Origin of the sequence: Nostoc sp. TCL26-01, assembly GCF_013393945.1 — a bacterium.
In the GTDB taxonomy this organism is placed as follows: Bacteria; Cyanobacteriota; Cyanobacteriia; order Cyanobacteriales; family Nostocaceae; genus Trichormus.
In genome coordinates this window covers 2,610,217-2,667,887 of the sequence record NZ_CP040297.1, presented here as the reverse complement: position 1 = coordinate 2,667,887, position 57,671 = coordinate 2,610,217, and the positions used below count along the sequence as shown (strand labels likewise).

Below are 57,671 nucleotides of genomic sequence, written 5' to 3'. Positions count from 1 at the left end.
AGTTATTTTTTTTCTGGGCAATCTCACCACAGGTGAACCCTTTGAGATAAGCACCGGGGTCTGGGTGAAAGCTGCCTGTACTAAACATTTCTAAATCAGCTTGAAAGCGGCTAATGGTATCAGGGTTAGCGGGATCACCAGAGAAGAAAATACTCCCATCAATGCTTTTCAGTTCTACTCCCACACCAATAGATGTTAGTCCTTGCTTAATAATTTCCTGAGTTTTTTGTCGTACTGGGTTGACAGAAGTCTGTAAGATAACATTCATTTCCACCCCATTTTTATCCCGGATACTGTTACCATTAGTATCTCTCCATCCGGCTTGCTCTAATAAATCGGTAGCTTTTTTGAGGTTAAATTCGTATTTAGTGTTGGGTGAATTATAGATATCTGGTGCTACCAAGATATTGGCAACAGGACGACCAGTAGAGCCATATAACTGTTGATTAATTGTATCTCTGTCGATGGCATAGTTAAAAGCCTGACGTACTGACAAATCTTGAAAAAAAGGATGGGGAAACTCAATACTAGAGCGCTCACCTTCTTTTGTTTGTTTGTTAGGATCAGTATGATTAATATCAATCCTTTCCACAAAAGAACCAAAACTAATATCTAATTTACCTTTACCTGCCCCTTCCAATTGTTTAAGAATTGGCGCTTCTACTTGCAGGTTCCAAGCAAAATCTACATCTCCAGTTTGCAGCACAGCCCTGGCGGCTGATGTAGCATCGCCACCACCTTTAAGTTCTATGCGCTTAAAGAATGGTTTATTGGGTTCGCGGAACAAAGGATTAGCTGCATAAATGACAGTATCCCCAGGTTTAAATTCTACTACTTGATAAGCACCCGTACCCACAGGGACAAGATTCCCTGGAGCCTCCCTAGCGTTGCTACCGTTATATTTCTCAAAGATATGACGCGGTAAAATTGCCCCATTTAAACCGACGAAAGGTAGTGACCAAGCCGGGTTAGGATTTAAGAAATTAATCTTAACAGTATAGTCATCGATCGCTTCCACATTTTTGATAGATTGATAATTAGCCAATGTGGTAGCACCGACACGAGAATTGGCGACAAATTGATAAGTAAATACTACATCTTTAGCGGTGAAAGGCTGACCATCAGACCATTTCACCCCTGGCTTGAGTTTCCAAGTAACTGATTTACCATCTTTGGCTATACCACCATTTGCTTGAGTCGGGATTTCTGCGGCCAGAATCAGGATGAATTTACCGTCTTTGTCATAGCTGGCTAGGGGTTCGTAAACGATGCGACTAGCTTCAAAGTCTTTGTTTCCTCTCGCTAGATGAGGATTTAGAATGGTGGGTGCTTGCCAATACAGCAGTCGCAAAGTCTCTGTTGCACCTGCTGGTGTAGAAGTGGTGGGTGATTCGGTTTTAGGAGCAGTACAAGCGGATAGTAACAGGATATTCAGCAACGACCAAGCTAAAATTTGACCTTGACAAAATTTATGACAAATGATCATATGATGTTTTTTCTAAAATTATTGCTGATTGAGATAGGTATTAAATAATACTGCTACTTTTGCAAGCAGTGATTAATTATTACAGTAAATTAGTCTACTTCATTAGATACATTTAGCCAATTTGGCAACTTATGCTGCAATCACTTTGTTATATTTCCACAATTACCAAGATGTTTTTCATAGTTAGCCTGGGGCGGGTGGAAACCTGCCTTTTTTATGGTCGAGATTTTGGCATTTTGGCAGATGATGCCAAATTGTGTGTGATAAGTTTGAAGCGATCGCCAAGAATGCTCTAGGTGAAACACTCAGTACAGTGTAAATTACTGTGATTTTTGTTAACATCATCTATGTTCTTGGCAAAAAATTAAATTTTATTATTTCTATTTTCCAGAGTCCAAGGTGTGTTACCACTTTCAAGCTATATTAACAACGGGTTCAAACCCGTTTTTTTTTACTCATAACCTACATTTCATGAGCAAGAAACTGAGAAACCATGACGAGATTGTGTTTGAGCAGATGCTGAACCCGGAAATGGCAAAGGCTTACCTGGACGTTGCCCTTGAAGAGTACGAACAGGATGGGGATCTGGCGTTTTTTCTGGAAGCGCTGCGGAACGTGGTGGAAGCACGGGAAGGGATGACGCACCTTGCAGAAAAAACGGGTTTGAACCGCCAGAATCTTTACCGCGTCTTGTCGCCAGAAGGCAACCCAGAACTACGAACCATCAGCTTGATTCTGCATCATCTCGGCTATCGCCTGAGTGTACAACCAATTCACAGCTGAAAATTCAAAACGGCTAAGAGAGTTGTCGTCAATACTACACTGATGACTGGAAACAAATTATTTGATTAAATCAAGATAAATTTAGAGATATAGGACGTACTCACCCAACCAATAAACACTTGTGAGGGTGATCAATAATCAATAGTCAATTGTCAAAATCTAGTTTGAATTACATCTGCCGAATATAGATTTAAGGATCAAAGCAGATTAATACATATTAGTTAGAAAGAAAAGATAAGAATTACAAAAAAATAGATATAGACCTTTTCTGATGTAATTTTTCATACCGAAAACCAGAAATATGCGCTTTTTTTGGGTTTGGATACATCCTATAGGAAGATGCGATCGCCTAAACATAACAGGTAGATTATTGCGGGATGTTGTTATGCACTGGATTTATAAAAAGGTTTGGTGGTGAGCCAAACCTTTTTTCTTTAGTATCTTTGAGCTTTTGCGGAATTTGCCAACATTGCCCGCGCTAATTTCCCCTCAAAGAGTCCAGAGGCCAGACTTTTGAGTTTTGAGAATCGGTCAATTCAACTGAAACTGCAATGTTCTAGTTGTCACATTACCAGCCAGATCGGTAGCAGTCAGAGTCAGAAAATAAGTATCATTCGCTAACCCTGATAAATTCAGTTCTTGATTGAATTCGCCAGCTTGATTAACACTCACAGGTATTTGATTACCTCCACCCACTTGATAAGTGAAACTCGCAATACCTAAGCCAGTATCTTGGAGTGTTCCTTGTAATCTAGCTCCACGCTGTAACTGAGAATCGTCAACAGGACTAGTAACGTTCAGTACAGGTAAACTAGTATCAACTTGCCATGTAAATGTAGATGGCAAACTGACATTGCCCGCAGCATCAGTAGCTTTGACTGTCACTTGTTGCACGCCATCAGTGAGAGTGGTTGTTTTTATCTGCCAAGTTCCTTGAGAGGGTATTTGTCCCAGAATGCCATTTTGATTAGAGACTTCAATCAAAGTGGTGACTTCTGCTTCTCCCTTCACAAACGGGGTATTGACATTGAGTTTATCTACACCAAGATTTGTGGGAGCCGAGGGTGCTTGAGTATCGAGGGTAAAGTTAACAGCAACGTTGGCAACTTCTTGCCAAACATTTACTGCTTTGATTTGTAAGGTGTAGCTACCATCGTGCAAATCTTCGCCATTAATCTGAGCTAATGCCTGACGATTTAGGACAAAACTGCCATCGGGTTTGAGCTGAGACAAGATATCCACAAAATTATTGTTGGCTAACAGACTAGCTTGCAGTTGGACAATTGGTGTTAAAGATGAGAGCCTACCAGTCACTCCCACATCAGTAGTGATGCCATCCTGTTGACTGATACCTGTGTCATTAACTAAAGCTGCTTGCAATTGAGGAACGGCACTACCAAATACACCAGTATTTTGAGCATAGGTTGATAATTGCTGACCCAAGGTTGTAGTTTGCCAATTTTTGCCTGGGGCAATTAAGCTAGACAGAGCCACTCCTTTAACGGCAGCACCTTGAATTTGGAAAATAAAGTCGTTGTAATCTCTGTCAGAGGAACCATCTAAGCGGGCATCTTCAAAGCCGAAGACACCACCATTGAAGTTACCTGAATCTAGCTGCCCCATTTGAGTTAAACCGTTGGGGTTAGCGGCCGAGATCGAGAATAAAGGACGCTTATCGCCAGTAATTGCGGGATTATTGAACACTTCTTGCACTCTGCCGTTAGGAATAAAGATTAAGGCAAATCTTGCTCCTGGCTTGAGTGAAACTGTTTTCGGCCCTGCATAAGTACCATCATTTCTGTCAACTTCTCCTAGTTGACCAGAGAATTTTGCTCCTTGAGTGGCATCAGAGATGACAACATAGCCTAATTGTGAGGCAGTTAAGGCTCGACGGGCAGCTTCTTTAATAAAGTTCGTGGAACCAACAACTAAGGTTTCCATGCCTTCTAGGCTGAAAATAGCCAGTTCGCCTTTATTACCGCCACCGTCAGCTAAAAAGTCTACAGTTACTTGCCCAGAGGAATTCACAATAAAGGTTCCGGCTGGTGAGGAATTGACGGTAACTGGTGGTGCGGGAGGAGTGACAACAGGCGGCTGATTGGCGGAGTTAACTGTGACAGTTAAAGTATCACTAGCTACACCACCATCATCGTCAGTAATTGTCAGGGTGACGGTGTAAGTGCCACTTTGAGTATAGGTGTAGATGGGTTTGAGAGTGCCGATCGCCTTCACACCGTTGCCAAAATCCCAAGCAATAGTTTGCGTGTCTAAAGTGCCAACATCGCTAAAGCTGCCAGCAAAGGTGAGAATGTCGCCTTCTTTGATAGTGCGATTAATGCCAGCATCTACTGTCGGGGCAACGTTGTTGACTGTGATGGTTGTGCTGTTAATCCCCTTACCACCATCGTTATCAGTGACTGTTGCTGTAATGGTGTATTTATCTGGACTTGTACCAGCAACATCATCTAAATATTGATGGGTGGCTGTAAATGTGCCTGTGGAGAGATTGACTGTAGCATTACTGGTACTACCATCGCCCCAATTGATCGTTGCGGTTTGGGTATCTCGTGAACCAACATCAGTAAATGTGCCGTTCAGGGTGACTGAGCCATTTTCATTAATCACTGGCGCGCTGAGATTCAGGCTGGTGATGAGGGGGGCAACATTATTGACTTGCACAGATGTGGTAGCGATCGCACTCACGCCGCCATCTTTGTCGGTGGCTGTGGCTGTAATGGCGTATTTGCCTGTGGGCAGGTTGTCCAGATAGGTATGAGTTGCGGTGAAGGTGTGGGTAGTGGAGTTGACACTGATATTAGTAGTTGTACTGCCATCTCCCCAAGCGATCGCCACTGTATGAGTATCGAAAATACCTGGGTCAGAAATGATGCCAACTACGGTGGCTAGACTATTTTCATCGATATTGGCACTGGTTAATCCTAAGCCTGTAATTGTTGGTGCGGCGTTAGTGACGGTGACGGAGACATTGCCAGAACTGCTACCGCCGTCTTTGTCGGTGATGGCTGCACTGATGGTGTAATTGCCAGTTGAAGGATTATCGAGATATTGGTGTGCCAGGTCGAAGTTAGTAGTACCTGCGGCAAAATTAAAGGATTCAGCCGTCGAACCATCACCCCAATTGACTAATAAACTAAAGCTATCTGCTGTACCAGGGTCGATGATGTTGCCAGTGAAGCGAGTGATACTGCCTTCACTAACTGTTGTCGTCGCCAAGGATTGTATGGTGGGTGCGACGTTGCTGACTGTGACCGTCTTCGTGGTGCTATAAGTGCCATTATTATCGATCGCTTTAATCGATATCACCTTGTTGCCGTTGTCGCTAAAGCCATGAGTCAGGCTTTGGGTAGCACCGTTAAAGGTTTCGATTGTGCCATCGTTCCAGTCAACCTGCCATTGGGATACAGTGTCGTTGCCGGGGTCAGTCGCACTCAAATTCAGGGTATAGTTAGCACCTTCAACTGCCGTATTATTACCAGTGACAATTAAGGTGGGTGCAACTTCATTGACGGTGATGTCGGTGAATAATTCACTAGTGCCACCATCCTTATCTTTAATCACAGCCCGCACTCTTCTAATACCACTGTCTTTTAAGAACCCTGTGGGAACTGATACGGAGGATTGAGTGCTATCAGTGGTTTCAAATGTGCCATCGTTATTAAAGTCATAGCTGTATGTGAATCCTGCTGTTGTATCAGCCAAGGATGGATCTAGCTGGTTGCTAAAGGAGACGGTAGCATTACCACCTTCATTGACAGCACCACTGTTAGTGAATGTTGCTGTCGGGGCAGTGTTACCGACAATTAGAGTCACTGGGTTAGATATCACCTGGGTTGAACCGTAGGCAACGCGGACACGGACGTTATTGAAAGTACCGTTATCTCTAATCAGGTTGGTGGGGAGATTTTGGAGAGTTGCCCAAGTGACAATCGGTGCTTTACCAACTGCATCACCATAGACACCATCACCGTTGATATCCCACTGATAATCTGTGGGATTGCCATCAGCCGTGGCATTTAGTTGTAGGGATGCGCCTTCGTTGATGCGATAGGTTGTACCGGCACTGATTTGAGTGGCTGTAATTGATACAGCTATGGTTTTAGTGGTGGTTGAGGCTACATTGGGTGTAGAGTCGTTATCGACGGCAGCCACAGTGATTTGGGGATTACCGGGGGTGGTGAAGATATGAGTTGCCGAAGTTACACCACTACCATATTTTTCTACTGGTGTGCCATCGCCCCAGTTAATTTGCCATTCTAAAATGCGATCGCTCGCTGCTGGATCACTTCCACTGAAGCTCAGGGTGTATGGTGCGCCTACATTGACGCTGTTGTTGCCTGTCAGGGTGAGCGTCGGGTTAGTGTTGGCAATAATTAATGTGGTGGACGCTGTGCTAAATCCGTTGGTGTTGCTGGCTTGGACGGCAATTCTATATGTGCCATTGTTATTGAGGTTGAAATCTTGCAATTGACTCCAACTCAGGTTCACCGTACTGCCTGTGACATCACCAAATCGTCCGTCTCCATCAATATCCCACAGGATATTTTGTTGAGCGATCGCCCCGCCCAAAGGATTAATCACATTCGCCGTCAAGGTGGCTGATTGTCCCTCATTAATTTGATAAGGCGTACCCGTAAAGGTAATCACTGGCGGAGCGATAATTACAGTATTTTCGATGGTGTCGTATGTGACTGTGCCTCTACCAATCACGTTAATTGTGCTGGCACTGCCTTGCGTAAAGAGACGATTTTGTGGGTCAAAGACTAGAGTATCTCCAGGATTGGTGGTGGGATTGTTGCCCCGGACAATTGTGGTTGCGGAAGTCGGCAGGTTGCCACCAGCAACTCTGATGGTATCTGCGCCTTCACCACCTAAGACTTCGATTCTACTATTCTCTCCTGTTTGTTCGATGGCGATCGCATCATTGTTGGCATCACCATTCACTGTGATATTAGTGCCGGCTCTTGTAGAACGCAATAAGGCTTGGTCATCTCCAGTACCAAGGTTGACTACAGTCGTAGTACTTGCGTCATCTAATACCACAGTGTCGTTACCGCCATTGGTATTAATCGTGGTGGTGGCGACTGGGGAAGTAGGCGCATTTTGCAGCTTGATTGTATCGTCACCGCTAGCAGTAGTCACACTCAAGGCTTCAATACCGTTAAATGTCGAGATCAGGTTGCTGGGTGCAGGTAAAGTGGTGTTGTTATCAAACGCGACTACACCGCCACTGAATCCAGTTTGTCCCAGGCTGCTGGCGTAGGTTTTATTGTTGAGGGTAAAGATACTGCTGGGAGCTTTTAAGCCTGTCGTACCGCCAATATTGTTACGCAGGACTTGGACAAATTGCAGTTTGCCTGTGGTGGCGTTGCGAAGGAAGACAGATATGGCATCACTGGTAGCAGCAGTTGCTAAAACATACTTGCCATCACTGGTAATAGTGACATCATTTGCACCCACTAGCCCTCTGACCCCAGCGACACCGTTTTCTTGTTTTTCCACAAAAGTCAGTTGGTTGGTCACCAAATCTCGTTTAAATACCGCCAGGCTATTGCCATCTTGACCTGTGACGTAGACAAATGTGTTGTCAGTACTGGAGGTAATGCCACTGGCTCCATCTAGTCCCAGTCCTGCACCAGATAGGGTCTGGACTACAGATAAATCGCTGGCTCTGATGACTAAGAGAGTGTCTTGTAAACGGCTAGCTGCGTATAACACAGAACCATCTTGACTGACAGTTAGGTTACTTAATGTATTGATGTTATTCAGATTGACAGTAGAGGCAGCTTGTGTTAAGCCTCCAGTGCTGGCATTGCGAGTGTAGGTGACGATGCTGTTAGCACTGCTGCCATATACCCTTGTACCATCATTGCTGATTGTGACTGAATTGAAAGCAATTGACCCGACTGCTGTGGAGAAGGTGAGATTTCCCGTAGTTGTGTTTCTGGTGAAGATAGACAACCGATTGTCAACCGGGCTAGTAACATAAACATGATTGCCATCTTTGGCGATCGCAATATCGCTAGCACTAGCTAAACTGTTCACATTATCTAAGTTGTCTTTAAACAACTGACGTTGAGATAAATCGTTAGCATTAATTGCCACTAGCGCATTATCAACAGCACTGACACCATAGATTTGTTTGCCGTCGTTGCTGACAGTAATAGATTGCAAGCCGCTTAAATTCGGTGTCGTCGTCAGGTTGGGACGAGTGGCGCGGATGTAAGCTACTTGGTTACTAATTAAGGTTTGGTTAGTAATCGCCGTAGTTGTGTTAGCAACTGCACTGCTAATAGCAGCATTGACTGTGATGTTACCTGTATTCGACGGTACTAAGGTTGCCCAGATTTTGCCGGGATTGATTCTGCTCAAAGTTGAAGCTACACCTGTGCCTACACCTGTGCCACCAAATCGCGTATCAGTTAAGAATCCACCTGTGAGCAAACTAGTTGCAGACCTGTTGATACCTAGTGTTGGTGCATCCAAAACGTTATTAGTCAAGTTAATGAACAAGACCATATCGTAATTGGTGTAGTCAGCCGAGTAGTCAGCAGAATTAAGTTTGATGGGGCCGAGATTTAAGCGATAGACTGCGGCTAAAGCATCAGCATCTGGGGCATCTTTGGCTGTTGTATTCAAGTTGTAGTCTAAGTCACTAGCATTGATACCATTCAATAACCCGTAGATATCTGCACCACCTTGGAGTCCGGCAATTAGTGGAGTCAAAACATTATTGACAAAGGGGTTAGCTTTATTCTGTCCACCTTGGTTATTGAACAGATTAGTACCTGATTGAGTGAAGCCACCAGGTAGTGATCCACTATTCACATTACTGCCATAAATAAAGCGTCCATTACCACCAATCTGAGAGCCGTTACCACCCCTGGTACTAACAATTGCATCCCTTAATTGGATGTTTGTGCCGAATAACTTGATTGTGCCGCCAGCGCCGCCAGCACCACGACCACCGTTGCCACCATTGCCACCATTGCCACCACTACCACCATATCCACCTTCGCCACCACTACCACCATTACCACCTTTGATAATGCCGCTATTTGCGCCATCGGTTCTACCAGTATTTTGGCTATTATTCCGGTTGTTATTTCTGGAGCTATTATCGGCAGGGTTTCCACTTGTGGTAGTAGAAGGTATTGGATCTTGAGCATTACCTCCGTCGGCTTTGAAGTTGATGTTACCGTCAAGTAAGATGCGACCTTGTGCCAGAATTTCTAACGCACCACCGCCAGCACCACCAGCAGTACCGGAACTGCCTGTACCGCCCTTGCCGCCATTGCCACCTCTACCACCGTCACCACCACGGCCGCCATCACCACCTTCGAGGATGACAGGCACGATAAAAGCCACATAAGAGCCGTTGCCGCCACCGCCGCCGCCGCCACCACCGCCACCGCCGCCGCCACCAGCGCCACCAGAACCGCCGCCACCACCAGAAGCACCACCACCACCGCCACCGCCGGAGATAGTGAGTCCAGTACCAGTATTTGAGCCTAATAAACCGTTATTCCCATCAGTGCCTCGATTGCCTGGGCTACCACTCAGTCCAGAGCCACTCGTTGACGTACTAGTCCCTTGTGAACCAGGATTACCATTCCCACCGGAGGTGAAATCTCCACCACCACCACCAGTGCCGCGTGTACCACCTGTACCTCGTGTACCACCCGTAACTCCACCAATACCAGCAACTCCTGAGCCACCAGCACCACCGCTAGGAGTACTACTATTGATGCCATTACCGCCACTGGAGCCAGCATTCCCCACTCCACCACTGGAAGTACCTGAACCACTAGTACCATTTGTACCTGTTGTGCCACTAGAGCCACTGCGAATTGTGATTGAGACACCACCACCAGGCCCATCACCACCATTGCCGCCAGTACCGCCAGTACCGCCAGTACCACCATCAGAACCAGTACCACCAGTACCGCCAGTACCAGCACTACCACCACCAACGCCTGCTGTCGTATTCACGGCTGAGAAGTCAAACACTACTCCATTGCCCACGGTGACATCATTGCCAGCAAAAATAGAGAGTCCATTGGAGCCAACACCTGAGACTGCTGCACTATTAGCAAAGCTGATGTCACCGGCAAATCTGAATTGGGTGATGCCGTTGGCACTGGAAGTAAAGAGGTTAAAGGCAGAAGTTGTTAATAAGACGTTGCTGAAAGCGGAACTGTCAAAATAGGTCTGTCTTATGCCATTGGTATAGCGAGTTTCGTAAATGCCATTTTTATTGGTATCAACAAAGATAATGGAATTACTTGTATCGAACCTAACATTACCAGTGAGATTTAGGACAGGGATGGTGGCACTAGGTTCTGTACCAGGAGTGGGATTACCAAACAAATCACGAGCGACGATGTTATCGACTAAAGCCACACCAGGATTCCATCTCAGAGATGTAATGCCAGAAAAATTGGTGGGTAGAGTCACAGTTGTCAAGCTACTGTTGGCAGCAACGGTGTAATTGTAGGTAGCTGTGCCGCCGTTTAAAGTTGTGCCTGTAAAGGTAATAGCTTGGGCTGTGGCTGTGGGGTTAGCTAGCTGGAGTGAATAAACACCAAAGCCTGCGCCAGTATTGGAGGTTAAGGTGAAAGTATCACCGCTAGCTGTCACCTTAGCTGCCGAGCTAATGGTATCATCTCGGAGGAGATTACCAGTACTGGTGAGGGTAAAGCCCGCTTGGCTAAAGGTTCTCGCACTGTTGTTCACCAATGAGTCGAAATTAATCACGGCATCATAGTTAGCAAAGATACCCGAACTCTTCGGTACTAACACTACTTGCCCAGAGGTTAAATCGACTCGGTTGCCATTAATTACGCCGTTAACATTACCAGTTGTCGTGGTGACGAGGTTGAGAGTGTCGCTTTGTGTGCCGCCCAGGATGCGAGTTAAAGCAGCCCCTTGAGTATTAATCACATTAAAGCTGACATTAGAAGGTGCGATCGCTGCGGCTACTGTGGCCCCATCGGTAATTGTCCAGTTGATCGCGTTGGTGGTGTTTTGGGTATTATCAACGACTAGGTTGTCTACGTCTAGGTTGAGTTTGGTAAAGGAGTTGGCTACTGGTACACCTCTAATTTCTACTGTCACCGTATCTTGCTCACTGCCACCAGTAATATTGGTATCCGTACCGATGCTGGTAATCTTAATGGCATCATCACCACCACCACCATTGACGGTAATTGCTGTGTTGGCTAGGGTGTCATTGATGGTGACTTGGTCGTTACCACTGCCCAGCTTAGTTTCTACTGATTTCAAGTTGGTAAAGGTAATGTCACCAGTGGTGAAGTTTTGCGCCACACCTTGATTGGCAACTGTGCCATCTTTAATTAATCCATTGGTAATGGTTCTAGTGGTGTTGGCAAGATCGATAATTAGTTTGTTGGTTCCGGTAGCATCACCGTTGACACTCAACGCACCACCCAGATTATTGACGGTAACTGTGTCGTTACCACCAGCAGTATTGATAGTGATCGCACTCTGAGAGTTGATAATGTTGACGGCATCATCACCACCATTGCTATTGACGGTGAGGTTTTGCGTCGCATTTTTGATGGTTAATTTATCGTTGCCTGCACTCTGGCTGAGGTTGACGTTGTTAAAGGCTTCGTATTCCACCCTGCCTGTGGCGTTGGCGCTTGTCAGGACATCGCGGTTGTTGCCTAAAGTATCGATGGTGAGATCGCTTTGAGCAGTTGAGTTAATATTCAGGGTCTTATTACTACCTGTGCCACCTTGTAACAATACGCGAGCCGAAATCCGGCTGAGGTTGTCCCCAACTGTAATAATATTTGCACCTTGACCACCATTGACAATGGTTTCGGTATTTGCTCCTGCCACTGTCAGTTCATCAGCAGCATTACTTAGATTGAGGTTAACTTTTTCCAGTCCACCAAAACTAATCCCTCGACCAGCATTAACTACAGTTTGGTCGGTGCTACCCATGCCTAAGCCAGTCAGTCGCCCATTATCCAGGACACCTTTATTGGCTACAGTATCGCCAGTGTCATTGATGTTGAGAATATCGTTCCCTGCATCGCCCTGGATGGTGAGCAGTCCATTGATGGCATTGAGTTGATTGTTATTGCCGACGTTGATAGTGTCATCACCACCACCAGTGTTAATTACTGCTTCTGTGCCGTCTTGGGTGCTTTGAACGTTAAATGTATCTGCACCAGTGCCTAGCAGTACTCTCAAGGTTTCAATTCCTGTGTACTGCACCCCAGCAGTCATGCCTAAGCCAGTGACTTGAGTATTGGTGAGATTGCCTGTATTGACTTTGGGATCTCCAGAGTCATCCAGTTCTAACAAGTCGTTACCTGTGCCGCCTTGAATGATGACTTGTCCCAGGAAATCATCTAAGAGTCCGGTGCTATTGCCGGTTAATGTGGCTTTGCTACCCAGGAAGATTTTGTTATCACCGCCGCCAGCGTTAATGGTGATGGTGCTGTTGCTGCTACTCTTAGTGAGAGCGATCGCATCTACATCGTCTCCTGTATTAATCTGGACTGAGGTAGCAATCAGTTGACCATTGAGGGTTAAGTTCGCTCCCTGTCCGGCATCTACGGTTCCAGAGTCAGCGTTAATCGTTACTTGAGTCTTACCTCTGATTTGACTATTCGCTGCCACAGTCACGTCATCACCGACATTCAGGGTAACAGTGCCAGCATCAGCACTGATAATTGCCCCATTGAGCAGTGTTAGGTTTTGTCCACCATTAACAGCGTCAGGAATGGTGAGGGTGATATTGCCAGTCGTAGAGTTGACTTGAGCAATACTGAATCCACCAGTGCCGACGTTACTGAGATTAATATTAGTTTGAGCGATCGCACTTAAGCCTGTACTGGTGTCAGTGACGGTAATTTCTAGGGCATCAGTATCTGAGCCGATGCTGCCAGTTTGGGAGGTGAGGGTAACTTTTTTGCCGCTAATATCAACGCCTGTGGTGTTGCCATCGAGGATAGAACCGACGGCATTGAGTGCGACATCACCTGTGGTGGAGATCACTTGTTTGATGGTTAAGTCACCACCGGTTAAAGCATCGACGAAGATGCTATTTTTCGCCGTAGCCAGCAGAGTTGTCGGCTTAACGGTAATCTTCCTTGTCGTTGTGCCAATGACACCGTTATCAGACTGGAGTGTGACGGCGGTGGACTCAATCGATTTGCCCGTGTTGGGTGCGAGAATGTCACCGCCATTGTTAATTATTGATGTCGTGCCAAATTTATTTTTGATGTCCCCTGACAGGTTGACTTTAGATGTGGCAGAGGTGTTAGTATTGGCGATCGCAATAATGGTTGCTCCTGTGCTACTGGTAGTAGTGGGGGTGAAACCAGATTTAACTGGAACAGCGATCGTGATATTAGAAGTTAATTGACTGGAGTTATTGAGAACGTCGATGTTATTGATCGTTAAATTCTTGCTGGAACGATTAATAATATCTACACGATCAAAGGTGGTCACAAAGTCAAACTTGGGACTGCCTTTGAGTTCGCCTTTTCTGGTGTTGCCGTCATCGTAGGTAGAACTGATGATGGAGAATTTGACTGAACCAGATAGACTACCGGAATTTTGGATGTTATCGACAGTGATATCTGTGGCGGTTTGAGTGAAGGTGACATTCTTTTGCTGCACCACATTACCATTGGCATCAATCTCTAACACTGGAGCCTTAGCACTAAATACAGTGACAGTTGAGTTAAAGTCGATGGTACGCAGCAAGGTTAAAACTGGATTTGCTTTTGCACTACCAGTGTCAATTTCTGCACCATCACGGCTAGAATCTGCTGTGAAGATCGGCGTTGCTGGAGCGTTTGCTTCCACAAACAATTCAAAGGTGCTAATAACTGAACCAGCTTTGGCGTTGACAGTAGTACTGGTGTTGAGATTGGTATTGGTAGTTACATCTGTGTTGCCGCCTAAACTATTACCTTCACCACGGGCGTAACTTTGGGTATCGAGGTTATCTTGTTTAGCCCCGATGGTGACTTTATCTAGACCACGAATATTGGCTTGCTCTAGGATATTCACCGTGACATTACTGGTGGTGTTATTCGTGGCGGTTGTGTAGACACCAGTACCTAAGCCATAAGCTTTAGCAGAGAGTTCTGCCTTGGTGATAATCTTTTGTACATCTGCTCTGACGACGACGTTGCTGGCGTTGAGCGTCCCGTTAACAGATGTGGTCGTGTTGGCTGTCAGGTTGGTATTATTATTGGCACGAGTATCTACACCCAGACCACCGTTAGAGACAGTAGCTTTATTTGTGCCATTAGTAGTCTGGGTCTGTGCCTGGACAGTCAAGTTATTTTTAGCCTTGATGCTGGCGCTGTTCCCGACATTGGTGGCAGTTTGATCGTTATAGGTGAGGTCAACATCTGCTCTAGAGACATCAATGACAGCGCCGCCTTCTCGATTGGCGATGACTTCGCCTTTATTAATCGAGTCGGCTAGGAGTTGGAAATCGCCAGCGCTCTCAATGACGACATCATTGCCAATCACGGCATTGTTGGTGGTGGTAATATCAGTGCGAGCTTTGATAATGCCTGTACCCAGTACACCACCGGAATCACTGATGCCATTAGCGCTGGCTTCGTTATTGACTCTGGATCTCAAGACAATGTTGCCGATGGCTTGGAGATTGCTGCTATTACCTACCCCGACACCAACAGTAGCAGTAGAGTTAGCTTTGGCTAATGCACCTGTACCTGCCAGTAAAGCACCAGCACTGGCATTACCTTTTGACTTGCTACTCTTAGCAATTAACGTGCCATCAGATTTGATGTTGTGCAGTGCCTCCACAATGACAGCACCACCGGCAATCAAGACGACACCAGAACTGATCGCGGCATTAGTTGTGGATGTAATATTAGCTTCTGGCTGGACGATACCAACTGTTACCCCTCCCGCACTGACTCCCAAAGAGTTAACATCAGCATCGGCTTGGGAGTTAGCAGAGATGTTTAAGTTGCCAGTAATCTTGAGATTTGCGCCACTGCCAACGGTAGCGGTAATTGTGGGATTAATTGTGGTTTGATTCACGTCCACATTTACACCCACAATGCCGGCGGTGACGGCTAGAGTCTCGGATTTAGCTGTGGTGGTGTTATTGGCGATGACTGAGACATTGTTGACATTCTGACCAACTGCTTGACCGATCGCTGCATTATCACCAATATAGGCGACAGTGGAACCACCAACAATCGACTTAGCGACGGCTGCACCTGCCGCTACTGCCCCGACTGTCGCCCCTTTGGCTTCTGTACTAATGGTGCGATCGCTTTCGGCTTTGACTATGAAATTATTGGCTTGATTAACTGTGATGCCTTCGTTGGCAGTGTAGGCTAGTTGGGTGCTGTTGTCGGTAATGATGGCAACTTGCGCCCCTAGTCCTACCCCTAATGCTCCTGTACCACCATAGGCGCGACTGGAAGCATAATTGGTGAATTTGGCATTGACGATAATATCTGCCCCGGCGGTGAGGATGGTTCTAGAATCTACGTAAGCGGTGGCTGCTTGACCGATGTTAATAATACCCACGGAACCGCCAGCACTGCCATATAAACCGAGAGACACACCACCGACTAATTGCCCGTAAGTCGCTGGATGGCTACCATCTAAATCGACAGTTTCAGTGGCAATGACGGTAATATTGCCAGTATTGGCTTTGATGTTGGCATTTTTGCCGATGTATGCAGTTGTGCCAGTGATGGTTGAATTAGCAGCCAGACTAACGGTAAAGGCAGAGCTATTCGCTTGATTTTTAGCTTTGGCGGCAGTTGTATCGTTGGTGTTATTACTTAAACCACTGATGCCGTTTGTCGGGCTAGTGATACCGTCAATAATTGCTTGCACGGGGCTGGTAGAGGAAGAGGCATCACTATTAGAGCCAGTGCCGATGTTAATTACGGAAACTGCCCCAGTAATAGCCGCACCGCCTGCCAAGCCAAAGGCAACTACAGTCGAGTCAATATTTTTCTTACCTGTTGCTTCGACATTGACATTGGTTTGAGCCGTCACTGTGCTGTTGTCACCGATGTAAGCAGCTACAGTATTTTTAACCGTGATCACGTCTACAGAAGCACTCACACCGACTTTGCCGCCAATGGCTGCGGAACCCACACCATTGTTGACATCGACGGTATCATTGGTAATGACTTTCACATCGCCAGTGGTGGCTGTGATATTAGAATTGCGTTTACTGCTGCTGTTAATATAGGCGCTAGTATTGCTATTGGTTTCCACCACCGAAACGCCACCGGCAATGCCCACCACACCACCACCACCGGCTGTGGCGATCGCATTAGACATTTTAGCTAGAGCATCGGCTTGCACTTGTACAGAACCCGTATTGGTGACAGCACCTTGCAGATATGCGCTGGTAGTATTGTTGATTAAAGACACCGCAAAGCTACCACCACCACCAACGACTAAACTACCGCCCAAAGCACCGCCATAGATTTCTAACTTGACTCCACTATTAGCCAGTACCTTGAGCGCGCCATTGCTGTTGATATTTGCATCTTTGATATAGGCTTCCGTCGTGGTGGCACTCTTCGTCCCTGCACCCACCCCGGCTGCACCGACATAACTACCAATGCCCAAGCCAACTGCGACAGTTTGCAGTTTTTCTCGACTGATGGCGTTAACTTCCACGTCTGTTGCGCCAAAGATTGCCGCATAGTTTGTCGTGTCGCTATCGCTAATATAAGCTCTGGTTTGGCTAGTAATCACAGATACAGGAATGTCTGCACCGATGCCCACATCACCGACACCCAAACTGCCGCCGAAGTTGCCAATGGTGGTATCATTGTGCGCTCTCACTTTCACAGATTTGCCTTGGTTGGCAGTACTATTAATATTCGAGTCGTCGATATATGCTTCGGTAATATCGTTAATCACTTCCACGACGATATTGGCCCCGATACCCACACTACCTCCGCCCGTTGGGGGGGCAACTCCGGCTGTGGCTGCATAAGTATTGACTATCTCGTTTGTTGTGGCAATGACTGAGAGTCCGTTGATATTTTCAGTGGTTTCCGTACCGTTCTCATCAGTATTCCATTTCTTGATGGAGATGGCAGTACCGTTACCCCTAGCACTCACACTAGACTTACCAGCAATGTAAGCCTTGGTTTTGTTATTGGTAGTGTTGACTACCACAGAGCCGCCAATGCCAGCCACTCCACCAACGGCTAATGTACCGGCGATCGCTCCAATGGTGTTGGTAGAATCAGCCAGGAGGGAAACGTTACCATCGACGTTGACTGTGGAGTTATTGATGAATGCAGAGACATTATTCCCCATCAAGTTGACGGCGATGGAACCCGCTACACCCGCCGTTCCACCACCGGCAATCCCTACTGCCAGTGTGCCAATAGTGGCGTTGGATGTGGCTGTGATGCCCAAGTTGCCGCTATTGGTGGTGTTGATGGTGGATCTGTCAACGTAAGCGTTAATTGTGTTATTAATTTCGTTATAGGCTAAGGCTACACCCACTCCGGCTGTGCCTACACCGATCGCTATTTGTCCTGAGAAGGATTGATTAGAGGAGGTGTCCTGGGCTTGAATATTAATGCCTTGGGTAGTGCTGATGTTACTGCTACCGGCAATGTGGGCATCTACAGTATTATTAATGCGATTGAGTGATAAGGAACCACCCAAGGCAAAAGTCCCCGCACCAGCCCCAGCCACGGTGAAGTTATATATCTTGGCACTGGATGTTGTGTTGACAGCAATTTGGGACGCAGAGATGATCCCTGCATTCCCTTCGGTGGTGGAGGTGGTGTCCAGACTACCAATGCGGGAAATCAGTTTATTACTAATTTCGTTGTAAGATATCGATGCGCCAATCGCTCCCCCACTGGGAGAAATGCCAATTCCGCCCGTACCAGAATTAGATTGGGAAGTGTCGTTGCTGAGGATACTTAATTTACCGCCGGCTGTCACCGATTGGGTTGCGGCAATGTTGGTGATTCTCGCATCGACACTATTGCGGAGGAAGTTGATTGATAGCGCCCCACCCAAGGCAAAGGCATCACCACCCGCACCACCGACTGTGACGGTGGTAATTTGGGAACTAAAATCGACAGGTAAGGCAATTGAGGTGATGCCAATATCGATTTGCTGGGCAATAAATTTATGAGCGTTGCCAGTACCGACAGATTTCAAATCAACGATCGCACCATTAGGTACAGATTCACCATTGGCGGCTTTAATGGCATAGTCGGAAGTGGTGGCAAGTTTAATCTTGTTATCGTCAACTTTCACCACGTAGTAAGTATTCCCTTCGCCTAAGCCATCAATACTTGTGCCACCTTTATTACGATAGACGATCGCCTGGCCGTTAGAGAAGCCATGAGCGCTGCCAAAGTCAATGACATCGGTGCTAAGGTTAACGTTTGTCGCTGGATTGAAGGTTTTTTCCGATGTACTCAGGGTGGGCTTGTCGGCTAAAGAATTGCTGGGGGCTTGGAAACCAGCCACGATGGAGAGGTTATTGCCGACGCTGACTTTCGAGTTATCGATGTAGGCGTTGATTTTATTCTTCGTTGTGGAGTTGCGATTAATGGCATTGGGATTAGCATAATCGAAACTGCCGCCAATAAAGTTATAGGCGATCGCTGCTCCCACTGCTGCCCCACCTAAAGATAAAGCGACTCCGCCGGAAATGGCATACAAAGCGGAGGTTTCTGTGGCTGTGATTGTCAAGTCTCCACCGACGACGACATCGGAGCTACCAGAAATATGGGCATCAATATTATTGGCGATGGAGTTCACCGTCAAAGAGCCACCCAGGGCAAATCCTTGCGCTCCTGCCCCACCAACAGAAACTGCTACCAGTAATGCACTATCAGTAGCGGTGATTTCTGTGGAGGTTGTGCCGCGAATGATGGAATTATCTACATAGCTCAGAAGACTATTTTGAATCAGGTTGTAACTAATTGATGCACCGACGGCAGCATTTTTACTGACAGCCACACCACCACTGATGGAGACAATCAAGGAGCTATCCAAGGCTTTGACGGTAATTGCCCCACCCGTCGTCACGCGAGAATTACTGGAAATGTGGCTATCAATGGTATTTTGAATGATATTGATCGATGCCGAACCTGCTCCACCCAAGCCACTCGCACCTGTACCCACCCCAATCCCCACAGTAACGCCTTGGATTTGGGCTTTAGAGTTGGCATTGACTGTCAAAGTCCCGGCTAAATTCAGGGTGCTGCCTTCCACATAACTGCGGACGTTACTTGCAGTTTGGTTGTAACCAACGGCTGCACCTACCCCGGCATTACTACCGACACCCAAAGCCCCACCAAGGGAAACAATCCAAGAACTATCCTGAGCAAACAAACTCACGCTAGCAGGGTTGGGGTCAGCATTATCATCAGTAATTGTCGAGTTTTTCACATAGGTATTAGTTTCGCCATCAATCAAGTTGACGGACACCATGCCGGCTAAACCGATACCTTCACTACCACCAGCTATCCCACCAGAGCCAGTAATGGCAATAATTCGGGGCGAGTCTGTGAAGAAAGCATCATTGGTGGCAGATAGAGCGATCGCTCCTTTTTTAGTGGTGAATTTGGAGTTTTCGATGTATGCTTTAGCTGTTGCCGGGTTATCATTTGTACCCAGGATATTCACAGCCACCGCTAAACCCACGCCGCCTTTACCACCAAAGCCAACTGCCCCAGCGATCGACCAAATTTGTCCTTGGTCTTTGGCAGTAATGGTTGCACCGTTCACCAAAATGAATTCCGAATTACCACTGGTATAAGCCTCTGTCTTACTCTGGATAATATTGACAGAGATGTTACCAGCGACACCAACGCCACCACCAGTACCACTTGTGGCACTCGAACCAGCCCCTGTCAGGGTGACAATAAAGCCTTTCTGCACGGCACTAATTGTCACTTGATCGGCAGTAACTTTTGCTCCACCAGTGACAAAAGCTTTAGTGTTATTAGTCACCAGATTCAGTGAAAAAGCCCCAGATATACCGACAGCAGTACCTTCTGGTTTATTGACAATAGATAAGGCTCCACTTGCACCAGCAATGACGGTTTGATCTGTACTATCCACAATCAAATCGCCATTATTGGTCAGCGTGACTATGGCATTGTCATTAATATAAGCCTGAGTTTTCGTGTTGACGATATTGATAGCGATATTCCCAGCTATCCCTAGTCCCGCACCTTGCTTACTGTCTGTCGCCGCTTGCCCTAATGATTTGTACTTATCTGCTGCGTCTTTTTTCTTCTTCAGATCAGCTTGAGCATTTTTAGTGTCCTTACCGGCATCATTTTCGTCCCAGAACAAATCTCTGGCATCCTTGAGCGCTGCTTCTGCTTCTGCTTTCTTACCCAGAACCTGATCAGCTAAAGAATCATTGACGATCGCCCCAGCTACAGTTAATGTACCCACACCACCTTGATTCAAGGCCTTGACTGTGACATCTCCGGCGGCGGTGACTTTAGCAGATTTAGTCCCGGCTGTACTATCTGTATCAGTAATTTCTTTACCAATAATGGCTTGAGTATCTCGACTGACGTTAAATACGCCAGTAGAAATCCCCACACCTGTCCCTGAGGCAAATTGCACTGCACCAACGAGGGTGATTTGAATGGTGTTATCATCAGCAGAGACATTGACTTTCCCACCGATAACTTCCGCACCACTTTCAATTTGGGCGATCGTCCGGTCTTTTTGATTCAATACCGAGAAACTGCCACTAACTCCCAATTTTTCCGCATCACCCCCGGCTTGGGCTAGCATCAGGGTGAAAATATCTGTCTTGGCACGGACATCTAAACCATCACCCAAGGCTCCTGTGTGGATTTTAGCTGCATCTTCAATTTTGGCAACCGTGGAGTTATCCATCACAGAAATGATAGCCGAACCACCAAAGCCTTTCTGGGCTTTATTCCCACTAAATGTGAAGGCTTCGCTAGGATCAGCTTTTTTAACTGCCTTGACAATCCCGTCTATATTTAAATCAAAGCTAATAATCCCTGTGGCATTCAGCAAAGTCATGCTAGTGCTGGCATTGACGAATACACTCTGAGTACTGGTTTGATAGAGAGGATTTTGATTGATTTTCGCACCAGATTTGATGGTGGCGTGGGAAACGTTGTTGTAAGTATTGATGCCAAAGGAGCCGGCAATGCCGATTGTCGGTTGAATGCCACCTTTAGTCGCATCAACTTTACCCTTGTTGCGGCTGGTGACAAAGGTATTCATAATGCGATCGGGAATACCTAGTTTACCGTCTAAGAAGACATCTCTGGCTAGGGTGACAACATTCGCCCCAGCTTGATCTCGGACTTTGGGATCATCTGAAGAGAAGTTAAATTTCTCAGCCGGAATGAACAAGAACGGATAAGTCAGCGTAGAAACGACTTTGACTGCCCCTCTGGCATCAATTTCCGCATTACTATCAACTACGGCATTGACAAGATTCTTGTAAATAGATACCCCCACCGACACAGAAACCGAAACCCCAGCTTCATCTTTACCTGTGGAAGTATCCACAATCATCTGCGTTTCTTGCTTCACCTGAGATGTGATTGTCACATCTTTATTAGAGAATAACCGGGCAGTACTACCGACTTTAGCCGTTGTCCCACTAGCTTGACCATCAACATCCGCCCCACGTTGTACCCAGTTCAAGCCTAATCCCGCACCAATGGAGAAATTGTTGGCGCTATCACTACCTGGTATGGCTTTGAGATTATTTTTGAAGTCAGCAAAATCAAACAGTTTGAAAGCACCGGCGGCTACATCACCATTGGCAATAATGTCTTTAATCTTCGGATTACTGCCTGTTTTGGCTGTGACACCAACTCGATCATTAGCCACTAAGTCGGCTAAAATTTCAATACCTTGACCCAGGTTTTCCGGTTTAGCCAAGGCTTGCTTAGTCGTACCAGCAGTTGCCCCTGTCGAGTTAATATCAATCGGTGTTGCATCCCTGGCTTGCACTTCACTATCTGCTAAACGGAAATGATTAGCATCAATCACCGAAATATAATAAGTATCGCCATCTTGTAAGCCCCCAATTGCTGTATCACCTGCCGTTACTTGGCGATTAATTCTCAGGTTATGGAATGCACCTGTACCACCGCCAGTTAAATCAATGGCTGTACCGACACTAGCATTGACTGGGGAGGTTGCTAGCTTAACTGTATTGTCGTCTACCTTGATGATGTAGTAGCTCACACCATTGGTTAAGCTGCCTGCTACCCCATTGGTTAATGTATTGATTCCTGTTCCTGGCTGTCCTAGATAGTCGGTGAGATAGATGACTTTATCACCTGTCTTCAAGCCATGAGACTCAATGGTGATGGTGTTGTTAGTGGCATTGACTGCCGTAGCCGGATCAAAGGTATTGTTGACTGATAAGTTTGTGGTGGTAGCAATTGTCCCATCCACGTTGTAAACTACTGCATCACCTGTCTGGAAACCATGATTATTTAGGGTGATGATATTATCCTTAACGGCATCGCCGGTGGGATTAAATAGTTTTGGTGCTTGGGTAAAGAGGATGGAACTTAAGGAGTTGGTGTTGGTGCTAGTGCCATCAGGCTTAACCAAATCAATCGCTATCGGTGTGGCGGCTGTAGCATCGGCTGTAGATGCGGCTAAACGGAAGCGATCGCTACTATCCTTGATGATGTAGTAGTTGACGTTATTGTTGGTTAAGGTGTTGGGTGTATCGCCTTCTTTGATATCCAGAGGATCGGCCAGCAGGCTACTGTAATTAACTTTCTGTCCTGTGACAAAGCCGTGGTTGACTATCTTAATCTGATTGGTATCGAAGTCAACATCTGTTTTGATGTTAAATTCCTTACTATCGCGCTTGCTAAAACCCTGCTGCGAAGTAGCACCTACGCCGGAATTATCTAGTTCTAAACCTAAAGCTTTGGCCAGCTGAATCGTATCTTTATCTTTAACTAAGACATAGTATTTTTCTTGGTCAGTCAAACCACCAATGGCAATGCCACCATTAGTAAAATATTGAATCTGCTGATCTGTTTTTAGACCATGATCAAGAATAGCGATCGTATCGTCAGTATTATTAACTTTAGTTAGATCAATTTCCTGATTGACCTCTTTCTTGCCGGCGGCAGTCAGTGTACCGTTGACTTGGGCAACTATATCACTGCGGTCAAAGTTCAAGCCAATGCCAATACCAGCATTACCATTGACAAATATATTAGTAGTGGCTTTGGCAACGTTACTAATTTTTCCTTTCGCTTTCACCTTGATGTTGCCTGCATCAGAGGTAATAGTGACATCTTGACCAATTGTGGCTTTGGAAGTCGTATTGGAGTTAGCAACGGCGATGGCGAATCCGAAATCTTTACCATCAACAGGCACAATCCCTAATATGCCTTCATTACCAAATACTCTAGCTGATACCTCGTCTTTAGTTGTGGCATCGGAGGTAATAGTCACTCCGCCTTTACCAATAATTTCTGTTTTATTAGTCACCCCAGTAGTGGCATTGACTACCCCTTGAATATCCACTTTTGCGGTAGTCTCTGCTTGTCCATAGGCGACGGCAAAACGAGAAAGCGGATTGATGGGGTTAACGCTGCTGATTGCTTGGACACTGCTGTCTACTTTAGTTGTGGCGGTGATAGTGACATCTGTGCTGCCTGTAATCTTAGCGCCGGCGATGGTGACAGTGGCACTGGCCGTGCGATACTGGAAGGAAGCAGGTAAGACGAAGTTAACTATTTGCGGCAGTAGTTGAGCAAAGGGTTTAATGACTACATCTTTTAAGTAAGCGGGTGCTAAATCGATCAGGCTGATATCAGCAGCCGTGGAAGTAATCGCAATTTTCCCACCCTTGATGATTGTCCCATCGCCGATGATGACGGAGATATTTTTGATGTTAACGCCATAAGGCTCAGAACCCAGACGTTTTTGCGTTTCATCGGCAGTAATAGTAATGTCGCCTGCGGCAAAACCAGTGGCTGCATCTGCCAGGATTTGCACCCCAGTTTTCAGTTCAATGTTTTCGCCCGTGAACTTAACAGCGCCAGCATTACCTGTGGGATTTGTGGTGGAAATAACTACGTTCTTTTCCACTGTAATCTTCTCGGCATCTACGGTTAAGGCTTTACCGAGTAGGTTGACACTAAAACCTTCAGCAAATGTAACTGTGTCAGCGATAAATAAGCCAGTGTCCAGAAAGCCATCGTCACCAGCACTGATGCCATTACCTTGACCATTAATCGTCAAACTACCCGTAAAGTTAGGATCAAGAGACTTAACAGTAATCGTGTCTTGTCCATCACCAGCATTAATGGTTAAAGAATTACTGGGATTGAGAAAAACAATACTTTCAAAGGTGCTATTACTACTCGATATTTTATTCTTGCCGCTAGCATCTTTTTCGATCACGATTTGATCGTTACCAGCAGTAGCATCAAATACGCGATCGCTCACAACTGTATTATCAACAATTGGCTCTAGCCCCGCATAGGTGATGAGTTTACTATCTAGCAAGATGGAGCCGGCATCGGGCGAAGTCGCGGTATAAACTGCACGGCTATAGTTGCCACCCTCGATCACCAGAGTATCAAATCCTCCGGTTGACCCATCAGCGATACCACTCAACTTGCCATTTTCTGAGAACACAAAGGTATCTTCATTATTTGCGGCTCCGGTTAGGTTCTCAGTATTACTAAAATTAACGCTATCAAAATTACCTGTATTTTGTCCTGTAATATTCCATGTAGTGTTAACGGCTGGGCCATATAATGTGTCTTGCCCTGCGCCACCATCAAAGGTCAGGATATTGCCATTTTGTTTTAAGGCAATGATTAATGAGTTATCCAGGTATAAACTATCGTTGCCACCCTGGAGATCAATTTTAATATTAATACCGGAAAAGGGATTTAAAACGTCATTTTGGGCTGTTAAAGAATTTAAATCGGTGAAAAAACTCACCCCATCACTGCTATAAGCTAATTGCTGATTTTCATTTAACTTCAGGTAAAGCTTATCAATGCGATCGCTCCCTGTGAAAGCTACCTGATTATTGTTCAGTTGTATTGTAAATGGATTGATACTCCCTGGGTCAGCAGGAGCAAGCGGATCTACACCAAACGCTGGGAAAGTGTTGGAATCGTCAACGAAGCCTACCATGTCTTGTTGTCCTGATATTTAGTTACAAGTAGCCTTTGTCATAGATAGGGAATGATCTTTCAACAAACACAGGGAACTGGGAACAAAAACTTGATATATGTTTTGTGAGATTCGTAACGGCCGAAAAACAAAATATTAATTTGCTTTGTTGAGGCTCATAAAACGATGCTCTACTCACTCAATAGATCAGCAAGCACATAAGCATAAAATTAAACTAATATTTAATAGCTAATATCCGCAGTCATAGCCTTACAGTCAGCTATCAAAACAAATACTACACTACTTAAAAAGCATAAAATTATACTGCTAATTAGCATTCATTGAGGAAGTTTAATTACGATTTGTGAAGAGATTACGCCTTCACGCTCGCAAATAGTGTTAATAATAGAACTAAATAACAAAGGTTAAAGATATTAGGACTTACACATCGAACCAAAAAACCTTGTTGCGGATGGTCAAGAGTCAACAGTTCAAAAACCTTGACTATTGACAAAAAAGCCAGAAAACTTAGTGAAACTGAGTAAGTTCTAGATATTCATCTCTTTGTAGTTAGTTTAGGCTTTTTGGGCATTTTCTACGTAGAATTACCACAACAATGATTAGACCATACAAAATTAGCCGTAGAACTACGATCTCTAAAACTTTTACATAAATTATCTCTTGTACTTAGAAAGCTAAAAACTTTTACATAACTTATAGAAATTCGGTAGTGTCAGAAATTTTGCTTCCCAAAAGGGGTGAGCAAATCAGTTATCAGTTAACAGTTATCAGTTACCAGTTAACAGTTAACAGTTACCAGTTACCAGTTAGTAAACACTGTTCACTGTTTAAAATTCTTGTTAGAGGGTGTTTGAAAAGTTTCAGTAGGTATAAAAATGTCATTCTGACTGGAGCGGAGCGTCAGGAAGAATCTATGTTTTGTGGCATATACCGAGATGTTTCATTCCGCTACGCTGCATTCAACATGACAAAGAAACAGACTTTTCAAATGTCCTCTTAGGGTTTTGTATGCAGTGCGTCATACCATTTCACGAAAAATATGACGCAGATCCAAATCCGGCAACCTATACCAATTCTCACTTTCTTAATTTTGAATTTTGCGGAAAGTAGGCGGTGTCGGTTTCCGTCCCGCCTAACTTTCCAAGACGAATTTTGAATTTTGAATTGGTATCAGTCCTCAATTCAAAAATCGGGAATAGTTCGATGCAGATTTGTAGTTGAGTGTATTCTTGTAAATCTGAGATGCGCTCATTACAGGCTGACATGAAAAAATTACTTAGGTTGCAGTTAAACACTCTAGTTATGCTTCCTTGGCTGATCTTTTGCTGGGTCAGTCTCTGTGCGCCTACATTAGCAGAGTCTCATCAACTAATCACCCCTTCGAGGTTGGTGGCTGGTCTCGCAAACAAAACCTCTCAGACAAAAATTCACTTTACCCCAGCCATTAGCAACTCGCCGCCAGACAGGGGAACACCCCCCAGCAATGAAGGTACAGGTAGTAGAGGGGATTGTTTAACTACTCAAAATACTCTGCCATTAACCACTTTAGTTGGTAGTCCTAATCTCAAGCTAACAGTCAAGGAACATCCAACTTTTTGGATTTACATCCCCTATACTCAAAAAGAAGCGAATGAGGGTGAATTTTCTTTGCAAGATGGGGATGCAGAAATTTTGCGGACTCGCTTTAAATTACCATCCACACCGGGAATTATCAGCATGACTTTACCTTCTACTGCGTCGCCCTTAGTCATAGGTAAAGAATATCGTTGGTATTTAGATATCAATTGTTCTAGCCCCAGATCCTCTAGTGAATCACCAACCCCAGCTTCCTTGACTGGTTTAGTGCAACGAGTCTCCATATCATCTCAACTCCAGCAGGAATTAAATGCAGCCAAAACGCCTCTGGAAAAAATCAGTACTTATGCTGAAAATGGTATTTGGATAGAAGCATTAACCGAGTTAGCACAACTACGTTTACGAGAACCACAAAATTTACAACTGCGAAATATTTGGGTGGAGTTGTTGAGTGCTAAAGATGTAGGTTTAGCCAAAATTGCTCAAGAACCAATTTTAGGCTTGATGACAATTACCAATTCTTTTATAGAATAGATGATGCCCTTAACATTACAGACGCTGTTCTCAAAATAAGGCAATTCCCTGTAACCTATAACCTGTAACCTGTAACCTGTTCAGTCTGTAATCATTACCAATCACGGATTTTTAATGTATCTAAAAAAACGTGGTAAACACAAGATATTCATCGGTATGGCTCCGGGAGTTGGTAAAACTTACCGGATGCTAGAAGAAGCGCACGCACTTAAACAAGAAGGTATTGACGTTGTTATCGGGCTGTTAGAAACCCACGGACGCAAAGAAACAGCCGATAAAGCCGAGGGGCTAGAAATTATACCGCGTAAACAAATTATCCGGGGTGAATTGACACTAACGGAAATGGATACAGAGACGATCTTAAAGCGATCGCCCCAATTAGTGTTAGTCGATGAACTCGCTCATACTAACATCCCCGGTTCCCCAAGAGAAAAGCGCTACGAAGATGTGGAAGTCATTCTCGCCGCCGGGATTGATGTCTATTCCACAATGAATGTCCAACACTTAGAGAGTCTCAATGATGTGGTAGCGCGAATCACTAGTATAGTAGTGAGAGAGCGTGTGGCTGACCGCATTCTAGAAGAAGCAGATGAGGTTGTGGTAGTAGATGTAACACCAGAAACTCTCCAAGAAAGATTACGAGAAGGCAAAATTTATGCTCCCCAGAAAATTCAACAATCCCTCGACAACTTTTTCCAACGTCGTAACCTCATCGCTTTACGAGAGTTGGCTTTGCGAGAAGTGGCTGACAACGTAGAAGAAGAAGCAATTGCCACTATTCCCAATGGACAATTCTGTAACATTCACGAACGAGTTTTAGTCTGTGTTTCTACTTATCCCAATTCAGTGCAACTGTTGCGGCGGGGTGCAAGAATAGCTAGCTACATGAATGCCCCATTATATGTATTGTTTGTAGCTAATCCCGAACGTTTTCTCACCAAAGCAGAAAGCTTACATATAGATACCTGTGAAAAATTGTGCAACGAATTTGAAGGGACATTTATTCATGTTACTGATACTAACATAGCCAAAGCGATCGCTGAAGTTGCCGAAAAATATCGCATCACACAAATCGTCATTGGTGAAAGTCAGCGTTCTCGCTGGCAAATCCTTCTCAAAGGTTCTCTGACGCAAAAATTAGTCCGCCTACTGAAAAACATTGATTTACATATCATCGCTACAGAAAAAACACCCGCCTCTAAGCGTTGAATCTCCCACTATATAGTCATCCTCAATCATTCGTGAGAAACTGAATTACTGTTTATGTATCGCTATATGAGCAGTTAGCGTGCAGAATATTTACAGTATTGCCCAAAATTATGGAAAACTTTCCAGTGGTTGCTCAAGCAGGTGCATATCCACCCAACAACACTCCAGAACATGAACTCCTAGCGCCGTCGGCAGTGGATGCTGCTGTGCCAGCGCCGCATCGCGTAGGCAGTGACTTTGATCGAGCCATGATGCAAAGGTGTTTAGAATTAGCTCGTCAAGCTTTGGGACGCACGTCACCAAATCCGTTAGTCGGGGCAGTAGTTGTCAAAGATGGAAAAATTGTTGGGGAAGGGTTTCATCCCCGTGCGGGTGAGCCTCATGCCGAAGTTTTTGCCCTGAGAGCAGCCGGAGAACTAGCTCGTGGTGCTACAGTTTATGTCAATCTGGAACCATGCAATCACTACGGACGTACTCCCCCTTGTTCGGAAGGGTTGATTGCGGCTGGTGTGGCTCAGGTGGTGGTGGGTATGGTTGATCCTAATCCACTGGTAGCTGGTGGTGGTATTAAGCGGTTACGTGCGGCTGGAGTAGAGGTATTGGTGGGGGTAGAGGTGGAAGCTTGTGCAAAGCTGAATGAAGCTTTTGTTCACCGGATTCTTCACAAGCAACCTTTTGGCATTTTGAAATATGCTATGACTTTAGATGGTAAGATTGCCAGTACTTCTGGACACAGTGCTTGGGTTACAAATCAAGCGGCGCGTGGGGAAGTTCATCAACTGCGGGCGGCTTGTGATGCCGTAATTGTCGGTGGCAATACAATACGTCTAGATAATCCTTACTTGACCAGTCATCAAATCGGGATACACAATCCTTTACGAGTGGTGATGAGTCGTCGTCTCGATTTACCGACAGATGCTCATGTGTGGGACACAGCAGTAGCCCCCACCTTGGTATTGACAGAAGTGGGGGCTAACCCAGATTTTCTGCGAGAAAAAGGTGTAGAGATAGTAGAATTAGCATCACTCACACCACAGACGGCAATGGCTCATTTATACGAGCGAGGTTTTTGTAGCGTGTTATGGGAATGTGGTGGGACTTTAGCTGCTAGTGCGATCGCTCAAGGTACAGTACAAAAAATTTTAGCCTTTATTGCCCCAAAAATTATCGGTGGTCATCTAGCACCTACACCCGTAGGTGATTTAGGCTTGACTACTATGGCTGAAGCTTTAATTCTAGAACGTGTCCGTTGGCGTGTAGTGGATTCTGATTGCTTGGTGGAGGGTTATTTGCCGCAAAAGCATTAATTAACCAGTCCATAGCCAATAGCGATCTCTATTGACTATGGACTAATGTCTTGGTGATTTGTTACTAAGAATATTGGCGCTCATAAGCCATATCACGTATCAAAGTTATCCGAGATTGAACATAAGCAATCAAAAAGTCGGTTTCATTCGGTTCTAAAAATGCTTGTGTCTTGATTTGGTGTACTAGCCATTGCACCAAGCTAGCATCATCCATCTGCAAGAGGGTCTTAGTTTGGGAATTTTCAACTACAGACCAAAGCTGACGCAGAATTTTAGGAGTCATCAGACCTCAATATAATCTTTAGCTTTGCTGTTTTCAGATTACACAATTAAAACAGCAGATCACGATATTCATCTCAACCTGAGACAACTATTATTAAAAACTTAATATTGGGATTTATAACTTGATTAAGTTTAAGCATGAAGTCACCATCGTCAACAGTTCACAAAGCTTAACTTTTTTAGGTAATAGGTGACAGGTGATAGGTGACAGGTAACAGGTAATAGGTAACAGGTAATAGGTAACAGGTAACAGGTAATAGGTAGTAGGCAACTTGTACTGCACTAGGCGACTAGAAGTCGCTGCTACACAGACAAAACCCGCCTACGCGGGTTAAAAGCTTTCTATAGTTATATAGATTTTAGTGTAAAGTTTTATTTTAATTAGTAAAAATATTTCCAAAATAAAATTTATATAATATTTTGTTAACTAGTAATAAGTAATAGATAATATCAATCACTCATTACCAATTACCCATTACCAATCACCAATCACCATTAATCTTCGTATTCCACCCAACTATTAGGTGTTTCCGAAACATGAACTTTTAACTGTACATCCGGCGGAACTTTTTTCTTAGTTTCATCGTAAATGTACTTAGCAATCATTTCCGCAGTTGTTTCATACTCAGGTGGCATAACTTCATTCAAAACACCATGATCAAGTCCGCCTTTTGTTACATCTTGTTTTGCCCAGCGTAATGTTCTAAAATCAGCAACCATAACTGGATGAGGGCAATATTGTGAAGAATGTAGTTGTGTAGATATCGCTTCAATCTTAACTTGATAATTATGACCGTGCATCCGACCACAGGGTCCGTTGTAATCTTTAATATAGTGAGCGCTATTAAACGAGAATTCTGTTACCACTTTCCATTTAGGCATTTTCATATCACCTTATAGTTAATTCTTATGTCAGCTTATCTTAATTACAGATGAAATAGAGGGCGATCGCCTATCCTATCATTGCAGGCGATCGCTCTTTATTTCTACATCAAAAATCAAGCAACTTGTTCTGCTGATCTACTGTGCAGATATAGGATTAGTATTGGATTGTTAAAAAAACTCAGTACAAGTCGATGAACTTCTGACCTATTGCCTATTGCCTTTGAATTTAGTCAATGTCGGTACTTAATTCGTGACTTAAAACAACAGTAAATATTACTATTATTTAGATTATAGTCTGCTATGCTCAGGGCGATCGCTGTGAGAAATAAACTGCCTGTATATGTGATTCTGTTTTCTCTTTGCCTTACCCTAATAAGTGTGCGTTCATTTGGGCAAACAAGTATGACATCAGTACCCCAACTGCTGACTGACCCATTTTTACAGCTACCGACGGAAAACTCAGTGCGAGTTGTTTGGTTCACTGAGTTTGCGGGGACTAAACATACTGTTACTTATGGGGAGAATTTACAACAAACTGTCTATGCCAGCACTACTAAACTCAGCCGCACTAGAGAAGACCAAAATTCTAGGGTAGGAAACCAAACCCAAAACGGACAACTTTATCAACAACCAGTCCTACGGGACATTTGGCGACATGAAGCAGCAGTAACAGGCTTAACTCCTGGTGTGCGCGTTAACTACCGGGTTGGGAGTGTGCGAGAAGATGGTACAATTATCAGCAGTGATATGTTTACCCTGGCATCTACACCAAAACCAGGAACACCGTTAAAAATTCTCCTAACTTCAGATCATCAACTCAAACCGATGACTGCGGCAAATCTGCAAAAAGTGGTAGAGACAGTTGGTAGAGTGGATGCAGTTTGGTTTGCTGGTGATTTAGTTAATGTCCCCGATCGCGCCTCTGAATGGTTTGATGATAATCGGGGGGGTGCATTCTTTCCTGGTTTGCAAGGACGCGCTAACTATCAAATGGAACACAACGGTGTCAAAGTTACTTACACTGGTGGGCAAATTATCCAACACGCACCTATGTTTACCTGCATAGGTAATCACGAAGTTATGGGTAGGTTTGCCAGGACCAAAAATTTAGATGATGAATTTAATGATACCTTTCCCCGTGCTGTTGCTCAAAAGTTATATAGTGGTAAATCCTTAATCGATAATTCCTTCAACACCATCACCTACGAAGAAATTTTGACTCTACCCCAAAGTTTAGCAGGTGGGAAAAAATATTATGCGGTGAGTTTTGGTGATGTGCGCTTGGTGGTGCTTTATGTGACAAATATGTGGCGATCGCCTAAATTAGATGGACAATATAAAGGCAGATATCAAGAATCAGTGCGAGATTTAGATCATCCTGAAAATTGGGGTTACGGACAGTTGATTTATGAACCAATTGCTCAAGGAAGTAAACAGTACAACTGGTTAGCACAGGAACTCAATAGCCCAGAATTTCAACAAGCAAAATACAGAGTAGTCATGTTCCATCATCCACCCCATACATTGGGTGATAACATTGTACCTGCCTACACCGACCCAGTACAAATAATTGAGAGCGATCGCTCTGGTCGAATTACAGCAGTGCGTTACGAATACCCTAAAGAGGCAGACTACATTATTCGTGATGTCATACCCTTAGTCGAAGCAGCTAAAACGCAACTCGTCTTTTTTGGACATTCCCATCTATGGAACCGCTTTGTCAGTCCCAAAAGAATGCACTTCCTAGAAACATCGAATGTGGGTAATTCTTATGGTGCTGCTTGGGGTAATAAAAAGCGAGAAGTACCTGTTGGATATCAAGAAGATTACACTGCACTTGGCGATCCCAATGGCTTGGAACCCGTGTTACCGAACATAAATGCTTTGTTGGGTAAAGATAATCAATCCTTACCTTATATCGCCAGCAATGATATCACAGTTTTTAGCATTTTTGATACAGCTACAGGTATTGTCAGCAGCTATCGGTTTGATACTCGTAAACCAGATTCTCAAGTCATAAAATTTGACGAATTTGCCTTGAATTGAAGAAAAATTTGTGGTCAAGAATAACTTGTTTAACCACAAAGGCACAGAGACACAGAGGAATGTTTCACTAGAATAAAGGATTTGTTGTGTAAAAACCGTAGATTAATCAGTGCTATTTTTTACTAAAAAATGTTTTAAATACTAAGTAATCACGCCAAATTAATTACAGCCATTGTGAGCGAAGCGAAGCAATCTCAGCCCTTGCGATTGCTTCATTCCGCTTTGCTTGATTCGCAATGACATTGTGTATTTAATTTTGTTTAACTACTTAACAGCACTCTTGGATGGATAATCTATTGTTTAGAAAGCCCTCAACTCGACCTTAAGTATTGCTTTTAAATATGTAATCAGTGGGGTTTAGAAAACAAGCAACAAATAGGTTATCGTATTCAACAGGCGAATAATTTTATTGCCCTAATTGGTGAAAGAGGAGTTATGAAAACAAAAATCTTTGGTTTGGCATTGATGTTAAGTCTGGCTACTATTCTCGGAGCCTGTGAAGGTGGTGGCGGTGATACTACTACCACTCCTAGCCCTACAGCTACAGGTGAACCAACTGACACTGGATCTACCCCTGCGGCTACTACCCCTGCGGCTACTACCCCTGCGGCTACCGCTAGCCCCACTACTACCCCTTAGATAGTTGATATCGTTTCCAAGAAAGGTTTGTGAGCAATCTTCACTGCATTGCCGGAAAAACATCTCACCCATGTAGCTGAAAATGTCTAAATCTGACTTGGAGCGTACTCAAAAATAGACTTTACGTAAGGCTGTATTTAATGGACACTGGTGATGACGGTTAATACCGCACCCACGTGTCCAAAATTATAGGTAGGTATTGGGTATTGGGTATTGGGTAGTAGGGGATAAAAAATTAAGAAAATGTTAGAGGGTGGATTTTTCACATATAGCTTGTGAAGCGATCGCTCCGAAATATAAGAAAATTAAATATGTGGCGCAAGTCTTTCAGATTGATTCGTTTCTCTCCACTGTAAAAATTTGACGACTTTAACCTGATTCAGATTAAAAATATCTATCAATGGAGCATCTCATCAAATACTCAAGGAAGTGGGTAAAATTGTTTTTCCTCAGCCTCAGTGGTAGTGTTGTGGTCTGGCTAAGTAGCTACTGGGGAGCTATGGTAACAGCATTGCCACCACAAGAAGATACTCCAGAAGAAATATTACGAACAGAAATTATTATAGACGCGCGATCGCCCATAGACGGCAAACCCCTCAATGCGGCTGAATACGCACAAATACAAGCACAATTAAAAATTAGCCCGCCACCCACAATTGACTCCAAATTGCGCCAAACCATTTTCCTCATCCGCATCCGCAATGTCTTACTTCAGTTGTTCCCCTTCCTGAATTTGTAAAAATTAGTCAATGGTCAATGGTCAATAGTCAATAGTCATTGGTCATTAGTCAAATTATTCACTCCCCCATTCCCCCACTCAGCACTCAGCACGGGCTAAACGCCCCGCTTCCGCTAACAGCACTCACTACTCCCTCACTCCCCTGATCCTACTGACGCATTGTGCGATACGATAACGGTGGCGACAAAATTGCAAATAAATGTAAAGAATATACATATACAAAACTCAATTTAGTCAACTAGTATTATCCATAGGTAGTTTAATGTCCATAACAACGATCGCTCCCGAACAGGTTAACCGCATCGTCTGGAATCAGCATCATGATCCTTTTGAAATTCTTGGTTCTCACCCCATAGAACAGAATGGTAAAACTGTCTGGGCAGTAAGGGCCTACTTACCAAATGCTAGTGCAGCGTGGGTAGTCCTTCCCGAGCAGCGCCAAGAATACTCAATGCAAGCGGTACATCACCCCCACTTTTTTGAATGTACTATTGAAACGACAGAACTATCAAATTATCAGTTACGCATCAAAGAAGGAGAGCATGAGCGTGTCACCTATGATCCTTACGCTTTTCGTTCTCCTCGGATTACAGATTTTGACCTGCATTTATTTTCTGAAGGGAATCATCACCGGATTTATGAAAAATTAGGGGCGCATTTCACCGAAGTAGATGGTGTTGAAGGTGTTTACTTTGCTGTTTGGGCCCCGAATGCGCGTAACGTTTCCATTTTGGGAAATTTTAACCAATGGGATGGACGCAAGCATCAAATGCGTAAAGGAGTTACTGGTATTTGGGAATTATTTATTCCTGAATTGACGGTAGGAGAGCATTATAAATACGAAATCAAAAATTTTGAAGGGCATATTTACGAAAAATCCGATCCCTACGGTTTTCAACAGGAACCCCGTCCCAAAACAGCATCTATTGTCACCGATTTAAATTCATATCAGTGGAATGATAAGGATTGGTTAGAGCAGCGTCGTCATCAAGATCCTCTGACTCAACCCATCTCAGTTTACGAAGTTCACCTGGGTTCGTGGTTACACGCCTCTAGTGCAGAACCAGCTAAATTACCTAACGGGGAAACGGAACCTGTGGTAATTGCATCGGAACTAAATCCCGGCGCACGTTTTCTGACATATCGAGAATTAGCCAGCAGACTCATTCCCTACGTTAAAGAATTAGGCTACACCCACATAGAATTATTACCCATTGCCGAGCATCCTTTTGATGGGTCTTGGGGTTATCAAGTAACCGGATACTACGCGCCTACATCTCGCTTTGGTAAACCTGAAGATTTTATGTATTTTGTTGACCAGTGTCATCAACATGGCATAGGTGTAATTGTCGATTGGGTTCCTGGTCACTTCCCTAAAGATGGGCATGGTTTAGCCTTCTTTGATGGTACTCACCTCTACGAACACGCAGATCCCCGTAAGGGTGAACATAAAGAGTGGGGTACTCTAGTATTTAACTATAACCGCAATGAAGTGCGTAACTTCTTAGTTGCTAATGCCCTATTCTGGTTTGATAAATACCATATAGATGGGATTCGTGTCGATGCTGTGGCTTCCATGCTCTATTTAGACTATTGTCGTAAACCAGGAGAATGGTTACTTAACCAGTATGGTGGCCGAGAAAATCTAGAAGCTGCGGATTTCTTGCGTCAAGTAAATCATCTACTTTTTAGCTATTTCCCCGGCGTTGTTTCCATTGCAGAAGAATCTACAGCATGGCCAATGGTCTCCTGGCCTACCTACACAGGCGGTTTAGGGTTTAACTTAAAGTGGAATATGGGTTGGATGCACGATATGCTGGATTATTTCAGCATGGACCCTTGGTTCCGCCAATTCCACCAGAATAATATCACCTTCAGTATGTGGTACAACCACAGCGAAAACTTCATGCTGGCGTTATCTCACGATGAAGTTGTACATGGTAAGAGCAATATCATCGGCAAAATGCCAGGAGATAGATGGCAAAAGTTAGCCAATGTGCGTTGTTTGTTTGCCTATATGTTTGCTCACCCTGGTAAGAAAACCATGTTTATGAGCATGGAGTTTGGACAGTGGAGTGAGTGGAATGTCTGGGCTGATTTAGAGTGGCAATTACTACAGCATGAACCACACCAACAGTTGAAAAAGTTCTTCCAAGAACTCAATCAACTTTACCGTTCTGAACCATCTTTGTACACGTTGGATTTTGCCAGAGAAGGGTTTGAATGGATTGATTGTAGTGACAATCGTCACAGTGTAGCCTCTTTCATTCGTCGTGATAAGGATTCAGAAAATTTTGTGGTTGTGATTTGTAACTTTACACCACAACCCCATTCTCACTACCGAATTGGTGTACCAGAACCAGGATTTTACACTGAGTTATTTAATAGTGATGCTCGTCAGTATGGCGGTAGCAACATGGGTAACTTAGGCGGTAAATGGACAGATAATTGGTCTATGCACAATCGTCCCTATTCACTAGATTTATGCTTACCACCTTTAGGTGTGTTGATGTTTAAGTTGGATAAGCAAAAGACTGCTGAGGTGTTGGGTTAACAATTCAAAATTCAAAATTCAAAATTCGTCTTGAAAAGTTTGCTCAACGGTGGGAACCCCCCGAACTTTGCTCAACGGGGGAAACCCCTGCACGCAAGTTCTCTCCGCACGCAACTTTTCGCAAAATTAAAGACATTTTCAGTAGGCGATTTCAACCTCTACTGAAAATGTTCTACCTGTAGACATAGGGGTCTTAAACCCTCGGATTTACGATAAAGATTGAGGTTGGGTAATCGTTAAAATCCTACTGCTTGTGATTGATTAGTTTTTCAGACTACCAATCACCAATCACCAATCACACGGTAAAATTCAATGTAAGAATGCCGCAGCCATCATGACTAAACCCAAGATTTTTATTGACGGAGAGTCGGGAACTACAGGTTTACAGATTTACTCGCGTCTCAATCAAAGAGACGATATCGAGATAGTCAGTATTGCCGCATCTCAGCGCAAAGATGCAACTGAACGAGCAAAAATTCTCAACTCTGTTGATGTGGCTATTCTCTGCTTACCTGATGATGCGGCTCGTGAAGCTGTAAGTTTAGTTAACAGTACTCAAGTCAAAATCCTCGACGCTAGTACGGCTTATCGTACGGCTCAGGGTTGGGTTTATGGTTTTCCAGAATTGCATCCAGGACAGCGTGAGCAAATTGCTAAAGCTCAGTTTGTCAGTAATCCTGGTTGTTATCCTACAGGCTTTTTGGCTTGTATTCGTCCTTTAATAGCTCAAGGGTTGCTTCCCAGCAATTTTCCTGTGACAATTAATGCGGTGTCTGGTTACTCTGGTGGTGGTAAGAATTTAATTCAAAAGTACGATCGCCTGCATGAGCAGCAAAAAGGTGTAACCTCACCCTATCCTTATGGTGTTTATGGTTTGCAGTTTGGACATAAACACGTCAAAGAAATGCAACAGCACGCTGGCTTAACATCGCCGCCATTGTTCGTGCCGGCAGTGGGTGACTTTGAGCAGGGGATGGTGGTACAAGTGCCTTTACCTCTGTGGACGTTAGACAATCCGCCATCAGGGGCAGAAATTCATCAAGCGATCGCCCACTATTACCAAGGGGAAAAATTTGTCCAAGTCGCCCCATACCAAGATACTAGTTTACTACGAGACGGAACATTTTTAGATGCGATCGCTGTAAATAACACCAATATCGTGCAAGTTTTCGTCTTCGCCAACGACAATACTCAAGAAGCATTACTAGTAGCCCGTCTCGACAATTTAGGTAAAGGTGCATCAGGCGCAGCAGTCCAGAACCTAAATATTATGCTCGGTGTTCCAGAAGAGTTAGGATTATGACGTTATTAGTTATTAATGTAGGTTGCTATCTATTTAAGAACTGGTAATGGGTATTGGGTACTGGGTACTGGGTACTGGGTAAGAGTTTTACAAATCACTAATGACTAATGACTAATGACTAATGACTAATGACTAATCAAAAACGAGTTTGCATTATCTTAGGAACCCGCCCGGAAGCGATTAAACTAGCTCCGGTAATCCAGGCTTTTCAAAAATGTCCAGACTTTGAGCTGCAAGTAATTCTCACCGGACAACATCGGGAAATGGTGGAACAAGTAATGCAGCTATTCAACCTCAAGGCAGATTATGACCTAGAGATTATGCAGCCTCAACAGTCTCTGAGTGATATTACCTGCCGGAGCTTACGCGGTTTAGAAGCATTGTTCCGGGAACGTCAGCCGGATTTAGTGATTGTCCAAGGAGACACCACCACAGCCTTTGCAGCAACCTTAGCAGCATTTTACCAAAAAATTCCTGTAGGTCATGTAGAAGCAGGATTAAGAACCGATGACTTATTCAATCCTTATCCAGAAGAAGCAAATCGGCGGTTGATTTCCCAGATTACTCAGTTGCATTTTGCACCAACTACTTTAGCCGTGGAAAATTTACAGCGTTCTGGCGTGTTGGGAGGAATTCACCTCACTGGTAACACTGTGATTGATGCTCTATTACACGTCGCCGCCACCGAGCCGGCTTGTCAGGTTCCTGGTTTAAACTGGCAAGAATATCGTGTATTATTAGCAACAGTCCATCGCCGGGAAAATTGGGGTGAACCATTACAGGCGATCGCTCAAGGATTTCTGCAAATATTAGATAAGTTTCCCGATACAGCCTTATTGTTACCCCTACATCGCAATCCCACAGTCCGAGAACCCTTACAAGCATTACTCGGAAATCATCCAAGAATTTTTTTGACAGAACCGCTAGATTATGCTGAGTTGGTAGGAGCGATTGGGCGATCGCATTTTTTGTTAACTGATTCTGGTGGCTTGCAAGAAGAAGCACCCAGCTTGGGTAAACCAGTACTAGTTCTTAGAGAAACTACAGAAAGACCAGAAGCAGTAAGTGCGGGTACAGCTAAACTAGTAGGAACCAACAGCGAAACTATCGTCACAGCTGCGAGTGAATTACTGAGTAACCCAGTCGCTTATAATGCAATGGCTAATGCCATCAATCCTTTCGGTGATGGTCATGCAGCCGAACGCATTGTGGAAATTGTGCAAAATTACTTGTGATTAGCGGCTGTTTTACGAATTGCTATTAGGCGATCGCTCATCCCTAATCTACAAGGTATCTTGGAAATAGGGATTTCATCTTTGTGGAGTAGGGATGATGAACACAGCAGAATTCCTCCGGTTGATGGCAAAACAGCGCTTATGTCCGCAAACACTACCAAAAGCGCTGCAAGCATTGTGGTACGACAAACAAGATGACTGGAACCAAGCCCATGACATCGTGCAGAATGCTGGTGATGTTGATAGTGCTTGGGTTCACGCTTACCTACACCGTAAAGAAGGTGATTTAAATAACGCTCATTACTGGTATCAACGTAGTAGTCAGCCAGAATTTACTGGAGAACTCAACCAAGAATGGGAACACATCACGTCTTGCTTACTTACAAAAGTCAATACAACTCATGGATGCTGATAACATCAAACGGCGTTACAGAGATGGCGAAAGATATTTTCCTGCCGCAAATTTAACCAAAGCCAAGTTAATTGGAGCCAATTTACCTGGAATAAATTTATGGGGAGCTGATTTGAGTGGTGCTAATCTAGCTAGAGCTAAACTTTGGGGAGCTGATTTAAGTCGAGCGAATCTAGCCAATGCAAATTTAACTAGAGCGAATTTGTGTGGTGTGAAACTAAATGAAGCCAATCTCCGAGGCGCTAAACTGAACTTTACCAAATTATATGGAGCCGATTTAACAGGTGCTTATTACGATGAAACCACCCGTTTTTCTAGAGGCTTTGATCCCATGAGTAAAAATATGCAGAAGTTTTAATCCTTACTTTTATAACTTATAGACGCAAGGAGAATAAATATATGTTAGGTTTCGACCGCATTACATTTGACCCACGCATTATGGCAGGACAAGCTTGTATTCGGGGAATGCGAGTTCCCGTTTCATTAATTTTGAATTTGGTCGCCAACGGTAAAACTGTCGCTGAAATCGTAGAAGATTATCCGTATTTGGAACCAGAAGATATTCAGCAATCATTAATGTATGCAGCATGGTTGGCAAGAGAACAAGTTTTTCTCATAGTTGGTGAGCAGGCTGGATGAAATTTTTAGCAGATATGGGCATCTCACCACGTACTGTAAATTGGCTAAAGACTGCTGGTTATGATGCAGTACATTTGGTTGATGAAAGTCTAGAAAGATTAGCTGATGATGAAATTTTAGTGAAAGCTCGGTTTGAAGGGCGAATTTTATTAACAGTAGATTTGGACTTTGGTTACTTATTAGCAGTAAGTAGAGCCACATTACCAAGCGTAATTCTGTTTAGATTGGGGAATGAAAGTTACGAAATCATCAATGAACGTTTAGCCGAAGTTTTGAATCGGTTTGAGCCAGATTTAAAAGTAGGTGCGATTATCTCTGTCAGCGATCGCGATTTTCGAGTAAGACAATTGCCAATATAAGAGCAAGCAAAAAGTAAGAAACTTGCTGTCTCTTTCAGAAATTATCTAATTCTTCTAAATAAAATTCACCACTTCGACAGGAAAAATATAGTATCAGGACTTTGTTGGGTTTCGCTGTCGCTCAACCTAACCTACTAGGATTTCTAAGATTTCTGGTGTTAATCCTCGTTCTTCTGCTTCTTGACTGGCCTTATCCATTGTGGTTTTTAAGCGTGCAATGGCTTCCTGTCTGTGAGTGATAAATTGAGACTGCATGATGGCAGCAATTTTTAGTTGCAATTGTTCCCGTTCTTCTTCAGTGGCGTTATCGTATGCTTCTGCTACTTCAGAAGGAACTTTGATAGTAATTTCTTTTTTAATAATCATATTCTGTTCGCTTTTATATAGGAGTTCGATGTAATTTTTTTGGTATAGCCTGAGCTTGCGCTTAAAAATTACGTATACTCAAAGCTTAATTGTAGGACAATGATAACCACATCTATGTTTTGGTTGGTATTGCCCTCCCGATGGATATTGCTTCATTTTCATCTAAATCTTGATTTCGTTGTTTAAACTCATCTAATAAAGTAAAGAACTTTTCAAAACCAGCTCTTTCATCGTGACAGTAAAGCATAATCATTTTCGACCAAGAGCTTACCGTTGTTATTCCTAATTTTTTCTGTAACCAAGGCTGAAACTCTCCATAAAAATCTTCTTCCTTCTCCATGGTTTCAATTTCCAATTCACTTCGAGAACATTCATACCCAACCAAAAACATAAATAAATCGCTCACAGACGGACGACCAATATACATCTCAGGTTTGGCTTGAATTTTTGCTAAGATTTCATACACTCTACTCATAATATGTTCTCCTTATAGGCATATAGGACAAACGCATAATGTAGTATCATTGTAACTCGTGGTATTAATGGTGGAACTCATGACACCTCGATTTGCATACACCAGGGTTAGTCAAGAGGATATGCAGCACTTAGGTTATATCCTTGAACAGTGTTTTATCATGCCAACTGGTGATAGTAAATTTTATGCTAAACGTATTGGCTTAGAAAATTTTCGTGCTATTTATCGAGAGCAAAAAGTTGCTGGGGGACTGGCAATATTACCGATGGGGCAGTGGTGGGGGGGAAAGCGTGTGTCTATGGCGGGAATTGCGGCGGTGGGTATTGCGCCAGAATATCGTGGTGATGGAGCTGCGATCGCTCTTCTTCACCATACCCTGAAAGATATCCATACTCAAGAAATTCCCATTTCCGTTTTATATCCTGCCACGCAACGCCTATACAGAAAAGCTGGGTACGAACAAGCAGGTAGTTACTGTAGTTGGGAGATTGCTGCTGATAGTATCCAGATGCGAGAACAATCTTTACCTATACAGCCCGTAGTTGCTACTGATAATCCCATCTTTCAAGATTTATATTACAAACAAGCAACCTTGACTCATGGCTACTTAGACCGACATCCAGCAATTTGGCATGGATTAATTTACCCAGATCACAAAGAGACAATATATAGTTACTTAATAGGCGACAAAGACCAATCCCAAGGTTATATCATCTTCACTCAAGAGCGAACCAAGGATGGGTCAATTTTACGCATTCGAGATTGGGCTTTACTTTCCGATGCGGCTGTACAGACTTTTTGGTATTTTATCGCCAATCATCGCTCCCAAATTGACAAGGTGCGCTGGAAGAGTTCTGTGATTGATGCTTTGACATTGCTGCTACCAGAGCAAACAGCCACAATTAAAAATCAAGATCGTTGGATGTTACGCATAGTCAACCTATCTAAAGCCCTAGAAGCGCGGGGTTATCCGCCAGGAGTTACAGCAGAACTACATTTAGCAGTACAAGATGACTTATTAACTGCCAATCAAGGAAAGTTTATCTTATCAGTTGCTAATGGTCGAGGTGAGGTAACTAAAGGTGGCAAAGGAGAGTTACAGCTAGACATCAGAGGATTAGCACCTTTATACACCAGCTTATTTACACCCCAGCAGTTACAACTGACAGGAAAATTGGTGGGGACAGAAGCCTCACTTGTGGCAGCTACGCAAATTTTTGCAGGTACATCGCCGTGGATGGCTGATTTCTTTTGAAAAATAGGGATCTTAACTTTGTGCCTCTGTGGTTCTGTGGTAAAAAAGTATTTTATTTAACCACAAAGACACAAAGACACAGAGAGAAAAGCCAAAATTTTGTCACTTACTGAAAAAAATTGCCTACTGGGGTCAGGAGGCTTGATAGTAAGTAAAATTATCTGAAGTTAGCTAGCGATGTACTCTTTAACATTGGCGCGACGGCGGCGTAAATGAGCCAGCGCTTGATGTTCTAACTGACGCACACGCTCACGACTCAGGTTTAAGCGTTCGCCGACTTTTGCTAAAGACATTTCGTTACCGTCTTCTAAGCCGAAACGTAATGCTAAGACTTCCCGTTGTTGGGGTGTGAGTTCTGCCAACAAGGTGTTGAGGTCTTGACGTAAGAATTCCTGAGTGGTGTAATACTCTGGTGATGGGCCTTCATCTTCCAGCATTTCTTGCAGTTCGGTGTCTTGGTTATCACCAACTCGCACATCTAAAGAAACTGGTTGACGCGCCATGTTCAGATACTCACGAATCTGAGCAGGTTCTAGCTCTAGTTCTTTGGCAATTTCCGCAGGTGAAGGAGATCGCCCCAAGGTTTGAGCTAGTTCGCGTTGGACTTTTTTGATTTTGTTCAGTTTCTCGGTAATATGGATTGGTAAGCGGATAGTACGGCCTTGTTGGGCGATCGCTCTAGTGATTGCTTGACGAATCCACCAGTAAGCATAGGTGGAGAACTTATAGCCCCTTGTCGGATCAAATTTCTCGACACCTCTTTCTAAACCCAGAGTTCCTTCTTGGATTAAATCCAGAAACTCCATGTTCCGCTTTTGATATTTTTTAGCAATAGCTACTACCAAGCGCAGGTTCGCTTCAATCATCTTTTGCTTCGCTCGCTTACCTTGAGTCACAGTCTGCTTCACTTCTGTCTCAGACTTGTGAACATGATCCGCCCATTCTAATAAGCTGGGTTCGCGCTGCAATTTCTCCGCTAAAGCCTCTTTAGCGTCTATGAGAGACATCATGTGTTGCACCTGCTTCCCGTAAATAATCTCTTGCTCACGGGTGAGCAGGGGTACACGTCCAATTTCTCGCAGATAGGTTCGCACCATATCAGCCGTGAACTTGGTGTTTGTGTCTTCAGTGTGGGTGTTAACAGTAGGCATTGGTGCGTTGTCCTCTACTCCGTAAACACAGTCAATCTTGAATAACTAAATCCAGCTAGGAAAGATAGTCTCTTGATCACAAAACTCAAGGTGCTGCCAAACTTAATCAATTTCAGGTATCCGTTTTTCAGAAGGCACTCGCTTGAGATAGGTTCCCCTACCCTCCCTAAATTTTTTAATCTCTTACAAGCACAGTGGTTAATTTTCCAGAATTCTTTCTTTATTTTCAGTTCCTAATGGCAACTGTCTAATATGAAGTCAGTATGAGTTCCACTTAATCTTATAGTAAGACAAATCAGGCAGATAGTAAAGTAGTCCTAAGAAGGATAAAAATTATAATGCAAAAATGTCTGTTTTTTATAAAAAGTTTTCAGTTCCTTACCGGTGACTATATCTATGGTGACGCGAAAACCCCCTATGCTGTTGCTGAAAAGTAGGGAGATAACCGAACTGGATTTAGCAAGAAGGTACTACATAATAGTCATTAGTCAATGGTCATTAGTCAATAGTCATTGGTCTTCTCCCCTTGTCCCCCACTCTCATACTCAGTACTCATCACGGGCTAAACGCCCCGCTTCCGCTAACAGCACTCATTACTCATCACTCTCTCTAGAATCCCAAATCGGCTTTGGCTAATTCAGCAGCAGCGAATACTTCTGCGTCTGGTTTTTCTTCCCAGGCGGGATCGCCAATTTCGGCGTAGAATGTGGCATCGTAGGGACGGGTTTTGACTACGACAGGCATGGGGACGGCGTGACCTAAAATTAAAGCTTGTTGCTTGGAGTCTAGTTTGGCTAAGACCGATTTTAAGCTACCAGCGCCTGATACCCCAGTGAAGATGGCATCGATGTCTTTGTCATCATTGAGTAAGGCGGTAATCCGAGTCCCAATTTGGGACATAACTTCGTTGTCTATGCCTGAAGGTCGTTGATCAACTACCAAAAGTGTGACGAAATATTTACGCAGTTCGCGGGCAATTGTGCCGAAGATAGTACTTTGAACGATCGCAGGGTCAAGGAAGCGATGGGCTTCTTCTATTGTAATCATTAATGGCGTGGGGCGATCGCTAGGATTTTTACTTTGGAGAAACTTATCGGCTTTTTTGACGTAATGCTCATGAATCCGTCTGGTAATCATGTTAGTAACCAGCATATATGAGAGCATATTCGACTGGGAACCAAATTCGACAACTACGTTTTTCCCAGCTTCTAAGGATTGTAAAATTTTACTAATATAATTCTGGGGACAAACCGCCCGCATATATTTTAAGCCATCTAAGCGCAATAGTTTACGCTGCAATGCCATGATGGAACCTTTGTGTCCCCGTTTCTCGTCACAAAACATTTCGATTTCTTCGTTAGTCATATTCAGCAACTGGACAATCCAGGATTTGCCGAACTCACTATATAAAATGTTGGCATTATCTAAGGCTGCTTCTGATAAGCCTAAATCTCGACTGCATAACTTCACATCTTCAACTTCGATTTGTTCATAACTCAGATAGAGTTCTTGGGAATCACGCACACCACGACGCTTAGTCGATTCGGGATCGAGGGTGTAGACTTCAACTCTCCCAGGAAACAGTTGTTTGAGTCCTTTAACGGTGTTGACGTTCTTCCCTTCCGCTACGGCTTCCCAACCATACTCAGAGTGCATATCAAAAATCAAGCTTACTGCTGCATTCTTGCGAATCACACCGGCTAAAAGTAGACGAGTCAGGAAGGATTTACCCGTACCAGATTTACCAAATACCCCATTACTACGTTCTACAAAACGGTTTAAATCGATACAGACGGGGACATCCATATCCAAAGGTTTACCAATAGAAAAATTTTTCCGTTGGATATCGTCTTCCCAACCAAACACTCGGCGAAAATCTTCAACGCTGGCTTCATAGACCTGGCTAAAATGGCTGGGAATGGTTTTTACAGGAAGCAATTCTAATGTCGTACTAGTTTGGGGTTGAAAAGATGCCAAACTCGTAGACGATGGCACAAAAGGGTTAGCAGATTTACCGTTTGTAGAGGAAACCGACTCATTAGATTCAGGGGTGAACATCAACATCGGCGCAAGGTTGATAGTTCCATAAGTACCGCTACCAGCTAAAACTTCCCGTAAAAAAGTGTCCTCCCAACTGGGGGGATTAGCCACAATGCGCGTATTAGCAGTTCCCAAGGCTACATCTGTCAGCATACAAAAAAACCGCGATCGCAACCCTTGGACTACCAAAAACTTACCCACCCGCATATCCTCAACAGAAATATCCGGGTGTAACCGTATCTGTAAACCCCCAGTCAGAGAACCTTCAATTACTGAACCTAATGGTTGTTGGTTAGTCATTGGTCAATGGTCAATGGTCAATGGTCAATAGTCAATAGTCAATAGTCATTGGTCAACAGATTTTCTTCTTGTCCCTCACTCAGCACTCACTATTCACTACTCCCCACTCCTCACTCCCTCACTCCCTCACTCAGCACTCAGCACTCAGCACTCTCTACTCAATCTGAATAGAAGTAGGCGCACTGCCGGTTGGTGGTACACCGATTAGGGGTTTGCGGAATTGGGTGTAGAGGCGATCGCGCCAGGTGAAAAAGGGTGCATAATCGGGATTATCTGCTAGTGAGGGGACACCTTTACCTTGAATACTGGCGGGTAAATCTAGGTAAGAGCCTTCCGGGAATTTTAACAGGATTGATAACCCAGCAACTGCCAAATCGGCTAAAGTTGGCTCATCTCCGGTTAGATAGGGACTATCTGCTAACAGTAGTGTGAGGGATTCTAGGTCTTGTTTCAAATCTGCGATCGCTGACTTGACTACATCTGGACTATAACCTACTCCGAACCCTAAAACTGTCAAAAAATCAGTGGGTACGCCTTCAACCAGGGTTTTGAGAACGTCTGGTGTGGAGGTGGGCAACAAAGATTTGCGGAAATTTTGGTCTTGACTAATGGCAGAAAATAGTGCTTTTCTACCCTTAATGCCGATTGATTCGTCTGCCCATTCTTCGATTAATAAAGTTAAACCCCTTTGTTTGGGGTCTTTGGGTAGCAAGGGACGCTCAGGATATTCTAAGTCTAAATATTTAGCGATCGCTGTAGAATCTGGAATATACCTGTTACCATCTTTTAGGACTGGTACTTGTCTTTGTCCAGTTAAGCGGAACAATTCTACTTGACCAATCCCCGGTGTCACCTCGATTTTACGATATTCTAATCCTTTATAATCGAGAATTAGGCGGACTTTTTCCGAGTATTGAGATAGCTCCCACTGGTATAATTCCAACATATTGATACCTTGTTACTAATTACTCAATCAGCTTTTCAATTGTATCTTTATTGCCAACAAATTACCTAAGTAAATAATTGATTTGTCGCTACATTTGTTGCCAACACAAAAGTCATTTACCCGTAAGTTTCGAGCCGAGTCTCATGACTAATGACTGATAACTAATAACGATTTCATTAATTAATAAACCGCGAGAGAAATCCCATTTAAATTACATCATCTAGGTGTTTAATATAACGTAGTAATTCCATCTTGACCACCCAAAAAGCAGATTTTCAGGAAAAATCTTACCTCCACAGTTAGATTTTATGTGTTGCAAAATGTTATAAGTCTTTATGTAACCGATATAAATCAAAACAAAATTTATGAAGGTGAATCATAGCAGATTGTTGACAAACTTGGCAGGTGTAGTGGGTTTAGCGAGCTTTAGTCTCTTCGTTACCTTACCATCTCAAGCAAAACAAGCATTAAACCCCAACCCTACCATTTTTCAAGAATTTCCCTACAATCGCACTCAACCCACCCAAGTAAACGCTCAATCTACTCCTGTAGAAAATGTTATCCAAATAACAAAAGACAACAGTAACAATAAAAAGCAAATCGCACAAGGGAGTGGGAGAGTCAATCCCCGACCAAGTATTTTTAACGAGCCTCCCTACAATCGTAGTAATCGTACTACACCAACAGAAACTACGCCAACTCCAACTGATACCCCAGCAACTGAAGTACCTACCACTGAAACACCAAATACAACTCAGCCAACAACGGGAACAACCAGTAATTCCAGCAACAACTTGTTAGCATTGGTGGAGTCAAATACCTCCTTCTCAACGCTAAATAAAGCATTGAAAGCAGCTGGACTAACTGAAACTTTGAAAGGCAAAGATAGTTTAACAATTTTTGCTCCTACCGATGCAGCATTTGCTAAATTACCCCAAGATGCTTTGCAAGAGTTGTTAAAACCAGAAAATAAAGAAGTACTACTCAAGGTGCTAACTTATCATGTTGTAGCTGGCAACGTACTATCCACTGATTTAAAATCAGGGGAAGTAAAAAGCGTCGAAGGTGGTGCTATCAATGTCAAAGTTAGTAATCAAGGTGTCACCGTCAACGATTCTAAAGTAGTCCAGGCAGACATCAAAGCTGATAATGGCGTGATCCATGCGATCGATACAGTCATGTTACCACCTGATTTGTAAGATGGTTTGTTAGAAATCAAGATTGAAAAAATCAAATCAAAAGCACAATTTTCATCAATATCCCAAACTTCTTTAAGAAGTCTGGGATATTTTCTCATGAATGATTGAAGCATATTTGTGAATCCGCCTCTACCGTTTTGTGAGAAATGTTAGGTAATGCCATGTTTTATAGATAGATACTGTGTTATGGCTTCTCTTTATCGATTTGGATAAACATGGCGTGTCTCAAACCGACTTTGTTCCCAGAGTGGTTGTAACGCTTGCTTGGCAAAATTTAACTGTCCTTGGGAATAACTAATTTTGCCGTGTTCTATAATCCAGATAAAAATGCGGGTGATTAAATCGGCTTTAAAGCTATGTTCATATTGATAATTATTTATCCTGCCTACTTGGGCATCTAGATAATACATCACATCTTTGAAATTACATTTTTGAAAATTACTGTTCATTCTGTCTTTAGTATTACTAGCTTCCATCAAAGACAAATTACGGATAATATAATCCATACCTTCTATCGATGAATCGGTGTTACGTACTAAATTGATGAATGCTTGGTAATATGCTTTTAATAAAATAGCAGCAATATTCTCTGTGTAAATATGTAGCCAAGATTGTATGTTTTGCAGATAGGGTATCAATTCTTGAATATCATTGATTTCTGTGATGGGAGTATGTTCAGCCTGAATAATCGATATATTCTTAATTAACTCTGTTTCGGATAAATGATATTTTTCTGTATAATAATCAATAACTTTGGGAATAAATTGATTTAATAACCATTGTTGAGTATATTTAGCTGTCCAAGTTCCCCGTACGCCTATATCTTGTTGCCATGAATTCATACCTCTTGTCTCTAAAGATTGGAGATGAATATCATTAATTTCATAAACTATGTCAATTATGCCATCAGGTAAGAGAGATAAATAATTGATAGGTTTAGGTAGAATGAAAGCGTGATCACGAATTCCCCGACTGATGCGAATGGAGATATCTTCTTGTTGGAATAAGTGCCATTCTGATTTACCTTGCACATAATTAAATTCATTGGCAAAGCTGTACATCAATCTCCATAATTTCGCATCTACAGAAAAAAGATGGACTCCGCGAATTTCTAAAAATTCAACAAAAGGAAAATTCCATGTTTCTAAAGCATCTTCAAAGGCAATAATTGAGTTTTTGTATTCTTGGCAGACTGTATCAATACATAAGCAGAGGTCTGCTGTTTCTAAATCAGATAAAATTATGCTTGTTTGTCCTAAATCAACTTCAAAAGCATTGTCATCTAATTGTTTTAAAAAACTACGACAGCCCCATTCTGGACGGGTATGTAATCCTATCATGAGTTTTCCTAAAATGTACTGATGGTTTAAGCTAACTTTCAGCCCTCTTAATATCAGACTACTAAATTGGATTTGACAATTACCTGCTTTAAAAGCTTTTGGTAAATTGCATTCTATGACAACTTTAGGCTTGACAACGATTAGGCGATCGCCTTCTCGCATCACTGTCGGACTAAAGTCAGTTTTCGCTAAGATTTCTTGTAAGTTATATCGCCTTAAAGACTTTTCTATTAAACTATATTGGGTATACTTCAAAGCATTAGCTACATCTTTATCAATAGTTTGAACTAGATGGAAATTGAACTGATGATAAAAATCTGTAGCTATCTCAGTATTCTTTAAAGAATCAACACTTTTATCAAAAATACATTCTTCTCGATGATAAATAAAATATTTAAATACTTTAACATGATAACCATTAGTTAATAAGAAAAATAATGGTTTGGTATAGGTACTATAAAATCTCGCTCGTTCAATAGCGGCTTGAAAATCATGAGAATTTGGTTCTAAATAAATGGCGAGTATTAAAGAGGTTGCTGAGTTTTGCTTAACTATGTCATCAGTAGAGAAATAAATATAGATATTTTCTAAATTACTTTCATGATTTCTATTCTTGACTGAACAGTATCCTTCTGAATACGAGAGATACTGAAACATAGGGACAAGAAAATTTATCTCTACATCATCTTTGTTTTTTAAAACACGATAATCAAAAGATTGTATCCATTTAATAAATTGTCTAGTTTCATTAGAAATTGACATTATAATTCGTAATTCGTAATTCGTAATACCCTACGGGTACTCCAAAGGAGAACTCGGAGAGTAGGCTTGTACCTACGTAATTTCCATAAATCTATACTCTCTTTTTTCTGATTGCCTCCTGTAGTTTTTATTTAAATGCTTAAGCCGTCAAAATTGATAAAGGCACAGAATGACTGTGCCTCTAACTTGTTTAACTTTTATTGGTGCGGAGGTCAACATTATGCCAACGCTACCACCTTTTCTAGCAACCCTTGAAATAACTTTAATCCATCACTACCCCCAAGAACAGGATCAGATGCCCTTTCTGGGTGTGGCATCATCCCTAAAATATTCCCTTGGCGATTGCAAATTCCGGCAATGTTATTTAGTGAACCGTTGGGATTTGCGCCTGCATAACGAAACACTACTTGTCCATGATCTTCTATCTCTGATAATGTTGTCTCATCAGCATAAAATCGCCCTTCTCCGTGGGCAATGGGTAAAGTGATGACTTCACCAGTAGCGTAAGCTTGTGTCCAAGGATTGCTGTTACTCTCAACGGTGAGAGGTACACGATCGCAAATAAAATGCAAATCTCGATTTCTTGTCAGTATTCCCGGTAGTAATCCCGCTTCGGTTAGCACTTGAAAACCGTTACAAATCCCCAGCACTAACTTACCTTTTTGGGCGTGTGCTACTACTTGCTGCATCACAGGCGAGAATCGAGCGATCGCACCACAGCGCAAATAGTCACCATAACTAAATCCACCGGGTATGATTACCACATCCAAATCATCAATATCCGTATCTTGATGCCAAACCATGCGAGTTGGTTGTCCTAGCAAGTCTCTAGTAACATAGGCAACATCGCGATCGCAATTAGAACCAGGAAAAACAACAACGCCAAATTTCATAAGTTAGTCATTAGTCAATAGTCATTAGTCAATAGTCAATGGTCAATAGTCATTAGGCAATGGGTAATAGGTAACAGGTAACAGGTAACAGGCAAGAGTTATTCTCTCCTTGTCCCCCAGTCCCCTTGTCTCCCAGTCCCCAGTCCCCAATCCCCAATCCCCAATCCCCAATCCCTAAAATACTCCCGTTTGGGTTTCAACCTCAATCAAATCAAAACGGTAGTTTTCGATGACTGGATTTGATAACATTTGGTCACAGATGACATTTAAATCTCGACGGGCTTTAGTTTCATCGGATGAGGTGATGGTGAGTTCGATATACTTACCAATCCGCACCTGCTCAACGTTATGGTAGCCCATTTGCTGTAGGCCAGATTGTACAGCCACACCAGCTGGATCTAAAACTGAAGGCCGGAGAGTAACGAAAATTTTGGCTATATACTTAGTTTGCACGGGATTTTGCTGAATGCTGCGATCGCTATACTATAACTTTCTGTCCCAACTGAGTAAAAATAAGATAGCCGAAGCGCTACAGTTGATTTATTAGTTAATGCCGTGTGCAAATTTCTTTCAAACCTAACCCCCAACCCCTTCCCTACGTTCGCGCAGCGTCTCGAAGAGAGGGAAGGGAAGCAAGATTCAAAGCCTCTCTCCGCTTCGGGGAGAGGTTTGGAGAGGGGTTTTAAAAATAAGTTGCACATCGCGTTAGTTAGCCAGTAAACAGCTGCTAATCAAGTGGCAAATTTCAATAACTGTCTATGAGAGCTATCCGCACCCGCAGTCAAGAGCGTATCTTCAGCCTGTTGCAAACTGTAAAACAAGGGATTTCTGCCCAAGATATTTATGTCGAATTGCGTAACCGCAATCAGAATATGGGTTTAGCAACAGTTTATCGCTCCTTGGAAGCTTTAAAAATGGAAGGTTTGGTGCAAATGCGGACTTTACCTAATGGTGAAGCCCTCTATAGCCTAGCGCAGCAAGACAAACACCACTTGACTTGTTTGCAGTGTGGTGCATCTATTCCCATTCATCAATGTCCAGTCCATGATTTAGAAGACCAATTACAAGTCACCCACAAGTTTAAAATTTTTTACCATACCCTAGAATTTTTCGGTTTGTGCGGACAATGCCAAACGTAGAGACGTTGTCTACAACGTCTCCATAATTCCCAATTTAGTCATCATTAACCGTTGGTGGAATCTTGATTATTACCAACAATCGAGCGTATACCCTCCAAAGTAGCAGGAATAGTGCGGGGATCGATAAACATCACCTTACTGCTATCGCTCTTACCGATGATAGAACCCATATCTAGATAACCCAAAGCAAATAATACTTCTAATGCTTGGTGTGTGGTATGATTAGCGTCAATTTTTTGGGCAATAATGTCTGCTGATTCAGCGATCGCCTGAGCTTTAAGAACCTGCTGCTGACGTTCTGCTTGGGCTTTGAGAATGAGCGCTTTTTGTTCAGCTTCCGCCTGTAAAATTACTGATTTCTGTCTGGCTTCCGCGTCTAAAATTTGCGCCTCCGCCTTACCTCTAGCACTATTCACCGCCGCTTCCCGTTCACCCTCAGAATTTAAAATTGCTGCCCGTCTGCGTCTTTCTGCGGACATTTGCAATTCCATCGATTCCCGTACCGCTTGAGAGGGGATAATGTCACGCAATTCCACCCGCGTCACCTTCACACCCCAAGGATCAGTAGCTACATCCAAATCGCGTAACAAAAGTTCATTGATTTGAGCGCGGGCTGTAAAAGTCTCATCTAACTCCAGTTGTCCCATTTCTGAGCGAATTTGTGTCAGGACTAAATTGACCATCGCTGACTGGAGGTCTTCGACTTTATACCAAGCTTTTTCCATATCAACAATGCGCCAATAAACCACCGCATCAACTTCAATTCCTACGTTGTCACGAGTAATACATTTTTGGGGAGGAATATCTAAAACTTTTTCTCGAATGGTTCCTTGGTAAACGATTTTATCGACAAACGGAACCACAAAATTTAGCCCTGGTTCTAATTTTTTGTTATAGCTACCCAATCTTTCCACCAAAGCTTCATTACCCTGGTTAATCACTTTCACTGAACCAGCCACAGCAGAACCACCAAGCCCTAAAAATACGAGTAAAAAAAAGTTTTCTAACATTAAATTAACACTCCTGAATTTATAAGGAAGAAGGGGATAGGGGATTGGGGACAGGGGGATTGGGGGACAAGGGGATTGGGGGACAAGGAGAGAATAACTTGCCTATTACCTGTTACCTGTTACCTACCTGTTACCTGTTACCTATTGCCCATTGACTAATGACTATTGACTATTGACCAATGACTATTGACCAATGACTATTGACTAAACAACATATTTTCTGGCATCACAATCAACGTTGTACCTACCCTTCTCACCACGTAAACTCGTTGATTCGCTGGTATGGTAATTTTGTCATCATCACATTGTGCCCGCCACGAATTGCCCTCATATAATACTCGCCCCATTTGCCCGGCGGGAATTTCTGTTAAAGTTTCTCCTATGACTGCATCCTGAATTTTGGACTTACGTTGTCGCGGTTGTAGATAGCGGCGGGAAAGTAAAACTAAGAGAGTCGAAAGTAACAACCAGGCGAGAACTTGTAGCCATAACGCTAAACCAAATTGGGATAATAACGCCACAATTAAAGCGCTAACTCCCATCATGAAGGCGACAAAAGCCGACGGTAAGAATAGTTCAGTTAAACAAAGAACTGTTCCTGCTAATAACCAAATAAAGGTAGACGTTGGCATAGCGCCATCCTAGACATTTTATTTACATCAGTTGTGAGTTGTCATTTGTCAGTAGCTAAGAGGGTGTTGGAAAAGTTTCAGTAGGTATAAAAATGTCATTCTGACTGGAGCGGAGCGTCAGGAAGAATCTAGGTTTTGTGGCACATACCGAGATGTTTCATTCCGCTACGCTGCATTCAACATGACAAAGAAACCGACTGTTCAAACGTCTTCTAAGAAAAAACAACTGACAATGGATTTTGAATTGATATTAGATACATTCAGACAACAAAGACTTACAGAAATCAGAACTTAGTTGTTTTCTCAACAATTTTGATTAAAATCAGTAACAATGTGTAGCCACAGGTACACAAATCCAGTCTATTCTAGCTTTCAAGCCTTTGGCAGCTAAAGTTAATCGAAATTCACGAGTTGATTTAATTTTAAAATTTATACATTCATGATTTCTACTACACAGATAATTTATTGCCTAAATCCCAACTGTGATTACCCGATTAATCCTGTGGGAGAAAGTGTTTGCGCTAGTTGCCAAACTCCTTTAGTTTATCGTTATCTCTGGGCCACTGGCTCATTAGCAACCGAAATTCCACTAGAGACAAAAGTAGCAGATAGATATGAGGTAATAGCGCCCCAGATTTGGCTAGATACTCAGCCAGGAATCCCACCAGCAGCACCTGAAGAATTACCACCAATAGTCATCCCTTATCTTCGCCTATATGCAGAGCGATCGCACCTTCCCCATGTTTATGGGTTTGTTCCCGGCGGAGAAGCAGGGATAGATGATATCTGGTTACTAGAAAATGTCCCCATAGATAATCAAGGCAATCTTTACCCAGCCATTACCGAGATGTGGGAACAAGCCACAGCCACCAGACAAGTGTACTGGCTATGGCAAATTCTCCAACTGTGGACACCTTTATTAAAGTTAGGAGTTGCCCACAATCTATTAAGGTTGGACAATTTACGAGTCCAAGGTTGGTGTGTGCGTCTATTAGAACTGCAACCCACAACAGCTACAGAACCACCAAATTTACAAGATTTATATTATGCTTGGCAGCCATTACTTGTATGTGCCAAATCCTCCATCACTCCTGAGTTAGAGAACATCATTCAACAAATGGCTAACTCACAAGTAGAGTTAGCCACAATTACCACTCAACTCAATACCTTATTACTCGCCGCCGCCGGAGAATTACCCCTAACTATCGAAGTCGCTGGGGGAACAGATACAGGCCCCGCACGTACTCAAAATGAGGATACTTACTACCCCAACACTGCTAATGAGGCTGATGACTCATTTGTCTCACATTTGGCGATCGTTTGCGATGGCATTGGCGGACATCAAGGTGGTGAAGTAGCTAGTCAATTAGCAGTCCAATCTCTCAAATTACAAATTCGGGCTTTACTTGCTGAGGTAGCAGCACAGCCGGAGGTTGTACCACCGAATTTGTTGCAAGAACAACTAGAAGCTAGTTTGCGCGTAGCCAATAACCTAATTAATTCCCGCAATGATGAACAAAACTGCCAAGGTATAGCACGCATGGCTACAACACTAGTGATGGCTGTGCAAGTACCGCAACGAGTCTTCACACACTCTAGACAGCAATCAAATAATGCTCACGAGCTTTATTTAGCTAACATTGGTGATAGCCGGGCTTACTGGATAACTCGTAACTATTGTCAACAACTCACCGTAGATGATGATGTCATCACCAGAGAAGTCCGCCTGGCCCGGAGTTTATATCATCAAGCCCTACAAAGACCAGATGCCAATTCCCTAACTCAAGCATTAGGAATACGAGATGCCGAATCTCTCCGCTTAGTAATTAAACGGTTTATCATCGATGAAGATGGGATTTTATTACTTTGTTCTGATGGATTAAGTGATAATAATTTGGTAGAGAATTCTTGGCAAGATTATGCTGTACCTGTGTTAACTGGACAGATGACAATTGCTGAGGCTGTGGATTATTTGATTAATCTAGCTAATGAAAAAAACGGTCATGATAACACTTCAGTCGTACTCAATCTTTGTCGCGTCTCCAAAGAATATTTAGTTCCAATTACTCCACCACAACCATTAGTCAAATTACCAGAACCGGAACCAGTTACGTTAGACACAACTCTAGAAGAGTCAACTTTAGCAGAAAGTTCTCAAGCCCTGCTAGATTTAGAATTAACACCAGAACCTAATCCCGCCCCGATCAAAAAACCAACTCGTCGCCGCAAAAAACCTCTATTATTACTTGGTGGGTTTTTAGTCTTGCTATTAGGTGGTACAGGCTTAGGACTATTTGCTTGGGCGCAACTGAGTCCCCAAACATTTACTAAAATGTGTCAAAAATTGCCTCCAGGAATACAGCAATATTGTCCACCACAACAGTAATTCAGATAGGATCGCAGCTGAACACAATCAAAAATTATCGATTACCTGCTGTAGATATTGAGTAGCGGCGATTTCTGCTGGCGATCGCACTATTAAATCTGGTAATTTTAGGCGATCGCGTAATTGCTGATAAAGGCTAACACTATTTTGTAGTGCTTGGGCTATGGCATGGCGATCGTGTTTAGGTGCTTGCTGATCAAAATTCAGGCTGAATTTACGAAATATTCTATAACTGTGTTGATGTTTTAAAACAGAAGTCTTAGATTTTTGCAAGCATCCTCTAAGCTACCACTGAAAACCTTCTTGCCTATTGCCTATTTGCCTATTGCCTACTTGCCTTCTTCCCTATTGCCTATTGCCTATTTGCCTACTTGCCTTCTTCCCTATTCAAACCCTAACGAATTATTTTTACCCATTATGACAATGACTCTAATCCAGGGTAACTTTAAAGTTATTAAAGCTGCACCTGATGGCGATTCCGTCCGTTTCTATCCCAACAACCCCCTACTATGGGACAAGCGAGTCAGACCAAACCGTGCTGGCGGCGCACAACTACGCTTAGATAGTATTGATAGCCTGGAA

General features: G+C 43.3%; 35 protein-coding genes (2 of these 35 only partly in view). 19 read left to right on the top strand and 16 right to left on the bottom strand.

The features are described 5' to 3' along the window. Positions 1-1,486, bottom strand: partial view of a peptide ABC transporter substrate-binding protein gene (locus FD725_RS11395; RefSeq protein WP_179048244.1) — the 5' portion only. It extends 254 nt beyond the left edge of the window; only the first 1,486 of its 1,740 coding nucleotides appear in the window; it begins with the start codon at positions 1,484-1,486; the stop codon falls past the left edge of the window. A gap of 183 nt (positions 1,487-1,669) precedes the next feature. Then, positions 1,670-1,831: a hypothetical protein gene (locus tag FD725_RS11390; RefSeq protein WP_179048243.1), complete on the bottom strand. Its 162-nt coding sequence runs from the start codon at positions 1,829-1,831 to the stop codon at positions 1,670-1,672. Between the two features lie 126 nt (positions 1,832-1,957). Here FD725_RS11390 and FD725_RS11385 point away from each other — a divergent pair, with 126 nt between their 5' ends. Then, positions 1,958-2,269 (top strand): addiction module antidote protein, encoded by a 312-nt coding sequence (locus tag FD725_RS11385; protein WP_179048242.1) that lies wholly within the window; start codon positions 1,958-1,960, stop codon positions 2,267-2,269. A gap of 531 nt (positions 2,270-2,800) precedes the next feature. Here FD725_RS11385 and FD725_RS11380 read toward each other — a convergent pair. Beyond that, complete coding sequence (locus FD725_RS11380; protein ID WP_179048241.1) at positions 2,801-25,477, bottom strand: PKD domain-containing protein; 22,677 nt, start codon at positions 25,475-25,477, stop codon at positions 2,801-2,803. A 1,389-nt stretch (positions 25,478-26,866) separates the two neighbouring features. Here FD725_RS11380 and FD725_RS11375 point away from each other — a divergent pair. The 3 genes from FD725_RS11375 (at position 26,867) to ribD (ending at position 30,102) form a co-directional block, all read left to right on the top strand. Further along, complete coding sequence (locus tag FD725_RS11375) at positions 26,867-27,586, top strand: DUF928 domain-containing protein (protein WP_256871891.1); 720 nt, start codon at positions 26,867-26,869, stop codon at positions 27,584-27,586. 114 nt (positions 27,587-27,700) lie between these two features. Then, positions 27,701-28,795 carry a universal stress protein gene (locus FD725_RS11370; RefSeq protein WP_179048239.1) on the top strand — a complete coding sequence of 365 codons (1,095 nt, stop codon included), beginning with the start codon at positions 27,701-27,703 and terminating at the stop codon, positions 28,793-28,795. A gap of 110 nt (positions 28,796-28,905) precedes the next feature. After that, complete coding sequence (gene ribD, locus FD725_RS11365; protein WP_179048238.1) at positions 28,906-30,102, top strand: bifunctional diaminohydroxyphosphoribosylaminopyrimidine deaminase/5-amino-6-(5-phosphoribosylamino)uracil reductase RibD; 1,197 nt, start codon at positions 28,906-28,908, stop codon at positions 30,100-30,102. 64 nt (positions 30,103-30,166) lie between these two features. Here ribD and FD725_RS11360 read toward each other — a convergent pair whose 3' ends face one another. Together FD725_RS11360 and FD725_RS11355 are read right to left on the bottom strand one after the other, a co-directional pair. Beyond that, positions 30,167-30,385: a hypothetical protein gene (locus FD725_RS11360; RefSeq protein ID WP_179048237.1), complete on the bottom strand. Its 219-nt coding sequence runs from the start codon at positions 30,383-30,385 to the stop codon at positions 30,167-30,169. A 494-nt stretch (positions 30,386-30,879) separates the two neighbouring features. Continuing rightward, the gene (locus tag FD725_RS11355; protein ID WP_179048236.1) at positions 30,880-31,266 is read right to left on the bottom strand and encodes a 6-pyruvoyl tetrahydropterin synthase family protein; all 387 of its coding nucleotides are present in this window, start codon (positions 31,264-31,266) and stop codon (positions 30,880-30,882) included. Positions 31,267-31,671: 405 nt separating this feature from the next. Between FD725_RS11355 and FD725_RS11350 the strand changes: the two genes are divergently transcribed. The 10 genes from FD725_RS11350 (at position 31,672) to FD725_RS11305 (ending at position 41,195) form a co-directional block, all read left to right on the top strand. Next, complete coding sequence (locus FD725_RS11350; protein ID WP_256871890.1) at positions 31,672-33,315, top strand: fibronectin type III domain-containing protein; 1,644 nt, start codon at positions 31,672-31,674, stop codon at positions 33,313-33,315. A 435-nt stretch (positions 33,316-33,750) separates the two neighbouring features. Then, the gene (locus FD725_RS11345; protein WP_179048234.1) at positions 33,751-33,954 is read left to right on the top strand and encodes a hypothetical protein; all 204 of its coding nucleotides are present in this window, start codon (positions 33,751-33,753) and stop codon (positions 33,952-33,954) included. A gap of 400 nt (positions 33,955-34,354) precedes the next feature. After that, positions 34,355-34,693 carry a hypothetical protein gene (locus FD725_RS11340; RefSeq protein ID WP_179048233.1) on the top strand — a complete coding sequence of 113 codons (339 nt, stop codon included), beginning with the start codon at positions 34,355-34,357 and terminating at the stop codon, positions 34,691-34,693. Positions 34,694-34,955: 262 nt separating this feature from the next. Then, positions 34,956-37,247: a 1,4-alpha-glucan branching enzyme gene (gene glgB, locus FD725_RS11335; RefSeq protein WP_179048232.1), complete on the top strand. Its 2,292-nt coding sequence runs from the start codon at positions 34,956-34,958 to the stop codon at positions 37,245-37,247. A gap of 334 nt (positions 37,248-37,581) precedes the next feature. Continuing rightward, a complete protein-coding gene (argC, locus tag FD725_RS11330) occupies positions 37,582-38,550 on the top strand; it encodes an N-acetyl-gamma-glutamyl-phosphate reductase (RefSeq protein WP_179048231.1) in 969 nt (322 codons plus the stop codon). Between the two features lie 128 nt (positions 38,551-38,678). Next, complete coding sequence (gene wecB / locus FD725_RS11325; protein WP_179048230.1) at positions 38,679-39,785, top strand: non-hydrolyzing UDP-N-acetylglucosamine 2-epimerase; 1,107 nt, start codon at positions 38,679-38,681, stop codon at positions 39,783-39,785. Between the two features lie 97 nt (positions 39,786-39,882). Further along, on the top strand, positions 39,883-40,197 hold the full coding sequence (locus FD725_RS11320) for a hypothetical protein (protein WP_179051506.1): 315 nt from the start codon (positions 39,883-39,885) through the stop codon (positions 40,195-40,197). Then, positions 40,187-40,555, top strand: a complete 369-nt coding sequence (locus FD725_RS11315; RefSeq protein WP_179048229.1) for a pentapeptide repeat-containing protein — start codon at positions 40,187-40,189, stop codon at positions 40,553-40,555. The genes FD725_RS11320 and FD725_RS11315 overlap by 11 nt, the downstream gene beginning before the upstream one ends. A gap of 41 nt (positions 40,556-40,596) precedes the next feature. After that, the gene (locus tag FD725_RS11310; RefSeq protein WP_179048228.1) at positions 40,597-40,836 is read left to right on the top strand and encodes a DUF433 domain-containing protein; all 240 of its coding nucleotides are present in this window, start codon (positions 40,597-40,599) and stop codon (positions 40,834-40,836) included. Continuing rightward, on the top strand, positions 40,833-41,195 hold the full coding sequence (locus tag FD725_RS11305) for a DUF5615 family PIN-like protein (RefSeq protein WP_179048227.1): 363 nt from the start codon (positions 40,833-40,835) through the stop codon (positions 41,193-41,195). The genes FD725_RS11310 and FD725_RS11305 overlap by 4 nt, the downstream gene beginning before the upstream one ends. Before the next feature lie 126 nt (positions 41,196-41,321). On the opposite strand, the gene FD725_RS11300 is transcribed toward FD725_RS11305, so the two are convergent. Next, entirely contained in the window at positions 41,322-41,561 is a 240-nt protein-coding gene (locus tag FD725_RS11300) for a hypothetical protein (RefSeq protein ID WP_179048226.1), read from the bottom strand. Positions 41,562-41,673: 112 nt separating this feature from the next. After that, complete coding sequence (locus FD725_RS11295; RefSeq protein ID WP_179048225.1) at positions 41,674-42,036, bottom strand: hypothetical protein; 363 nt, start codon at positions 42,034-42,036, stop codon at positions 41,674-41,676. 79 nt (positions 42,037-42,115) lie between these two features. On the opposite strand from FD725_RS11295, the gene eis reads away from it, so the two are divergent. Beyond that, positions 42,116-43,291: an enhanced intracellular survival protein Eis gene (eis, locus tag FD725_RS11290; RefSeq protein WP_179048224.1), complete on the top strand. Its 1,176-nt coding sequence runs from the start codon at positions 42,116-42,118 to the stop codon at positions 43,289-43,291. 167 nt (positions 43,292-43,458) lie between these two features. Here eis and FD725_RS11285 read toward each other — a convergent pair whose 3' ends face one another. The 3 genes from FD725_RS11285 to FD725_RS11275 form a co-directional block, all read right to left on the bottom strand. Further along, on the bottom strand, positions 43,459-44,442 hold the full coding sequence (locus tag FD725_RS11285) for an RNA polymerase sigma factor, RpoD/SigA family (RefSeq protein ID WP_179048223.1): 984 nt from the start codon (positions 44,440-44,442) through the stop codon (positions 43,459-43,461). A gap of 609 nt (positions 44,443-45,051) precedes the next feature. Next, positions 45,052-46,782, bottom strand: coding sequence for an ATP-binding protein (locus FD725_RS11280; RefSeq protein WP_179048222.1), 1,731 nt, complete (start codon positions 46,780-46,782; stop codon positions 45,052-45,054). 154 nt (positions 46,783-46,936) lie between these two features. Then, a complete protein-coding gene (locus FD725_RS11275; protein ID WP_179048221.1) occupies positions 46,937-47,728 on the bottom strand; it encodes a glutathione S-transferase family protein in 792 nt (263 codons plus the stop codon). Between the two features lie 365 nt (positions 47,729-48,093). Between FD725_RS11275 and FD725_RS11270 the strand changes: the two genes are divergently transcribed. Next, complete coding sequence (locus tag FD725_RS11270) at positions 48,094-48,927, top strand: fasciclin domain-containing protein (protein WP_179048220.1); 834 nt, start codon at positions 48,094-48,096, stop codon at positions 48,925-48,927. Between the two features lie 197 nt (positions 48,928-49,124). Here the strand turns inward: FD725_RS11270 and FD725_RS11265 are convergent, their stop codons facing one another. From FD725_RS11265 to purS, 3 genes are all read right to left on the bottom strand, one after another. Further along, on the bottom strand, positions 49,125-51,029 hold the full coding sequence (locus FD725_RS11265) for a hypothetical protein (RefSeq protein WP_179048219.1): 1,905 nt from the start codon (positions 51,027-51,029) through the stop codon (positions 49,125-49,127). Positions 51,030-51,247: 218 nt separating this feature from the next. Further along, complete coding sequence (purQ, locus tag FD725_RS11260; protein WP_179048218.1) at positions 51,248-51,922, bottom strand: phosphoribosylformylglycinamidine synthase subunit PurQ; 675 nt, start codon at positions 51,920-51,922, stop codon at positions 51,248-51,250. A gap of 174 nt (positions 51,923-52,096) precedes the next feature. Next, on the bottom strand, positions 52,097-52,375 hold the full coding sequence (gene purS, locus FD725_RS11255; RefSeq protein WP_179048217.1) for a phosphoribosylformylglycinamidine synthase subunit PurS: 279 nt from the start codon (positions 52,373-52,375) through the stop codon (positions 52,097-52,099). A gap of 305 nt (positions 52,376-52,680) precedes the next feature. On the opposite strand from purS, the gene FD725_RS11250 reads away from it, so the two are divergent. Then, complete coding sequence (locus tag FD725_RS11250; RefSeq protein ID WP_179048216.1) at positions 52,681-53,061, top strand: Fur family transcriptional regulator; 381 nt, start codon at positions 52,681-52,683, stop codon at positions 53,059-53,061. A 44-nt stretch (positions 53,062-53,105) separates the two neighbouring features. On the opposite strand, the gene FD725_RS11245 is transcribed toward FD725_RS11250, so the two are convergent. Both FD725_RS11245 and FD725_RS11240 read right to left on the bottom strand, forming a co-directional pair. Next, on the bottom strand, positions 53,106-54,071 hold the full coding sequence (locus FD725_RS11245) for an SPFH domain-containing protein (protein ID WP_179048215.1): 966 nt from the start codon (positions 54,069-54,071) through the stop codon (positions 53,106-53,108). 197 nt (positions 54,072-54,268) lie between these two features. Next, a complete protein-coding gene (locus FD725_RS11240; RefSeq protein ID WP_179048214.1) occupies positions 54,269-54,703 on the bottom strand; it encodes an NfeD family protein in 435 nt (144 codons plus the stop codon). 439 nt (positions 54,704-55,142) lie between these two features. Between FD725_RS11240 and FD725_RS11235 the strand changes: the two genes are divergently transcribed. Further along, a complete protein-coding gene (locus FD725_RS11235) occupies positions 55,143-57,089 on the top strand; it encodes a PP2C family serine/threonine-protein phosphatase (protein ID WP_179048213.1) in 1,947 nt (648 codons plus the stop codon). A 27-nt stretch (positions 57,090-57,116) separates the two neighbouring features. On the opposite strand, the gene FD725_RS11230 is transcribed toward FD725_RS11235, so the two are convergent. Further along, on the bottom strand, positions 57,117-57,362 hold the full coding sequence (locus FD725_RS11230; protein ID WP_179048212.1) for a hypothetical protein: 246 nt from the start codon (positions 57,360-57,362) through the stop codon (positions 57,117-57,119). 150 nt (positions 57,363-57,512) lie between these two features. Between FD725_RS11230 and FD725_RS11225 the strand changes: the two genes are divergently transcribed. Next, positions 57,513-57,671: the 5' end (the start) of a thermonuclease family protein gene (locus tag FD725_RS11225; protein ID WP_256871889.1), read on the top strand. It continues 690 nt past the right edge of the window; only the first 159 of its 849 coding nucleotides appear in the window; its start codon is at positions 57,513-57,515; its stop codon lies off the right edge, out of view.

What these genes read in the sequence shown, in the direction of transcription:
- FD725_RS11390 (WP_179048243.1), bottom strand. Translation starts at nt 1,831, where the DNA reads ATGATGTTAACAAAAATCACAGTAATTTACACTGTACTGAGTGTTTCA.
- FD725_RS11385 (WP_179048242.1), top strand. Translation starts at nt 1,958, where the DNA reads ATGAGCAAGAAACTGAGAAACCATGACGAGATTGTGTTTGAGCAGATG.
- FD725_RS11380 (WP_179048241.1), bottom strand. Translation starts at nt 25,477, where the DNA reads ATGGTAGGCTTCGTTGACGATTCCAACACTTTCCCAGCGTTTGGTGTA.
- FD725_RS11370 (WP_179048239.1), top strand. Translation starts at nt 27,701, where the DNA reads ATGTATCTAAAAAAACGTGGTAAACACAAGATATTCATCGGTATGGCT.
- ribD (WP_179048238.1), top strand. Translation starts at nt 28,906, where the DNA reads ATGGAAAACTTTCCAGTGGTTGCTCAAGCAGGTGCATATCCACCCAAC.
- FD725_RS11360 (WP_179048237.1), bottom strand. Translation starts at nt 30,385, where the DNA reads ATGACTCCTAAAATTCTGCGTCAGCTTTGGTCTGTAGTTGAAAATTCC.
- FD725_RS11355 (WP_179048236.1), bottom strand. Translation starts at nt 31,266, where the DNA reads ATGCCTAAATGGAAAGTGGTAACAGAATTCTCGTTTAATAGCGCTCAC.
- FD725_RS11350 (WP_256871890.1), top strand. Translation starts at nt 31,672, where the DNA reads ATGACATCAGTACCCCAACTGCTGACTGACCCATTTTTACAGCTACCG.
- FD725_RS11345 (WP_179048234.1), top strand. Translation starts at nt 33,751, where the DNA reads ATGAAAACAAAAATCTTTGGTTTGGCATTGATGTTAAGTCTGGCTACT.
- FD725_RS11340 (WP_179048233.1), top strand. Translation starts at nt 34,355, where the DNA reads ATGGAGCATCTCATCAAATACTCAAGGAAGTGGGTAAAATTGTTTTTC.
- glgB (WP_179048232.1), top strand. Translation starts at nt 34,956, where the DNA reads ATGTCCATAACAACGATCGCTCCCGAACAGGTTAACCGCATCGTCTGG.
- argC (WP_179048231.1), top strand. Translation starts at nt 37,582, where the DNA reads ATGACTAAACCCAAGATTTTTATTGACGGAGAGTCGGGAACTACAGGT.
- wecB (WP_179048230.1), top strand. Translation starts at nt 38,679, where the DNA reads ATGACTAATCAAAAACGAGTTTGCATTATCTTAGGAACCCGCCCGGAA.
- FD725_RS11320 (WP_179051506.1), top strand. Translation starts at nt 39,883, where the DNA reads ATGAACACAGCAGAATTCCTCCGGTTGATGGCAAAACAGCGCTTATGT.
- FD725_RS11315 (WP_179048229.1), top strand. Translation starts at nt 40,187, where the DNA reads ATGGATGCTGATAACATCAAACGGCGTTACAGAGATGGCGAAAGATAT.
- FD725_RS11310 (WP_179048228.1), top strand. Translation starts at nt 40,597, where the DNA reads ATGTTAGGTTTCGACCGCATTACATTTGACCCACGCATTATGGCAGGA.
- FD725_RS11305 (WP_179048227.1), top strand. Translation starts at nt 40,833, where the DNA reads ATGAAATTTTTAGCAGATATGGGCATCTCACCACGTACTGTAAATTGG.
- FD725_RS11300 (WP_179048226.1), bottom strand. Translation starts at nt 41,561, where the DNA reads ATGATTATTAAAAAAGAAATTACTATCAAAGTTCCTTCTGAAGTAGCA.
- FD725_RS11295 (WP_179048225.1), bottom strand. Translation starts at nt 42,036, where the DNA reads ATGAGTAGAGTGTATGAAATCTTAGCAAAAATTCAAGCCAAACCTGAG.
- eis (WP_179048224.1), top strand. Translation starts at nt 42,116, where the DNA reads ATGACACCTCGATTTGCATACACCAGGGTTAGTCAAGAGGATATGCAG.
- FD725_RS11285 (WP_179048223.1), bottom strand. Translation starts at nt 44,442, where the DNA reads ATGCCTACTGTTAACACCCACACTGAAGACACAAACACCAAGTTCACG.
- FD725_RS11280 (WP_179048222.1), bottom strand. Translation starts at nt 46,782, where the DNA reads ATGACTAACCAACAACCATTAGGTTCAGTAATTGAAGGTTCTCTGACT.
- FD725_RS11275 (WP_179048221.1), bottom strand. Translation starts at nt 47,728, where the DNA reads ATGTTGGAATTATACCAGTGGGAGCTATCTCAATACTCGGAAAAAGTC.
- FD725_RS11270 (WP_179048220.1), top strand. Translation starts at nt 48,094, where the DNA reads ATGAAGGTGAATCATAGCAGATTGTTGACAAACTTGGCAGGTGTAGTG.
- FD725_RS11265 (WP_179048219.1), bottom strand. Translation starts at nt 51,029, where the DNA reads ATGTCAATTTCTAATGAAACTAGACAATTTATTAAATGGATACAATCT.
- purQ (WP_179048218.1), bottom strand. Translation starts at nt 51,922, where the DNA reads ATGAAATTTGGCGTTGTTGTTTTTCCTGGTTCTAATTGCGATCGCGAT.
- FD725_RS11250 (WP_179048216.1), top strand. Translation starts at nt 52,681, where the DNA reads ATGAGAGCTATCCGCACCCGCAGTCAAGAGCGTATCTTCAGCCTGTTG.
- FD725_RS11245 (WP_179048215.1), bottom strand. Translation starts at nt 54,071, where the DNA reads ATGTTAGAAAACTTTTTTTTACTCGTATTTTTAGGGCTTGGTGGTTCT.
- FD725_RS11240 (WP_179048214.1), bottom strand. Translation starts at nt 54,703, where the DNA reads ATGCCAACGTCTACCTTTATTTGGTTATTAGCAGGAACAGTTCTTTGT.
- FD725_RS11235 (WP_179048213.1), top strand. Translation starts at nt 55,143, where the DNA reads ATGATTTCTACTACACAGATAATTTATTGCCTAAATCCCAACTGTGAT.